This window comes from Streptosporangium sp. NPDC006930 (assembly GCF_040635605.1).
Taxonomy (GTDB): domain Bacteria; phylum Actinomycetota; class Actinomycetes; order Streptosporangiales; family Streptosporangiaceae; genus Streptosporangium.
In genome coordinates, this window is record NZ_JBEYID010000004.1 from 286932 (window position 1) to 344074 (window position 57143).

Sequence of the window (57143 nt, forward strand, 5' to 3'; positions counted from 1 at the left end):
GGCCTCTCCCGAGGGAGACCGGCTCATCGGCTACGTGGCGCCGCGCACCGCCGGCTCCGAGGAACTGCGAGGCTTCCTGCGCGAGCGGTTGCCACGGCACATGGTGCCCGCCGTGCTCGTCCCGCTCGACGAGATCCCGCGTACGCCACACGGGAAGGTCGACACCGGGCGGCTCCCGGCCGTCTCACGGGACGCGCCCGGATACGTCCCGCCGCGCGGCCCGCTGGAGACGGCGCTGGCCGGGGTGTGGGCCAGGGTGCTCGACCTTCCCCGGGTGGGACGTCACGACAACTTCTTCTCCCTCGGCGGGTCCTCGCTGCTGGCCGCCAGGGTGCTCGGCGAGGTGCGCGGGGAGGCCGGGGTCGAGATCACCCTGGGGGGTCTCTTCGAGGCGGCCGACCTGGCGGAGCTCGCGGCCTCCGCGACCGCGCCGGAGGCGTTGCCGGGCGACGACGACCTGAGGGCGCTGGCGGTGCTGCCCGATGACGTGCGCGAGGCCCTCGGCTCGATGCGCGGCGCACCGGGGGACGCGCGTGAGGTCACCGGCTCCGCGTCCGGTGCGCGCGACGTCCCCGGCCCGATCGGCTTCGCGCCGGGCGGGCGGGTGCTGCTGACGGGGGCGACGGGCCTTCTCGGGACGCACCTGCTGGCCGAGTTGCTTCAGCGCGGCGTCACCGAGGTGATGTGCCTGGTCAGAGCGAGGGATGAGCATGCCGCCGCCGACCGGGTCCGTGAGGCCCTGGCCCGGCACGGCCTCTGGAGGCCCGGCTACGGCGAAAGGGTCACCGGCCTGGCCGGGGACCTGGCGGCGCCCCGGCTGGGTTTGAAACCCGACGTCTACGACGCCGTGGCGGAGGGGAGCGACCTGATCTGTCACACCGGGCGGATCGTCAACTTCCTCCAGCCGTACCGGATGCTCGATCCCGTGAACGTCGGCGGGACCGTCGAGATGATCCGGCTGGCCGCGCACCTGAGGCCGACCCCGCTGCACACCGTCTCCACTCTCGGCGTGTATCTCGGCTGGGCGGGCAGGGATCGCCCGATCGCCGAGGACGAGGCCCCGGACGACCCCGCCGGGCTGGCCTCCCCGTACTACCAGACCCGGTGGGTCGCCGACGCGGTGGCGCGGCGGGCTCGTGAGCACGGCCTGCCCGTGACGATCCACCGGCCCGCGCGGGTCGGTGGCCACAGCCTCACCGGCCGGGGCGACCCCGGTGACTACTTCAACCGGCTGCTCACCACGTTCGTCCAACTCCGCATGGTGCCTGACATACCGGTCGCCGAGGACGTCATCCCCGTCGACCACCTCGCCGCCGCCATCACCGCCAGGCTCCTCGACCCGGCGGCGGCCGGGCGCGACTTCCACTACTTCGACGCCGAGGGGATCACCTACCGGCGGATGGCGGCGGCTCTCCTCGATCACGGATACGAGGTGGAACGGGTCCCCTGGGAGCGCTGGCGGGCGGAGATCCTGCGGAGATCCGCCGAAGGGGAGCCGGTCGCGATGGGGCCGTTCGCCGCCGATCTCGGTGAGGAGCCGCCGGGGCCGCGCGGACCGCGGTTCGACTGCTCGTTCACCTGTCCACCGCCCGATCCCGCCCTGATCGGCCGCTATCTGGCGTTCCTCGAAACGTCGTCCCCCGGGATCCTTCCCGAAAGATCTCCAAGGACGTCCACCGAGGTGTCCTCCCGAACGTCTGCCGACATGTCCGCGGAAGGAGGGCTCCGTTGAGGGCCGACGCGCTCAGGTTCGCCGGTATCTGGTCCGCCGAGCTGGTGTCGGTGATCGGTTCCAGTCTCACCGGCTTCGTGCTCAGCGTCTGGGTCTACCAGGAGTCCGGATCCGAGACCCAGTTCGCTCTCACCCTGCTCTGCACCACGCTGCCCGGCATCCTCATCACCCCCTTCTCCGGGGTGGTCGTCGACCGCTTCGACAGGAAGTGGGTGCTCGTGCTGAGCGACTGCGGGGCGGCGCTGTCGACGGTCGCGCTGCTGCTGATCGTCCAGATGGAGAGCCTGGCCGTATGGCACGTCTACGTCGCCACCGCGGTCGGCGCGATCTGCGGGACCTTCCACCTCACCGTCTACCAGGCGATGACGCCGCTGCTGGTGCCCCAACGCCACCTGGGGCGGGTCAACGGACTGACGCAGGCCACCTGGGGCTTGCAGATCGCGGCCCCGGTGGCGGCGGGGACGTTGTTGGAGGTGGTGGGATTGCGCGGGGTGCTTCTGCTGGACCTCCTGTCGTTCGCCGTTGCGACGGCCGTGGTCCTGGCGACCAGGCTGCCCCGGTCGGCCACCCGGCCCGAGACCGTCGCGAGCCCGCCCTCGCTCGGCACCGACCTGCTCTTCGGGCTGCGGCACCTGCGCTCCCACGGGCTGCTTCCCCTGGTGGCGGTCTTCGCCGCGTTCAACCTCGTGTTCGCCGTCGCGGGGGTGCTGATCCGCCCGCTCATCCTGTCGTTCACCGGGCCCGCCACGCTCGGGGTACTGGTGTTCGCCGGCGGGGCGGGACTGTTCGCGGGAAGCATGGTCATGGGCCTGTGGGGAGGACCACGTCGCAGGATCACCGGGATGAGCGTCTTCATGGGAGCGGGCGGGCTCGCCCTGGCCGCGCACGGCCTGTCTCCCTCGGTGGCGCTCATCGCGGTGGTCGCTCCCGCGTTCCTGTTCGTCCTGCCGGTGGTCAACGGCTGTGTGATGACGGTCCTGCAGGTCAAGACGGAGGCCGGGGCGCTCGGCCGGGTTCTCGCCACGGCGCGGACCCTGGGACAGTGCGCGATGCCCATCGCCTACCTGAGCGCCGCGCCCGCCGCCGAGCACCTCACAGGCCCCCTGCTGATGCCGGGGGGCGCGCTCGCCGGGAGCGTCGGGGAGCTGATCGGGACGGGGCCGGGCAGGGGCACCGCCCTGATCTTCCTGATCGACGGGCTTCTGCTCGTCGCCCTCGCGGTCACGACGTTCGTCCTTCCCCGGCTTCGCCGCCTGGAGCGCGAGATCCCCGACGCGCCCAGGACGGACACCGCACCCGCCCCGGTCTCCTGATCCTTCCAGACCTCCGTGACCCACGGCTTCCACGAACCCATGATCCTCACCACTTACGAACCTGTGAACGAGGTCCGATGCCGCTGCACCTGACACCCGAGGACACCCGCCGCTACCTGGAGAGCGGAGAGGCACCCGGTCCCCATCTCGACGTGATCGGCGCCATGTCGGCGCACGCCGCCGCGGCCGGGCTCCGGCTCGGCCTGTTCGAGGCCCTGGCCGACGGTCCCAGAGACCTGCCCGGGCTGGCCGCCGCGCTCGGCGCCGACCGTGAGGGCCTGCGCGTCCTGCTCGGCGCGCTCGCCGCGACGGGGTACGTGACGTCCGGGGCCGACGGGTACGCGCTCACCGCCGTGTCCCGCCCGCTGCTCGGCGCGTACGGCAACATGCTGCTGTTCTGGCAGGAGGTCCTGGCCGGGCTCTGGGGCGGCCTTGAGGAGTCGGTGCGCTCCGGCGAGCGCGGCGCCGACTTCTACACCTGGCTGGCGGGGCGCCCCGAGGTGCTGGCCCGCTTCCAACGGTTACTCCAGGACCAGGCGGGATGGCTGGGAGAGGAGATCGCCGCCGTCGTCCCCCTGCCGGACGGCGCCTCTCGGCTGCTCGACCTGGGGGGCGGGCACGCCCGCTACAGCATCGCCTACTGCCGTGACCGGCCGGATCTGCGCGCCACCGTCGTCGATCTGCCCTCGGGGATCGAGGCGGGGCGTTCGGCGGTGGTCTCGGAGGGAGTGGCCGATCGCGTCACCGTCCTCTCCGGGGACATCCTGGGCGATCTCCCGTACCGGGACCAGGACGCCGTGCTGCTGTTCAACCTGCTGCACGGTTTCGGCGAGGAGCAGGCCTCGGCCCTGCTGCGGGCCGCGGCGCGCACGCTGCGCCCCGGAGGGGTCGCGCTGGTGCTCGACAGGGCTCCCGACCATCCGGGAGACACGGCGGCACGGGCCTTCACCCCGCTCTTCGAGCTCAACCTGCACCACACCCAGGGCGGGCGTCTGTACTCCCAGGAGACGGTCACCCGGTGGCTCGCCGAGGCCGGTTGTCACGAACCGCAGGAGTACGCCCTGACGCGCTCCCCGGCTCACTTCCTGATCGTCGCCACCCGGCGATGAACCCGCGTGGGGTACCCCCGTGACCCCGGCGTCCCGGCTCCGCACGCCGCCTTCCGAGCCCGCCGCGGCGAACTTGCCGAGTCATCGGAGTGAGGAGTAGATAACGGTCGGCTGTGGGTCCGTCACTCGGACCGCTGAGCGAACTCCGGGTGTGCGAAGATCTGCGCTGACGTACCGGCGGTGAAGGCGATGGAGCGTACCAGAAATGAACTCGACGAGGCCGTGGGCCGCTCCCGTGGCGGGGGCTCTCATGGTGGGAAGCATGCTTGTCGCCGTGCCGGGGGCCGCCGGAGCCACGGTGGCCACGGCGGGCACCGTCTACTACGTCGATTCCAGATCCGGTGACGACTCCGCCGCCGGGACCTCGGCCGCGACGGCCTGGCGCAGCCTGGACAACGTGAACGCCGCCACCCTGGGCGCCGGTGACACCGTGCGCCTCAAGCGCGGCGGCAGCTGGCCGGGAGTGCTCACGCTGTCCGGCCGGGGCACCGCCGCCGCCCCCATCGTGGTCGAGCCCTACGGCAGGGGCACGGCCCCGAAGATCAGCGGCAGGGACGAGGACTGCGTGGTGATCACGGGCTCCTACGTGCGGGTCGTGGGGGTGCGGGCCGTCAACTGCCGGTGGGCCGGTTTCGAGGTCAGCGGCAACCGCAACGAGCTCGACCGCGTGATCGCCGAACGCAACATCACCGGGGTCCACTTCATGGGCAGGTACAACGTCGTCAAGAACAGCCTGCTGAGCGAGAACAACCGCATGAGCGTCAACACCGAGGGCGGCGACGACGACTCCGGCGCGTTCGGCGTGCTGCTCAACGGCGACGACAACCTCGTCACGGAAAACGTGATCACCGGCAGTTATGCCGCCAGCAAGGACTACGGCAACGACGGCGCCGCCGTCGAGGTGTTCAACGGCAACCGCAACCGGGTCACCCACAACATCGCCAGGAACAACGAGACCTTCGTCGAGCTCGGCGCGCGAAAGGGCAAAACCGCCGCGGACAACGTCTTCGCCCACAACGTGGTCACCTCCTCGCGCAGGGCCGCCTTCCTCGTCACCCGAGGCGCCCGCCACGTGGTCGGGCCGGTGAAGGGCACCGTCGCGGTGCACAACTCGGTCTACCTGCCCGCACGCAAAACCCTCGGCTGGGCCTGTCACGACGGCTGCTCCCCGGGAATCCTGAAGCTGCGCAACAACATCATCGTGGTCGGCGGCGAGGTGGGCTTCGAGGACGGCAAGGGGGCCGACGAGGACGCAGGCGTCTACAAGGGCCGCTCTCGCAAGTTCAAGCTCGGCCCCCGGTCGATCATGGCCGATCCCCGTTTCAGGAGCCGGACGGACCTGCGCCTGCGCCCCGGTTCCCCGGCGCTCGGCCGCGGTGTCAAGCTCGGCCCCGCCTGGTACGGAGGCACGGGTCTCGCCCGTGACCTCTCCGGCGCCGCGCTGTCCGCGTCCCCCGCCGCCGGGGCCTATCAGTCCTGACTTATACCCATTTCAGGTCTTATTTTGGACATCTCCCCGGAACCTCCGTGAAACCTGGCTAGGACAGTCTGGTGCGCAGAGTGAGGTGATCGGCATGATGTTGCGGCTACGCGTTTCCTTCCCCGACAGGCCAGGCGCCCTGGGGCAGGCGGCCCGGGTGCTCGGCACGCTGGGCGCGGACATTCTCCAGGTGACGGTGCTGGAACGTGAACTCGGCCGGGCGATGGACGACTTCACCGTCTCCTGGCCCGGCACCGTGGATGCGGAGACGGTGAGGGACCGCCTCTCCGGCGTCCCCGGGATGCGCGTCGAGGGTGTCTGGCCCACCCGGGAGATTCCCGGCGCCGCCCCCGACTACGACCTGCTGAAGCATGTCGCCGCCGATCCGGGCAGGGCCTTCGCCACCCTCGTGGACGCCGTGCCCGACCTGGTGAGCGCCGAGTGGGCGGTGATCATATCGCTGGAGAGCGGAGAGCTCCTCCAGCGCAGCTGGCAGGCACCTGAGGCCTTCGACGAGGGGAGCGGTCTCGTCGGTGTCAAGGTGGCCGATCTCGCCACGCTGAGGCCCGCCGTCCTCGGCTCGGGGCGGCACCAGCTGATGAGCCTTCCGGTGCCGGGGACGAGCCGGCACCTGATCCTGGCCAGGACCGACGGCCCGCCCTTCCACCGCGCGGAGCTGGACCGTGCCATGCGGGTCCTGGAGATCGTCTCCATCATGGGACGTGCTTCTTGAGTGCCAGCGTTTCCGATATGTCGGTTATGGGGTAGGAAGACGAGGAGTGGCCTGATGCCACTCCCATGACCGTGCATTCCCGCCCGTCGTGCCCGGTCCCGCCCGCCGCGGGCCGGTTCCCCCGGCGAGGCGATGGCCGTCGCCCACATCCGCATCAGCTCTCCCCCCGACAGACGCCGCAGGTCGTATCGGTACCGGGCCCTCGCGGGTCCGGGAGGAGGGCAGCCTGATGCCTAAGCGCCATCACGTCGTGACGACGAGCCTGCTCGGGCTCTGCCTGTGGGTGAGTACGGCCTGCGGGGGCGGGGGGCCGGTCGCCGTGGACGCCGCCCCCGCGCGGGGCCTGGGGACGGTGCGAAGCCCCGGTCCCGGGCAGGGCGCGACCCCCGGTGCCACCTCCACGCGGAGCCCCGCACCCGTGCCCGAGGGGTTCAAGCTGATCGGGGGGCCCGCCAACGGCGTCGTCGTCGCGGTCCCCAAGGACTGGGTCGCGCTCGACCTGGCCAAGGACGACCTCGACAAAGGACTGAGGAACAGCGGCCTGTCGGGGCCCATGCTGGAGCAGGCCAAGGAGAGCCTGCAGACCCTGGTCGAGAACAAAGGCCTCTGGGCCTCGGGCGGCTCGGCCGAGCCCTCCGCGAAAGGATTCCCCACCAACCTCAACGCCTTCTGCCAGGCCGGACGGCGGATCCCGACGGAACAGCTGATCAAGGAGACCAGAGCCCAGCTCGAACAGCTCGGCGCCAAGGTCCTCGAGGCGAGGAAGGTGCCGATCGGCTCCAAGGAGGCCGCACGGCTCGTCTACTCGTTCGAGACCAACGGCGTCCACATCCGGGGCACCCAGTACTACGTACCCGCCGAGGACAAGACCTGCATCGTCACGCTCAGCACCGACGCCGAGGGCGAACAGGCACTGTTCGACCGGATCGGCGAGACGATCAGGACGGTCTGACCGGCGCCGCCGCCCGTACGACCGCCGCCACGACGGTGCCGGGGCGGTGTCGTCTCACCGTTGCGGCGGGTCGATGCGGGCGCCGTCCATGGTGAAGAGCATCAGGCGGGTGACGTCGACCCCCACCCTGGCGGACTCCCCTGCCCGCCAGACCGGGCGGGAGCCCAGGCGGACGATGAGGTCGGCCCGGCGGTGGCCGCCGGAGCGCTCCTGCTCCTGCTCCGGCTGGGGCTCGTCCTCGTCGAACATGGCACTGGGCATCAGCCTCCGCAACATCGAACGGACCCGCCCGCCGACGAGGGGGACGCCCATGCCGTTCACCTTCTGCCGGGGGTCGGGAGGCTCGGGGACGGTCACGGAGGTGAGCCCGCTCTCGACGTAGGCGAGCCACTCGTGGCCGTGGTACTCCAGGGCGCGGACGCGGCCGAGGAAGGTCGGCCCCTCGAAGCTGTCGGGGACCGGGGCCAGGCAGTCGGGACGCAGGCCGACGATGATCTGGCGGCCCACGTGCTGTGAGATGACGTACGCCCTGGGATCGGTCCAGGGGATCATGATCTGGTGCGGGCCGAAGTCCAGCAGGATGAACTGGTTCTGCGGGGTGCGGACGGTGGCCGCGAGCAGGTTGATCTGCTGGGAGCTGAGGAAGGCCGCGGTGAAGGCGGTCGCCGGGTCGTTGTAGACCTGCCCGGGGGTGCCGACGTCCTGCAGGACGCCGCGGTTCATGATGGCGATCCGGTCGGCCAGGGTGAGGGCCTCGACCTGGTCGTGCGTCACGTAGATCGTGGTCACTCCGAGGGAGCGGACCAGCGACGAGATCTCCATCCGGAGCTCGGTGCGCATGCCCGCGTCCAGGTTGGAGAGCGGCTCGTCCATCAGGAAGAGGGAGGGCTGGCGGACGATCGCGCGACCCATCGCCACGCGCTGGCGCTGGCCACCGGAGAGCGTTCCAGGGCGCCGCTCCAGGGTCTCGTCGATGTGCAACGCCTTGGACAGCTCCGTCACCCGCTCCTTGACCAGTGAGGGGTCGGCCTTGGCTATCTCCAAGGGGAAGGAGAGGTTGCCGCGTACCGTCCGGTGCGGGTAGAGCGCGCCGTTCTGGAACACCATCGCCACGTCGCGGTCGCGGGGAGCGAGATCGTTGGCGAGCGTGCCGCCCAGCCACAGGTCCCCCTCGGTGACCTCCTCCAGGCCCGCGATCATCCGGAGCAGGGTGGATTTACCGCAGCCCGAAGGGCCCAGCAGCACGAGAAACTCCCCGTTCTCGGCCCGCAGGCTCATGCGGTCGATCGCGAGGTACCCGCCCGGGTATACCTTGCTCACGTTGTCGAGGACGACGGTACTCATGCGCGCTCGTTCCTCCCGGGCGCCCCCGCCCGGATCCCAGCTGTGTGATTGATGAGGTAGTACATCGCGACACTTACCCGCGTGTCCATAGATGTCGTTAGAAATCGCTCATCTGTTAGTTACTTCTCCGCTCCCCGATGTGACGACCAGCGGTGACAGGGAGCCCTGACCAGAGCGCCAGACGAGGGTTGAAATGTTACAGTTTGCGAAAAATTGCAGAAACGAATTTCATAGAGGGCGCCGGACGCCGATCGGCTCGCGCCCGGTTCAGCCGCATGGTGGGGTGACTGCCTGATGGAGGATGAGCTCCCTCGGAACTCGCGTTCCCGCTCCGACGGGACGACGATACGACTGGCCGACATCGCCGCGCAGGCCGGGGTGAGCGAGGCCACCGTCAGCCGGGTGCTCAACGGCAAACCCAGCGTCTCGCAGTCGACCAGGCAGGCGGTACTGACGGCTCTGGACCTGATGGGGTACGAGCGCCCGCAGCGGCTGCGCCAGCGCAGCAACGGGCTGATCGGCCTGGTCACCCCCGAGCTGGACAACCCGATCTTCCCCGCCTTCGCCCAGGCCATCGAGAAGGCGCTCACCCAGCACGGCTACACCCCGGTGCTCTGCACCCAGCTGCCCGGAGGAGCCCCCGAGGACGAGTTCACCGAACTCCTGATGGACCGCGGGGTGAGCGGCATCGTCTTCGTCTCCGGGCTGCACGCCGACACCACGGCGAAGATGGACCGTTACAGTCGCCTGATCGAACGCGGACTGCCGATCGTCCTGCTCGACGGCTACAGCGAGCGGATCGAGGCCCCGTTCATCTCCCCGGACGACCGGGCCGCGGCCCGGCTGGCCGTGCAGCATCTGGCCGACCTCGGGCACGAGCGCATCGGTCTGGCCGTCGGCCCGCGCCGGTTCGTGCCGGTGATCAGGAAGATCGAGGGGTACCGGCAGGCGATGGCGCAGTTGCTGGGGGTGACGGAGGTCGACGAGTGGATCTCGCATTCGTTGTTCTCGGTGGAGGGTGGGCAGGCGGCCGCGGCGCAGTTGCTGGCGCGGGGGTGTACGGGGATCGTGTGCGCCTCCGACCTGATGGCGTTGGGTGCGATCAGGGCCTGCCGGGATCGGGGGTTGTCGGTGCCGGGGGAGGTGTCGGTGGTGGGGTTCGACGACTCGCCGTTGATCGCGTTCACCGACCCGCCGCTCACCACCGTGCGCAAGCCCATCGGCGCGATGGCCTCGGCGGCGGTGGCGACCCTCCTGGAGGAGATCAACGGAGTCCGCGCCAAACACGTCGAGCTGATGTTCCAGCCCGAACTCGTCGTCCGCCGCTCGACCGGCTCGGGCCCCCTGGTCAAAGGAACACGTTGAACACCGGCCACGACGTCGTCGTCATCGGCGGTACCGGTGTCGACACCACCGCCTACGTGCCCTCGCTCCCCCTGCCGTACGCCGACACCTACCCGGTCCCCCCGGTGATCGACCGGATCGGCAACACCGGCAGCGGTGTCGCCCTCGGCTGTCACGCGCTCGGGCTGAGGGTGAAGCTGGTCGACCTGATCGGCGACGACCCGCAGGGCAGGTTCGTCCGGGCCCACTTCGAGGAGAAGGGGGTGGACACCGGCTGGGCGCTCGCCCCGCAGGGGACCCGGCGCAGCGTCCTGCTCGTCGGCCCGGACGGGCGGCGCACCTCGCTGTTCGACCCGCGCGCCGCGGCGGGCGAGCGACTGCCCAGGGAGCTCTACCTGGACGCGGTCCGCGCGGCCCGGCACGTCCACGTGTCGATCACCGACTTCTCCCGGCACGTCTACCCCGACCTGCGCAACGGGTCCGACCCGCGCACCGGTCCCGAGCCGGTCGGCGGAGCCGGACCGGTGGCGGGGATCGTCCTGGGCGCAGGGTCGGTCTCCACCGACCTGCACGACTGGGACGGCGAGAACGACCACCACAGGGACTTCGCCTACTCCTCCGACCTGGTCTTCCTGTCGGCCGCCGCACTCGGCCCGCGCCGCGACGAGGTCATGCGCGACATCCTGGCGCGCGGCAGGGCGAGGGCCGTGGTCTGCACGGAGGGCGCCGAGGGCTGCCACGTCCTGGACGCGGCCGGCCTGCGCGCCTTCCCCGCCGCCCCCCTGCCGGGCCCGGTGGCCGACAGCAACGGCGCCGGGGACGCGTTCGTCTCGGGAGTCCTGTACGGGCTGCTCTCCGGCCGTTCCCTCGACGACTCCGTCCCCCTCGGCACCGTCGCCGGAGCCCATGCCTGCACGTCGGAGGGCACCCACGAGAACCCCATCACCGAGCCGGACCTCCTCGGCCGCGCGGGGGCACTCGACCCCGTGAGGCCGCACGAGCGGCTCGGAGGGGAGTCGCTCCCCGCCGGCGGCGCGGGAGTCGTCCCGAAGACCTGACGTTCAGCCCTCGCGCAGGTCGTCGAGGAGCGCGGTCACGCGCTCGCGGTAGGCGGCCACGTTGCGCAGCTTCACGTGCTCGTACCCCCTCACCATGGCGGGCAGCTCCGCGAGCTCGCGGACCCGCTCTTCGGTCGCCGGGCGCAGGTGGTCCAGCGCCCGGTGCACGTCGCGGGTGTACTCGGCGACGAGCTCCCGCTCCGTCGCGCGCACCCCGCCCAGGCCGAACGGGTCCAGGCGGGTACCGCGCAGCACGCGCATGCCGTACAGCAGGCGGAAGGCCGGGTCGAACCAGGGGCCGAGGCGGAGCTTGCGCCTCATGCCCAGGGCGCGCAGGAACGGCGGATGCAGGTTGTAGGAGACCCTCGCGCCTTCTCCGAACTCGGCGGCGATCCGCGCCCGCTCGGCCGGGTCGAGGTGCAGGCGCGCCACCTCGTACTCGTCCTTGTACGCCATCAGCCGGTGCAGCTGCCTGGCGTAGGCCTCGGTGACGGCGGTGCTGCCCGGGGAGACCTCGCGCTCCCTGGCGAGGACCGCGCGGACGGCGTCGACGTACCCGGCGGCGTAGCGCGCGTTCTGGTACGCGGCGAGGTCGGGGACCCGGACGGTGAGGATCCGGTGCAGCTCGCCGCCGGGTTCGGCGACCGCGTCGATCAGGTGTGCCGCCGACCGGTCGGGGAGCGGCGCGGCGGGGACGGCGGGGCGGGTCACCGCCGCCACGGCCTCGGGGGCGGCGACCACCGCGCGGCCCCAGTGGAAGGCGGCGACGGTCCGCTCGGCGGCCCTGCCTCCGCCCGCGCGGATGGCCCGCTCGACCGACTCCAGGCCGAGCGGGATGAGCCCGCGCTGCCAGGCGGCCCCGACGATGATCGTGTTGGCCGGCATGTGGTCGTCGAACAGCGCCTGGGCCAGCTCCTCGGCGTCGAGGTAGACGTTCAGCTCGCGCCGGGTCCGCGACTCCAGCGCGGCGATCGGCGAGCGGGGGTCGGTCAGGTGGGTGGACGGGTCGAGCACCATCGAACCGGTCGGCACCAGGCTGGTGGAGACCACCGCCACGGTACGGTCACGGTCGGCGGCGGCCAGGTGGGCGGGGTCGGTGGCGCCGATCAGGTCCAGCGCCAGGTAGGCGTCCACGCTGGCCGCCCCGCCCCGCGCCGAACGCTCGCCGTCACCGTCGAAGATGAGGATGTCGGAGACGACCGTGCCGCCCTTCTGGGCGAGGCCGGTCTGGTCGAGTCCCCGCGAGCGCCTGCCGTCGAGCATCGCGGCGGTGCCGAGGATCTGCGCGACCGACACCACGCCGGTGCCGCCGATGCCGACCAGCCTGATCGAGGCATCGCCGGTGCGCGCCTCGGGGAGGGGCATGTCCGGCGGCGCGGGCACCGGTGCGCGCCTGCGGGAGGCGGCCTTCTTCGTGGCGGGCAGGACGGTCAGGAAGGACGGGCAGTCGCCCTCCACGCACGAGTAGTCCTTGTTGCAGGACGACTGGTGGATCTCGGTCTTGCGGCCGAACTCGGTCTCCACCGGCAGCACGGACAGGCACTCGGACTTCTGCCCGCAGTCGCCGCAGCCCTCGCAGACGCGCTGGTTGATCGCGACCCGCCTGACGGGGTCGGGCAGGTCGCCCTTCTTGCGCAGTCGCCGCTTCTCGGCCGCGCACTGCTGGTCGTGGACGAGGACGGTCACGCCGGGGACCGCGGCCAGCTCGCGCTGGGCGTCCTCCAGCGCCGTCCTGTCGCGGACCTCGGCGATGCCCGCGAGCCTGACCCCCCGGTAGCGTTCCGGCTCGTCGGTGGTGACGACGACCCTGCGCACCCCCTCGGCCTCCAGCCAGCGGGTCAGGTCGGGCACCGACAGGGCCGGGGTGATCGTCTGGCCGCCGGTCATCGCGACCGCGCTGTTGTAGAGCAGCTTGTAGGTGATGTTCACGCCCGCTCCGACCGCGGCCCTCACCGCGAGCGAGCCGCTGTGGTGGAAGGTGCCGTCGCCGAGGTTCTGGAAGATGTGCGGGGTGTCGGTGAACGGCGCCTGGCCGATCCACTGCGCCCCCTCGCCGCCCATCTGGGTCAGGCCGGTGAGCGTGCCCTTGCCCTCGCGGTTGAGCACCACCATCGTGTGGCAGCCGATTCCGGCGCCGACGGGCGCGCCGTCGGGGACGGCGGTGGAACGGTTGTGCGGGCAGCCCGAGCAGAAGAAGGGGGTGCGCTTGGGCGCGAGCAGTGTGAGCGGTGCCGGGCGCGAGATGACGGAGAGCCCCTTCGCCACCCGCTCGCCGAGGTCGGTCAGCCCTCTGCGGCGCAGCCGGAAGGCGATGGCCTTGGCGGCCAGGTCGGCGTCGACCGCACCGTGCGGGGGAATGAGCCGCGCGCCGTTCTCGTCGAGCTTGCCCAGCACGCGCGGGGCGTCGGCGGTCCCGTACAGGACGTCCTTGATCGAGGTCTCCAGCAGCGGGGCCTTCTCCTCCACGACGAGGATCTCCGACAGCCCCCGGGCGAAGGTCCGGACGACCTCGGGGTCCAGCGGCCAGAGCATGCCGATCTTCAGGAGACGGACACCGGCCTCCTCCGGCGTGACGCCGAGCTTGCGGAAGCCCTCGCGGACGTCGTGGTAGGCGGTTCCCGAGGCGACGATGCCCAGCCAGGCGTCGCGGGGGTCGGCGGTGACGCGGTTGAGCCCGTTCTCGCGGGCGTAGGCGCGGGCCAGGTCGAGGCGGGGGCCGACGAGCGTGCGCTCCATCTCCAGCGACCACGGGGTGAGCAGGGTGGCGTCGGGCATGTGCCGGTACGGCCTGCCCTCGTACTCGACGACGGGCGTGACCGGGACGACCCGGTCACGCCCGACGTCCACGGTGCCGGTGGCGTCCACGACGTTGGAGACGGCCTTCACCGCGACCCACAGGCCGCTGGCCCGGGACGCCGCGATCGCGTGGCGTCCCAGGTCGAGCAGCTCCTGGACGCTGCCGGGGTGAACGATCGGCATGCCCAGCGTGGCGAGCGTGCCCTCGGTCGCCGAGGGGAGGGTGGAGGACTTGCAGGTGGGGTCGTCGCCGCAGAGCGCGATCAGGCCGCCCTCGGGGTGGGCGCCGACGAAGTTGCCGTGCCGGAACGCGTCGGCCGCGCGGTCGACGCCGGGTGCCTTGCCGTACCAGACGCCCAGCACGCCGGAGGTGCGCGGGCGGGGAAGCGCGGGCACGAGCTGGCTGCCCCAGACGGCGGTGGCACCGAGTTCCTCGTTCTGTCCTGGGCGGTGCACGACGCCGAGCGGTTCGGCGTGCCGGCGGGAGCGGGCCAGTTCCTGGTCGAAGCCGCCGAGCGGGGAGCCGGGGTAGCCGGACACCATCGCGCCGGTACGCAGGCCCACGGCCCTGTCGGCGCGCATCTGGTCGAGGACGACCCGCACCAGGGCCTGGGTGCCGGTCATGAAGACCTGGCTCTCGTCGAGCAGGTAGCGGTCGTCGGGGGAGATCTCACGGGCGTCTGCGAAGATCGTCATGGTTTGTCGTCCCGTCGTCGGCGCTCCTGCGGTGCCGCAAGGTTATGCCAGGTAGAACAAAATTCGATGTCAAACTTTCCAGAGAGGGGACCTCCCGTTAGCATCCGATGTCATGGATGTGACGGATCGCGCAATTCTCGGTCTCCTGCAGGCGGAGGGGCGGTTGAGCAACCTGGAGCTGGCCGAACGGGTGCGGCTCACCCCCTCGCCGTGCCTGCGCCGGGTCCGCAACCTGGAGGAGACCGGAGTGATCACCGGCTACCGTGCCGTGATCGACCCGGTGGCCGTGGGGCGAGGCTTCCAGGTCGTCGCCTACGTCGAGCTGGAGGGCCAGGACGCCGAGACGGTCACCGCCTTCGAGGCCGCCGTGATGGAGATCGACGACGTGGTGGAGTGCCTGCGCATGTTCGGCCGCCCCGACTACGTGCTGCGGGTGGCGGTGCCCGACATGGACGCCTACAGCCAGCTGTGCCTGGAGAAGCTCGGCCGTCTGCCCGGTCTTGACAAGCTCACCTCCCAGATCGCCATGAAAGCCCTCAAGCCCGGCGGCATCCTGCCCCTCTGAGCTTCCGGACGCCGTCAGGACCACACCGGAATTCGCCGCGCTCCCCGGGACTTCGAGAACACCGGGGAATCACCCCATCGAATAAGGAGGAGTGTGAACGCACGTTCAGGAGCGGGCGACCGCCTCACCGCCATGGGCACACAGTTGCTCGAAGTGCACATCTGGCTCCGCGAGATGCTGGAGGACCTCCAGGACAGCGTCGACGACTACTTCGACGGCAAGGGGCTCCCGCCACGGGACCTGCGTGCCCACTGTCTCTCCTTCTGCACCGCGTTGACGCGCCACCACACCGGTGAGGACAGGGGCGCGTTCCCGGTGATCGCCGAGGAGTTCCCCGAGCTGCGCAAGGTGCTCTCCGAGCTGCGGGCGGACCACAACCAGCTGGACTGGCTGCTGGGGAATCTGCGGAAACTCCTTGAGTCCCTCCCGGAAAGACCCGACCCGGTCACGGCCTCCAAGGTGCGCGAGGAGGTGGGGGCGCTGTCGGCGATCATGCAGACGCACTTCATCTACGAGGAGAAGAAGCTCATCTCCGTGCTCAACTCGATGGACGTGCCCGAGTGGCGCGAGAACCGGCCCGACTTCCTGCTGATCGACGACGAGGACGAACCTTCGGCTGGCTAGGATCACTGGGCATGAGGGTGACGGTGCTGACGGGTGCGGGGATCTCGACCGAGTCGGGGATCCCCGACTACCGGGGGCCGAACGGCATGTGGCGCAGGGACCCCGACCACGAGAAGCTCGTCACCTACGACTACTACATGGCCGATCCCGAGATCCGGCGGCGCTCGTGGCTGATGCGCCGCGACAACCCCGCGTGGGAGGCCGAGCCGAACGCGGCGCATCGTGCCCTGGCCGCCCTGCCGGACGCGTGGCTCGTCACGCAGAACGTCGACGGCCTGCACCAGCGGGCCGGGTCACCGCCCGAGAGGGTGCTGGAACTGCACGGCAACATGTTCGGCGCCCTGTGCACCGCCTGCGGTGTCCGCTCCACCACGCGCGAGGCGATCGACCGGATCGACGCGGGCGAGAGCGACCCCGCCTGTCACGAGTGCGGAGGCATCGTCAAGACGGCCACCGTGATGTTCGGCCAGTCCCTCGACCCGGTCGTCCTCACCCGCGCGGTCGAGGCGGCCGAGGAGTGCGAGGTGTTCCTCGCCGTCGGCACCTCGCTGCGGGTGCAGCCCGCGGCCTCCCTGGTGGAGGTGGCGGTGCGCGCGGGTGCCCGGCTGGTCGTCGTCAACGCCGAGCCGACCCCGTACGACCACCTGGCCGACGAGGTGATCCACGACCCCATCGGGGTCGCCGTCCCGCGCCTGTGCTCGTCCCTCATCTGAGAGAGCTGTGCCCACCTGAGGGGGGTGGGCGTGAACGCCCTCAGCCGCCGATGTTGACGACGCTGGTGAGGATGACCACCGACTCCTCGTCGGCCTCCAGCGAGTGCCGCCGCTGCGGGATCGGAGCGGTGTGGCCCTCGCCGAGCTCGACGGTCTGCTCGCCGTCGACGAGCCGTACCCGCCCCATCAGGACGTGCAGGCTCCCGGCCGGCGGGGCCTCGTGGTCACCGAGGGCCGTCCCGGCGGTCAGCGCGATGAGAGCCTGGCGCAGGGTGCCCTCGTTGAGGTAGGTGTGGGCGCTGCGGCCGTGCGCGCTCGCTCTGGCGAGGCTGAGATGCTCCTGGGCGAGAGCCAGTACGTCGGTCATCGGTTTCCTTCCGGTCGCTGTGTACCTGCCCTGGCCGGACGAGGCGCAGAGCCAGGCGAAGGTAAAGTCATCCGTTCCGCCGCGCGGAGGGCCGCTCGTCGAAGCGGATGGTCCTGAGCAGGTCCGCGGCGGGACGGTCGAGGATCGTGACGCTCGCCGCAGGGGGGAGCGAGCCGCCGCGGGCACGCTCGACGAGCACCCGCCAGCGGCGGCAGTGCCGGGCGAAGGTCGCGCTCGTGACGACCCGGCCGCGCGAGAGCTGCCCCTCGCGGGCGAGCCTCGGCTCCACGTCGAGCAGGATCAGGTGGACCTCGTTGCCGACCCGGCGGGCCAGCCAGGCGAACCCGTACAGGATGTGCGGCCATGTGCCGCGGGTGTGCGCGACGACGGCGTGCCCCTTCCACATGGCGCGGGCGATCCGCACCGCGTGGGTGGTGTGCACGAGTGGGATGCGGGCTCTTTGCGGGATCGGGCCAAGGTAGGGGGCCCACCAGTTGCGGGACTGGCGCGAGTCGATGACGAGGGTGTCACCGGCGCGCACCGGCTCCCTCTCGTCGCCGCGCAGCCCGTACAGACGGTCGAGCAGGGTGCTCTTGCCCGCGCCCGGGAGCCCCGCGAGGAGCACCAGCGATCCGGCCGGATAGCGCAGATCCTCGGCGGAGGGCCCGCTGGCCGGTGTGGTGGCCATCACGTGCACCTCGCTGGTGTGGGGGACTTCTCTCATGCCGCCTCTCGCGTTCCAGGAAAGACGCCGGTGGGACGGTGCCCGGAGGGGGAGGGGACTGTCAGGGGGCATGCTCGCTCCTCGAATGCGCTCGGCCATTCGAGGTCTCCTTCACCCGCGTCACGCGGGCGACCGTCCGGGGACGCCACAGGGCGTCCGTACTGACCGGACCGGTCCTTGGGAAGTACTCCCCTCGTTCGTTCAAGGTTAAAGGAAACCGGGCGATCTCGCGTTCATGGAGAGGTGACTCTTCCGGACGCGCCGCGGCGCCGACACCCCTCCCGCGATCCGTGCGGGCCGGCTCGGCCTCGCGGTCCGCTGGTGCGGGGGTGCCGGCGCCGCCGGGAAAGCCCTGGGCCCTGACGCCCGTCGATGGTCCGTCAGTAGTTGTAACCGGAGTTGTTGGAGCCGGAGTTGTGGGAACTCGGGTGCGAGGAGGGCGTGGGGGAGGAGCCGCCCGTGGGGGAGGTCGTCGAGGTGGCCGCTCCACCGGGCCTGATCAGGCCGAGCAGGCCGTGCGTGCCGCCGTCGCTGCCCGCGCTGAACCACAGGGAGTTCGTGCCGCCAACGGTTTCGGTGCCGGGCTCCAGGTCCCACAGGCCGCTCAGGGTGATGGCCCTGCCGTCGGAGGAGCGCAGCGGGCCGAGCGGGCGGCCGTTGCGCGGATTGTAGGCGTTGATGCGGCCGTCGCCGAAGTTGCCGACCAGCAGGGCACCGGAGAGTTTGCCGAAGTTCTTCGGGGCCAGCGTCATCGCCCAGGGAGCGTTGAGGGCTCCGCGCGCGACGAAGCGGCCGAGGAAGCGGCCGGAGCCGTTGAACTGGCTGACGAACCCCTTGCCCTGCCCGGCCACGGACTTGCCGGTCTCGGGGTCGCGCTTGGCGTACGCGACGAGGACGGAGTTGCCCACGACCTCCACGTTGAACGGCGCGTAGTTCTCCGGCAGGCCGGGGTCCTGGAACGCGCGGCGGCCCATCGAGATCCGGTCGAAGTCGCCGTTGAAGACGTGGATCCGGTTGCGGGCGAAGTCGGCGGCGAGCAGCATCGGCCCCCGGTTCGTCTCGGCGAGGGCGAGGCCCTTGAAGTCGGCGCCCTTGACGAACGCGCTGATGATCGCGTCGTCGGGGTCGGCCTCGGCGTTCCAGCCGGTGATCGCCCCGCTGGGGCTGGCGAAGATGAACGTGGCCGGCCCGGAACCACCGGGACCCTTCACGACGAACTCCTCGCCCATGTTGACGACCTGCCCGGTGGGCCTGCCGCCGGGGACGCGGACCTGGGTCTTCTCCTGCTTCACGGTGCCCGCGCCGCCGGAGTAGACGGTGGCCATGCCGGTGCCCGTGGCCGAGACCCAGAGGGTCTTGCCCATCGCCAGTCCCCACGGGTTGACCAGCGCGGGGTCGGTGACCGCGGCCCGCCCGCTGACGTCCGAGACCAGGTTGGTGACCGCGAAATGGTTTCGCAGGCTCTGTTGACCGGCTTTCTCGGGACCGCTCGCGGCCCCGGCCTGTTTCGCTCCGGCCCGCGTCTGATGGGTCCCGGCGGACGCCGTACCGGCGACGCCCATGACCAGGACCGTGGCGCAGATCGTGACGGTGCGTACTCGCATTCATGGCTCCTCTGTGAGGGAGTGCCTTTCGCCGCGAGATACGCGTGGGGTCCGTGCGCGGTTCAGTCCGCTTCTCCAGGGCCGGCACCCGGGAGGAGTCGCGGGGGCGGCGGAGTCAGCGGAGGGCGGCCGCTTCGGCGGCCAGTTTCTCGATGCGCGAGTAGTCGCCGCCGGCGAGCGCGTCGGCCGGGGTGAGCCAGGTCCCGCCCACGCAGCCGACGTTCGGCAGCGCGAGGTAGTCGGGGGCCGTCGCGAGCTTGATGCCGCCCGTCGGACAGAATTTGACCTGCGGCAACGGGCCGCCGAGCGCCTTCAGGTACGGCAGGCCGCCGGCGGCCTCGGCGGGGAAGAACTTCATCTCGGTCACCCCGCGGTCGGCGAGCGCCATGACCTCGGAGGCGGTCGCCACGCCGGGCAGGAACGGCACCCCGCTCACCTCCATCGCGTCGACCAGCCCCGGGGTGGTCCCCGGGCTGACCAGGAACTTGGCGCCGGCCGCGACGGAGGCCGCCACGTCGGCCGGGGTGCGGATGGTGCCCGCGCCGATCACCGCCTCCGGGACCTCGGCGGCGATGCGCGTGATGGCGTCCAGGGCGGCGGCGGTGCGGAGGGTCACCTCGATGACCGGCAGGCCACCCGCGACCAGGGCGCGGGCCAGGGGGACCGCGGTCTCCGGATCGTCGATCACGACGACCGGGACGACCGGGGCGATGTCGAGCAGACTCATACGAACTCCAGGTTGGACAGGCGCCGGCTCAGCCAGGCCGCCGCGCCGGTGAGAGCGGGCTGAGGGGCCACGATCAGCACCGTGGCGATGTCGGAAAGGTAGTCGTTCAGGGTCGGGGTGGCCTCGAAGCGACGGCGGAAGTCGCTGGAGCGGACCCGGTCCACGATACGCGGCAGCACGCCGCCGCCCAGGTAGACGCCGCCCCGCGCGCCGAGGGTGAGAGCGACGTTCCCGGCGAAGGTGCCGAGCATGGCGCAGAAGACCTCGACGGTCTCCGCGCACAGCGAATCGTCCATCCGGGCCACGATGTCGGAGGCGGACAGTGTCGGCGCGTCCGTTCCGTGGACGAGCGCGAGGGCCCGGTGCAGGCGCGACAACCCCGGCCCGGACAGCAGGTGCTCGGCCACCACGTGCTCCAGGCCGTCCGCGCGCAGTGCCCGGACGATCTCGTGGTCCCGCCTGTCGAGGACGGGCGCCGTGACGTGCCCGCCCTCCCCGGGGATCGGCACCCAGCCCTCGGCCGCGGGCACCAGACCGCCCACGCCGAGACCCGTCCCCGGCCCGAGTACGGCCTTGACGCCGCGCGAGGGCTCGGGGCCGCCCAGGGAGACCAGGTCGTCGCCCCGCAGGTACGGCAGGGACGCGGCCAGGGCCTCGAAGTCGTTGAGCAGCCAGGTGTTCGGGATGCCCAGGTCGCGTACCGACCCGGTCCACCCGGAGTTGGTGAGCCGATAGCGGTCGCCCTCCACGGGCCCCGCGATCGCGACGCACGCGGCTCCCGGCTGAACTCCGCCCGCATGATCTGCGATATAGGCGGCTACGGCTTCGGGAAGGCCATCGTGTTCCGCGCCCGCGAGCACGGCCACCGCCTCGGGCTGTCCACCGGGCTCGGTGACCAGCCCGAACCGGGCGTTGGTGCCGCCGATGTCGGCGACGAGCCAGGGAAGGCTCACGAGATCTCCTTCGCGGACCGTGCGAAGGAGACGATGTGCACGCTCACGCCCGGATTCCGCTCTGGGCGGTCGCCGGGCGGGTGCCGTTCGCGACGGCCTCGGCGTGGCCGTTCAGGGCGAAGACGCCCGCGCCGCGCTCCGCGGGGCCCGCCGTGCGGCGGAAGGCGCCGAACAGCTCGCGGCCGGTGCCCACCCACTGGGCGTCGGTGAGCGGCGCGCCCTGAAGGGGCCTGGCGGCCAGTTCCTCGGCGCCGACCAGCAGCTCCAGGGTGCCCGCGGCGGCGTCGAGGCGGATGGGGTCGCCGTCGCGCACCAGCGCGATGGGGCCTCCGTCGGCGGCCTCCGGCGACAGGTGGATGGCCGCGGGGACCTTGCCGGACGCGCCGGACATGCGGCCGTCGGTGACGATCGCCACCCGCTGCCCCCTGTCCAGCAGCACCGCCATCGGCGGGGTGAGCTTGTGCAGCTCCGGCATGCCGTTCGCGCTCGGTCCCTGGTAGCGGATGACCGCCACGAAGTCCTGCCCGTCCAGCTCGCCCGCGTCGAAGGCGCGCAGCAGTTCAAGCTGGTCGTCGAAGACCTTGGCCGGGGCCTCGATGACGAGGTGCTCGTCCTTGACGGCGGAGACCTTGCTGACCGCGCGGCCCAGGTTGCCGTCGAGCATGTGGATGCCGCCGTCTGCGGAGAACGCCTCGGAGACCGGGCGCAGCACGTCGAGGTCGGTGCTGCCCTCGGTGCGCTCCTGCCAGACCAGCTCGCCCTCCTTGAGTTCGGCGGCCGAGCGGTAGTGGTCCAGCCCGCGCCCGGCGATCGTGAGCACGTCGCGGTGGAGCAGCCCGGCGTCCAGCAGGTCGCCGATGAGCACCTGCATGCCGCCCGCGGCCTGGAAGTGGTTCACGTCCGCGTGACCGTTGGGGTACATGCGGGTCAGCAGCGGCACCGCCTTCGACAGCGCGGCCAGGTCGTCCCACAGGAGTTCGATGCCGGCCGCCGCGGCGATGGCGACGATGTGCATGGTGTGGTTGGTCGAGCCGCCGGTCGCGAGCAGTGCCACGCAGGCGTTGACGATCGCCTTCTCGTCGACGACCTCGCCGACGGGGGTGTACTCGGAGCCGTGCGCGGTCAGCTCGACCGCCCGCCTGCCCGCGGCCTTCGTCAGGGCCTCGCGCAGCTCGGTACGCGGGTTGACGAACGTCGACCCCGGCAGGTGCAGACCCATGACCTCGATCATGACCTGGTTGGAGTTGGCGGTGCCGTAGAAGGTGCAGGTGCCGGGGGAGTGGTACGACTTCGCCTCGGCGTCGAGCAGCTCGCCCTTGCCGACCTTGCCCTCGGCGAACAGCTGCCGGGTGCGGGCCTTGATCTTGTTGGGCAGACCGGAGGTCATCGGACCGGCGGGGACGAACACCGCGGGCAGGTGGCCGAAGTGCAGCGCCCCGATCAGCAGGCCGGGAACGATCTTGTCGCAGACGCCGAGCATGAGGGAGGCGTCGAACATGTCGTGCGAGAGCGCGATCGCGGTGCCCATCGCGATGACCTCGCGGCTGTAGAGCGAAAGCTCCATACCCGCCCGGCCCTGCGTGACGCCGTCGCACATCGCGGGCACGCCCCCGGCGAACTGCGCGACGCCGCCGGCCTTCCTGACGGCCGCCTTGAGGATCGCCGGGTAGGTCTCGTAGGGCTGGTGCGCCGACAGCATGTCGTTGTAGCTCGACACGATCGCCACGCCGGGCTTGACGTTGGCGCGCAGGTCCCGCTTGTCGCTCTCGCCCACGGCGGCGAAGCCGTGCGCGAGGTTCGCGCAGCCCAGGCTCGCCCTGGCGGGGCCGCGCAGGCGGGCCGCCTCGGCCTCGGCGCGCAGCCTGTTCAGGTAGGCGGTGCGGCTGGGGCGGCTGCGCTCGACCAGACGGTCGGTCACCTCCTGGATCACGGGGTGCATCCGGACTCCTCGATCGTGGTCGGCGTCATCGTTGCCGGGGTGGTCGCTTCGGTCAGGGCGGTCGGCTCGCGCGCTCACTCCGCCCCCTCCTCGTGCCAGACGCGGCCGCTGCGGCCGACGAGCTCGTGGGCCGCGGCGGGTCCCGCGCTGCCCGCCGGGTACGGCTCGGGCGGGGTTCCCCGCGACTCCCACTCGTCGAGGATCGGGTCGATCCACCGCCAGGCGGCCTCGACCTCGTCGCGCCGCATGAACAGGGTCGGGTTGCCGGCGAGGACGTCCATGAGCAACCGCTCGTAGGCCTCGGGCACCCGGCCGGTGAAGGTCTCGGCGAAACTGAGGCTCAGCGGGACGGGCTTGAGCGCCACCTCGCCCGCGCCGGGCTCCTTGGCCATGATGTTCAGCTGGATGCCCTCGCTCGGCTGCAGCCGCAGCACCAGCCGGTTCGGCGTGCTACCGGGGAAGATCGAGTGGGGCACGTCCTTGAACTGCACCACGATCTCCGAGCAGCGCTGCGGCATGCGCTTGCCCGTACGCAGGTAGAACGGCACCCCTGCCCAGCGCCAGTTCTTCACCTCGGCGCGGATCGCGGCGAAGGTCTCCACCCGGCGGGAGTCGTCGGTGGGCGCGGTGTTGTCGGGCTCGTCGAGGTAGCCGGGCACCGGGACGCCGCCGGACTCGCCCGCCGTGTACTGGCCGCGCACGGTGAAACGGTCCACCTCGCCGCCGGTGATGGCCCGCAGAGCCTGGAGGACCTTGACCTTCTCGTCGCGGATCGACTCGCGGTCGTTGCGCGACGGCGGCTCCATCGCCACCAGGCAGAGCAGTTGGAGCAGGTGGTTCTGCACCATGTCGCGCAGCGCGCCGGCGTGGTCGTAGTAGCCGCGACGGCCGGGGGTGCCGACGGTCTCGGCGACGGTGATCTGGACGTGGTCGATCCACAGGGAGTTCCAGATCGGCTCCAGGAACGCGTTGGCGAACCGGAGCACGAGGAGGTTCTGGACCGTCTCCTTGCCCAGGTAGTGGTCGATACGGTAGATCTGCCGCTCGTCGAAGATGGCGCCGACCTCGTCGTTGATCCGCATCGCGCTGCGCAGGTCGCGTCCGAGCGGCTTCTCCAGCACCACCCGCGAGGCGGGGGTGACCAGGCCGGCGCGGTGCGCCTCGCGGCAGAACGGGCCGAATGTCATGGGCGGGCTGGCCAGGTAGAACACCCGGTCGCGGTGCTCGTGCCCGTCGAGCGTCCGGGCGAGTCTCGTCCACCCGGTGGGGTCCTGGCCGCTGATGTCGATGGTGACGTGGTGCAGGCGGCCGAGGAAGCGCCGCCAGGTGTCGAGGTCGTCCTGCGGCACCGAGCCGCGCATCGCGGCGTCCACCTTGCCGCGGAAGTCGGCGTCGTCGAGCCCGCCGCGGGACATCGCGATCACGCGGGTCTCGGGGGCGAGACGCCCGTCCCGGTCGGAGTGGTAGAGCGCCGGGAGGAGTTTCCGCATGGAGAGGTCGCCGGTGCCGCCGAAGACGATGAGGTCGGCGGGTTGCGGGGTCTCGGACATCGGGGGAACTCTCCGTGATGATCTATCGAATTTGGGGATAGATCGGACACTAGCTAGATCTTGCGCTCTACACAAGCGGAGTTTTGTAATTTGAGATGAGAAAGTATGAAGTTTTCATTTCCTAAGTGGGTGTGATTCACTTGGCGGATGCCTCGACGTCCCGCCGCCGCGCTGGCCACCAGCGGTGAGGTGTTGCGCCTCATCCGCTCGGGCGAGGCCGCCACCCGAGCGGACATAGGGCGTGTCACCGGCCTGTCCAGACCCGCCGTGTCCCTGCGCGTCACCGAGCTGCTGGAGCGGCGCCTCGTCGTGGAGGACAGTGAGGGCCCCTCCACCGGAGGCCGCCCGCCCACCCGCCTGGTCTTCAACGCCTCAGGCGGGGTCGTCCTGGTCGGCTCTCTCGGCGCGAGCCGCGCACAGGTCGCCGTCTGCGACCTCGCGGGCAAGGTGCTGGCCGACACCGCCCTCTCGGTGGACGTGGAGGAGGGGCCGGACGTCGTCCTGCCCCTGGTCATGCGGAGCTGGAGCGAGCTGCTCGGCGACCGCCCCGTCTCCCTGGTCCGCGGCGTCGGCCTGGGGGTCCCCGCCACGGTGGAGTTCGCGGCCGGCCGCACCGAGAGCGCCCGGATCATGGCCAGCTGGACCGGTGTGGCCATCCCGCCGATCATCGCCGAGAGCTTCCCCGCCCCGGTCTTCCTCGACAACGACGTGAACGTCATCGCGATCGGCGAGCACCGCGAGATCTACGCGGGCGAGGCCGACGACCTGCTGTTCATCAAGGTCTCCACCAGGATCGGCTCCGGAGTGATCGCCGGGGGCGAGATCCTGCGGGGGGCGCTGGGCGCCGCGGGGGAGATCGGGCACATCCCGGTCCGCGACGGCGGGGGCGTCCTCTGCCGCTGCGGCAACATCGACTGCGTCGACTCCGTCGCCAGCGGCACCGCGATCCTGCGTCAGCTTCGTGCCAGGGGGCACGAGGTCACGAGCCTCGCCGACGTGGTGAGCCTGGTCAGGGCAGGGGACGCGGAGACCATGACCGTGGTCCGCAACGCCGCCAGAATGCTCGGCGAGGTCGTCGCCAGCGCGGTCAACCTGCTCAACCCCTCGGTGGTCGTCCTCGGCGGAGACGTCGCGGAGACCTTCCAGCCGATGGTCTCGGGGGTCCGCGAGGTCATCTACCGCCGCTCGACGGCGCTGGCCACCCGCAACCTGCGGATAGAGCGCAGCCGACTCGGCCCGAGCGCCGGGATCATCGGCTGCGCCCACATGGTCCTGGACCACATCCTGTCGCCCGAGGCCGTCGACTCCGCCGGCTGGCAGCCGCTGCGCTCGGTCCGCTCGGTCCGCTCCCTCGTCTGAGCCGCTCCTCCTACGCCTCCCGCGCCGGCTCCTTGCGATCCGCGCGATCCGCCGTGCCCGTGGACCTGGCATTGAGGACCACCAGCGCCAGCAGGACGAGCAACCCGGCGAAGGTCACGGCCAGGCCCACGAACTCGGCGAACCAGCCGACCAGGACGGGGCCCAGCAGCAGTCCCGAATAGGTCAGCGTGGTGAACCTGGCCAGTGCCGCGGCCGCCCCGAGGCCCTCCGCGCCGCCGTGCCCCACCGCGCTGAAGATGAGGGGGAGCAGGACCGAGAGGCCGATCCCCACCACCGCGAAACCCGCGATCGCGACGACGATCCCGGGACTGAGCACGACCATCAGCAGGCCGCAGAGGGCGATGCCACCGCTCACCCTGACCAGGGCGGGCGCGCCGTACCGCTCGTGGAGGCGGTCACCGACGAGGCGGCCGGCGGTCTGGCACAGGTTGAAGAACGTGTATCCCAGCGAGGCGACGGCGAGGGTGGCGCCGCGATCCTCCAGGAGGAAGACGCCGCTCCAGTTACCGACCGCGCCCTCCAGGATCAGGATGACGGCGCCCATCGCGCCGAACATCAGCACCCGAGGGGTCCACCCGTCCCGCCACTTCACCCGGACCTTCTTCTCGCCCTCCTGGGGCGCGTGCCGGTCGGCCGAGGCCGGCAGCATCCACATCCCGGTGACCAGCGAGAACAGGGCCACGGCCACGCCCAGCCACAAGAAGTGCGACATGGGAGTGAGACCGGCCTGGATGGCGAGGCCGCCCAGCACGGAGGCGATCATCGCGCCGATGCTCCAGGCGGCGTGGCAGCGGTTCATGACGGACCGTTTGTGAGCGCGCTCGACCGCGATGGCGTGGGCGTTCATGGAGACGTCGAGAAGCCCGTCGATCAGACCGAAGATCACCAGTGCGACGGCGAGCTGGATCGGATCGGAGGCCAGCGCGAGGCCGACCAGGGAGAGCGGCAGCGCCACCCCGGTCACCCGGGCGATCGGCGCGCTGCCGTACCGGGCCACCAGGCCACCCGCGAGCTGCATGGCGACCAGGGCGGAGACGGAGGGGACGACGAGCAGGAGGCCGAGCTGCCCGGCGGAGAGATCGTGCTCCACCTTCAGCGAGGGGACCCTGATCAGAAAGCTGGCGTAGGAGATCCCCACGATCAGGAACGCCGACATCGCGGCGAGGCGGGTCAGGCCCGCGGCCCGCGACATCACCGCTTCGGGAGGCGTCCCCGGCGGCTCACCGGCGGGCGAGTCCACCCCGGGCGGATCCTTGGGAGGCCGTCCTCCTGACGCGGGTTCGGTCATGTTCTCAGGCGCCGTCATCGCCGGCCCACTCCTTCATCCACCTGGGGTCCACTTCGTCCTCCTCGCGGATGAACCGCACGTCGGCCGAGACACGCATGACGTCGGTCACGGTGTCGAGGGAGGCGTGCACCACGTACGGGTTGTGCACGGTCAGGTCGCCCGCCTCGTAGTCGCTCCACAACCATCGCCGGTCGACGACGCGGGCCGTCATCTGGAGGTCGTGGCTGATCGGCCGGGAGTCGTGGGCCCGATCGGTTCTGAGCCGCGCCGGATCGAACCGCTCCGCGGACTCCCGGTGCGAGCCCTCCAGGTAGACCAGGCCCCCGGTCTCCATCGGGCAGTCGCCGACGGGTATCCACATCGTCAGGACGCGGTCGCTGCCCTGGGACATGTACGCGTGATCGGTGTGGGCGCGGGAGGCCCGGAGCGAGCCCGCGTAGAAGTGGCGCAGGATGCCCCGGGGCAGCAGCCGGACGGGGCCGCCGAGCAGGGTCGAGGCGAGCTCCGTCAGGGCCGGCTGCCGGGCGAACGAGGCGAACCGCTCCGTACGCACGAAGTCGTGGGCGGGGTGGTCCCTCACCCCGTGGGAGGGCAGCCCCTCCGGCGGGCGACCGGAGAAGACGCCCTCCTCGGGGGTGGTCCCCGGCCTGAGCAGACCTTCGGGAAACGCCGACAGGTACGCCCCCCGCAGGGAGAGAACCGCCTCGCGGTCGAGGAACCCCCGCAGCAGCAACAGTCCGTCGTCGTGGAACCGCCGCCTGAGCGCCTCGGGATCGCCGAGCAGCGCGCTGCTGTCGGCAAGCGGGGCGAACAACTCGTCGGTGAACGGGATGGGCACGCCGTTGGAGGAGACGGCTCGCCTGTCTCCTGGCATCAGTAGACCCCCTCGGTGATCTGGTCGGCGTCCTCCGCCTCGTAGGGCCCCACTCGCGCGACCCCCGGCCACGGAAACCAGGGATGCGGCGGGGCGGAGACGGCGCTGTCCCGTTCCAGCAGGTTGGGCAGGAAGAGGTCCTCCAGGAGGGTCACCGCCCTGATCCGGCCCCGCTCGCCGGCGGCGACCTCCTGCCACACGTCGTCGGGCCGGACGACGTGCATGACCGCGAAGGGCGGCGGCAGATGGTAGCTGTGCGGCTCGTCGGGGGAGATGGCGTCACCCTGGAGGGCATGTCCGACGAGGGTGTTGCCGTAGGTGTCGATCCACTGGACCCCGTCCAGATACTCCTCGCGCAGATAGCGCGCCTCCTCGGGGGAGCAGGAGGTGCCACCGGTGCACACGGCGCGGACGCCGTACTCCGCGAGAGGCTTGTCCAGCGCGGGGGCGAGCGACAGGAGCAGTTTGGCGGTCGTGAAGAGCAGGCTGACCCGCTCCTCCCGCAGGAGGTCCGCCGTCTGCGCGACGAGGTGCTCGACGTAGGCGTCGGCGCCGTCGCCGAAGGAGGCGCGAAGCAGGTGCTTCACCCAGCGCGGGTCGAAGTCCACGGAGAAGACCGCCGCCCCCCAGCTGTCGCCGAGCAGCTTGACGAAGTGCCCGTAGGCGTGCGGGCCGCTGGGGGTCATGGCCAGGATGTCGCCGCCGAGCAGGCCGCGGGCCTCCAGCATGACGCGGTACATCTTCACGTCGTAGACGGCACGGGTCACATCGACGACCCGGTACGGCGGCCCGGACGTCCCGCCGGTCTCCACGACGCGGAACGGCCGCCCCGCGAAGCCCCTGGGCACGAGGTCGCGCGCGCTCACCCCCCGCAGATCGGTCTTGTCGAACAGGCCGAACAGGCGCAGGGAGGCGTAGTCGGTGACGTCGCGGATCGGGTCGAAGGGCAGGCGGCTCCTGCGCGCCAGCCAGAACGGTGAGCCGCTCTCCTCACTGAAGTGCCAGCTCATCATGCGCGCCGTCCACTCGTCGAGGGACTCGCGCATGGGGGGGATCTGTTCTCGCATGGCGTCCAGCAGGGAGCCGACAGGAAGGAGATGACTGCTCGGGTTCAGGACGACACTCCTTGGGGAACGGCCGCGAAGCAGGCCGGGTGAACGAAGCGGGACCCGGCGGCGACGCCACGCGCTCCCGCCTCGTCCGTGGAGACGACGACGGCGAAGGGGAAGGGCAGCTCGCAGCCGACGAGTGGATGACCGACGTCGTCGACGTGCACGAGGGTGGGCGCGAGGAACGTCAGCCCACCCGACCTGACCAGGAGCGGCCGCCGGGTGAGGACGCGCCCGCCGGGGAGGAGCCGGTCGGAGACGAACGCGGCCATGCGCACGGCGTCGGCCTCGGGCCACGACGCCTGCGGCAGACGCAGGTCGGACGGGTCGAGGGAGATGCCGTCGAGCACCGCCGCGACCGCGCGACCACGCTCGACGGCGGCTTCCCTGGCCGTCCGCAGGCAGACCACCGTGGACACGCAGGTGCAGAAACGGCCCGCGTCCCGCGCGATCCTGAAGGCGAGCTCCTCGGGATACACCGGATCCCGCGCGCCCACGATCATGCAGGCCCGCCCGGGGCCGCGCAGATCGAGGGACGGCGTGTCCATCGCCGGTTCCGCGGCCAGGCCGTCGCCGCCGTAGACGATCTGCCTGTCGGTCGCCCGGATCAGCGCGGGCAGGACCCGGGGCGCGCTCGGGTAGTAACCCAGCGTCTCCGGCGGCCAGCCCACGCTCAGCAGGGCCCCGATCAGGCGGGCCGACGACAGCGGCTCGCGCCTGCTGGGGCGGACCCAGACCGCCGCGCCCGACAGCGCCGCCTCGAGCACTCCCTCCAGGCAGGTGAAGGTGTTGGCGGGCAGGGAGACCAGGGTGAGCCCGCCGGTCTCGCGCACGTCCGCCGCGATCTCCTCCAGCCGCTCGCCGAGCATCGCCGACCAGCGTCGCACGAGAGCGGAGGGGAGCCCCGCCGTGGCGCGCATCGCCTCGTCGAACTGCCCGGCGTCCTGAACGCCGAGGGACTCGACGGGTACGCGGCCGTGCCGGAACAGCGCGACGGCCTCGCGGAGCATCTCCAGGCGCCGGGCGAGGGAGGGGACGGTCATCGCGGCACGGCGCGCCCGCAGGCGCGCGCCGTCGTCGCGGATGAGGATCTCCGGGGCGAGGGAGAGCGACGGCCCTCCGGGGACGGGCACGGTGTCCATCGACCGGTACCACCGTCCCGCGCGCAGCAACGGCAGGACCACCTCGCCGGTCACGACAGCGCGTCCCGCAGCGCGCCGACGACCCGCTCCTGCTGGGCGCGTGCCATACCGGGGAAGAGCGGCAGGCAGATGTGCCGGGAGGTGAACGCCTCGGCGTTCGGGAAGGACCGGTTCGCGAAGTGCCGGGCGAAGTAGGGCTGGCGATGGAGCGGGACGTCGTACACCTCGCCCGCGAGCCGTACCCCCTCGGCGCGGAGGTGCCGCTTGAGCGCCGCGCGGTCGACGCCTTCGGGCAGCAGGGCGAGATATTTGTAGTGGTTCGTCGCGCACCCCGCAGGCACGGCGGGGCGCTTCAGGGAGGGCACGCCGGCCAGGCTGTCGTCGTACCAGGCGGCCAGTTCCGTACGCTCGGCCAGCACCTCGGCCAGCCGGGCCAGATGGATCAGACCCACCGCCGCGTGCAGTTCGCTCATGCGCCAGTTGCTGCCGAGATCGTCGTGGAGGTTCTCCTCGAAGGAGCGCTTGCCGTGGTCCCGCAGGTGCATGACGCGCTTCAGGTCGCTCTCGTCCGCGCTGAGCAGGCCCCCCTCGCCACTGGTGATGATCTTGGTGGGGTACAGGGAGAAGGCGGCCAGCCGGCCGAAGGTGCCCGCCGGGCGTCCGTGCAACGAGGAGCCGAGGGCGTGGGCGGCGTCCTCGACGACGGCGATCCCCTGCCTGTCGCACTCGGCCAGCACCTCGGCCAGCGAGTCGGGGACGACCCCGGCGATGTGCACGGGCACGACCGCGGCCACGTCCTCGTGGGCGGCGAGGGCGGCGCGCAGCCCTTCGGGGTCCATACCGAGACCGTTCGGCTCCATGTCCACGAAGTCGACCCGGGCGCCGGCGCGGACGGCACTCGCCGCGGTCGCGAAGAAGGTGTTGGCCGGGACCAGGACGGTGCGCCCCTCGACCCCGACGATCCGCAGAGCGATCTCCAGCGCGGAGGAACCCGAGCTCACCGCCGCCGTGCCGCGCCCGATCTCCCCGGTCGCGAGCGCCTCCAGCCGGATGCCGCGCGTTCCGAGCGTGAGGGAGCCGGAGGCGAGGGCGTCGTCGACGAGGTCCAGGACGTCCAGGCGGGCCCGGACGTCGAACCCCACCTTGGCCGCGGGCACGTCCGGCACAGCGGTGGCGGGCTCGGCCAGGGACCGGGTGAAGAAGTCCGCCGCTTCGGCCAGGCCGGTGCCGTGGCCCATGGGCAGCGGCAGGATCTCGGCCGAAGGGTGGGCGCTCACGATCCGTTCGCCGGCGGTCTTGGCGTCGCCGGGATCGAGGCGACCGTCGGCCGTGCCGTACTGGACCTGCAGGGGAGCAGGGGCGAGCGCCGCGTACAGGTCGGGGAGGTCGGCGTGACGCAGGATGGACGGCAGGGCGACGTACTGGTTCCAGGCCAGCGACCGGCCGATCATCGTCTCGTACGTGCCCAGGTGGCTGGCGGCGCACAGCGGGAGCGGCTCCTGGCGCAGCAGCGCGGCGTGCAGCGCCACGGCCGCGCCCATGCTGTGCCCGAACAGGCCGATCCGCCCGGGTGCCACGTCCGGGTGCGTGCCGAGCCAGTCGAGCGCGGCTCCCGCGTCCTCCGCCATCGCCCCGAGGAGGCTCCCGCCACGCAGCCGCAGCGTGCCGTCCAGCACGTCGCCGGGATCGCGCCCGCCCAGCGTGGCGGGCTCCACCCAGCGGTCGAGACCGTGGTCGAGGGTGAGGGTGAGGAAACCGGCCCGGGTCAGGTGCGCGGCGACGTCGCGCCCGGGATGGTCGGGAGGCAGGAGCCCGGTGACCCGTTCCAGGGTCGCGTTACGCCCCGCGCAGACCAGCACGGCCGGCCACGGCCCCGGGCCCGGCGGGGCCAGCATGACCGCGCGCAGCTCCCGGCGGCCCTCGTGCTCGAAGAGGTAGTGGTCCACCCGCGGCTCCCCGCCCTCCTGCCTGCGGGTGGAGCGCACCCGAAGGGGCACCTGCCGGGTGGCGGCCAGCCGGGCCACCGCCCTGCGCACCTGGCCGTTGCGGACGGCAGGGTCAGGTGCGGGGGAGCCGGGGGCGGGATCGACCGGAGAGTGGCCGAGATGGTGGAACCGGTCGATCGACGTCAACGCGAACCCCGGATCTCAGACGAAGTCGGCGTGGAGCGTGTGCGGAACCTCGACGCGGTAGGTGTTCAGCGCGTCGTCCAGTTTGATCCGTCCCTTGCGCAGCCATTCGAGTAACTCGTTCTGCGGCCGGTAGAAACAGGATTTGCACAGGTCGGTCCTGAGCGGGTTGCTCGACTCCCACTCGGCTCTGGGGCCGCCTTCAAGGACGTTCAGGTAGCCGTCCTGGAGCACGTTGCCGATGCGGTAGCGGCTGTTCAGGTGGACCTGGGGGCAGGGGTAGAGATGGCCGTCCGCGCCGACGGCCGTGACGAAACGGCTGTAGTGGCAGTGGTCGAAGTCGCCCTCGACGGACTCCACCTGGTCCATCGGTCCCCGGTCGAGCTTGGGCACGGAGACCTCGAACTCCTCCGACGACAGCGCGGAGACCTCGTCGAGCGAGGCGGAGACCTCCGCCATGACCTGCTCGATCGTCTCGTGGCCCATCGAACTGTAGAACTCCGGCTCGAACCGTACGTAGTGGGCCCCTGAGTCGCGCGCTATCAGGGCGGCCTGTGTGATCTCCCGGTAGTTCTGCATGGTGATCACGAAGTTGAACCCGATGCGGAACTCGGGGTCGACGGCGTTGTCGCGCAACCTGCGGACGGAGCCGAGGAAGGACTTGAACGTCTGCTCGCGGTCCCGGGTGATCTCGTTGAAGGTGGCCTCGGTGCCGGCGTTGAGGCCGATGCGCACCCAGGTGTGGGTGTTCACCACGCAGTCGGCGATGTCGTCCCGATGCAGCCGGGAGCCATTGGTGATGAGACCGATGCGCAGCCCGGCCGCGTGCCCGGAATCGCAGATCTCCGTATAGCCCTTGTGAATGGTGCATTCGCCGCTGCCGCAGAATGTGACGGCCCGGCCGCCGGACTCGGCGAACTCCCGCATGAGCTTGACGCTCTTGTCCGTGGGAATTGCGTCCTTGAAGGAGAACAGATCGTAGAAGTTCTCCTCGTTCGGCGAATGGAAGTTACAGAAATTGCAGCGCATATTACAGGCGCCCATGATGCCGATGCGCATATGGACGGGTCGGAAGCTCTCCCCGTTGACGAACTTCCTCAGTAGATCCTCGTGGGCCATGACCTTGTCGGGAGCGTGTGCCTGGTCGAGTTCGACCTCCGCCAGACCCTCCCCGTTGGTGGGTCTCGCCGACCTGTAACTCTCGTTCGACATTTCATCCCCAATCGACCAGGAAGGATTTTGTCAACCCGGTCCTTGTGCCAAATTCGGCGCGCTGGCAGGCGTCGCTCGGATACGTGTTGAAGTAGGTCGATTTAGGGTCGTGATCGTGACATTCAGGCCATGGGAGCGCTCCCAAATGGGGATCCTAAATGACGCCCTTAAATGGGTCAAGACCTCTTGTGGGGCATTTTCGGACACGGTACGGTACGTCGGGTCCGACATTCGCGCGGTCGGAGGGAGTTCGTGCAGGTGGAGGGAAACGGCATGACAGAAACTCCGATAGTGTCGCCCCAAATGCCAGGTTCCTTTCCGGACACGCGGACACTCGGGTCCAGGCTGGCCGCCTACGCCTTCCTCGCCAACGACCCGTCGGTTCCCATGGTCGCCGCCGACTGGTGGGAGATCAGCGGCCCGCACTACAACGCGGTGGCCGCCGCTCTCGCCCACTTCGTGGCCGGAGAGCCCGCGGCGGAGGACCTGCGCCGCTTCGCCGCCTCTCCCGGGGATCGCGAGCTGGAGACCGCGCTGGTGAACGCGCTTCTTCCCCTGCTGGACCGCTCCCCCGCCGACCGTGCGCGCCTCGGGGAACTGGTCGTCGCGGCCGACGCGCGCGTGCTGGTGGACTACCACAACGGCGCGCTCACCGACCGCTCCGCCGCCGAGGTGTCGGTGGCCGACGCCTCCGCCTGGTCACGGCCGAGAACGCCGAGAACGCCGGGGATGTCGGGAGCACCGGGGGCACCAGGGGCACCAGGGGCGTCGGGGGCGTCGGGGGCACAGACGGTGGTCGTCATCCCCTTCAGGGACCGCGTCGGCGGTGCCCGTACCCGCAACCTGCTGGCCTGCCTTGCCGCCCTGCGCGACCAGGACGGTCGCGACGCCCGGGTGAGCGTCACCGTGGTCGAGTCCGACTCGGCGCCCACCTGGCGTGACACCGTCGAACCACTGGTGGACCACTACGTGTTCGCGCGACACGACGGGCACTTCAACAAGTCCTGGGCGGTCAACGTCGGGGTTCGCGACACCCCTGGCGAGCCCGAGCTGATCTGCGTGCTGGACACCGACATCCTGGCGGACCGCCGGTTCCTGAGCCGGAACCTGGACCGCATGGCACGCGAGCCCGAACTCTCGGCCTTCCTGCCCTACCGCCGCATGTTCTGCCTCGATCCCGAGTCCTCCGCCGCCGCCGTCCGCCGGCGCTGCGAGCGCGGCGAGGCCGACGTGCCGCTCGACGCCGTACGCGCGCTGGTGCTGAAGGAACCGCCGGGGGCCTGCCTCTGGGTGAGAAGGACGACCTTCGACGCGATCGGCGGGTTCGACGAGCGATACCAGGGCTGGGGCGGCGAGGACGACGACGTCGTGGCGCGGCTGAGCCTGGCGGGAGGGTTCACCCGGTTCGACGACCCGTTGCTGCACCTGGCCCACCCGCGTCCGGAGATGACCCTGGGCGGGGTGCCGTTCAACGCCCACATCGCCCCGCTGAGCTGGAACGTCGCCGGCGGATACGGCGACCTGCGAGGCCCCAGGGCATGACCTTGGCCGTTCGCGCCTACGCGGCGCGCACCTCGGTGCCGCAGGGCGGATCGCTGCGCTTCCGTCTCCTGCCCGGTGATCCGACGACCGAGGGCCCGATGCCCGGCGGTATCGCCGCCGGCGATCCGACGGCAGGCGGCGAGCATGGCGCGGTCGGCTGCCGTGCCCGGGTGCGTGACGCCGTGACCGGCGAGGTCAGGGCCGAGCTGGACGCCTCCGGGCCCTGGTGGACCCTGCGGGTCCCCGAGAGCTGGCCCAGTTCCCTCTACGCCGTGGGATTCACCCTCGGCGAGGGGGACGACGGGACCCGAGGCGGCGAGGCCTGGGCCGACGAGAGCGAGGACGACGAGACCTACTTCGTCGTCCGGGCCCGCGAACCGGGATCCGCCGAGGCGATCCTGGTGTCGGTGCCCTTCCTCACCTGGCAGGCGTACAACAGGGCCGGAGTTCCAGGAGAGGGCCTGTATCCCACGGAGAGCCCGGAGCGAGCCGGCAGGGTCACCTTCGACCGGCCGGGCGGCGGACCCGCGGGCAACTGGGAGGACGACTTCTACCGGTGGCTGAGCCGTAACGGCGTCCGGGCCGACTACTGCTCCAACCTGGACCTGCACGAGGATCCGGACACGCTGCTGCGCGGCCGCCGACTGCTCGTGATCCCCGGGCACGACGAGTACTGGACCCGGGAGATGCGCGACGCCGCGGAGTCCTTCGTGGCCTCCGGAGGGAATATCGCCTTCTTCGCTGGCAACACGTGCTGGTGGCAGATCCGGCTGGAGGACGAAGGCCGCACCATGGTGTGCCACCGCGACGCCCTGCTCGACCCGATGGCCGCGACCGATCCGAGCCTGGTCACCGTGGAGTGGTCGGGTTCCCCCGTGGGCCGGCCGGAGAACAGCCTGACCGGCGTGAGCTTCCGGCGCGGCGCGGGCTGCTGGGAGGACATGGACGCGATGAAGTCCGAGTCGTACACGGTGCGCTTCGCCGAGCACTGGGTGTTCGAGGGCACGGGGCTGCGCGACGGCGACACCTTCGGCAGGGGTGCGGTCGGCTACGAGACCGACGCCGCCGAGTACGTCGAGGTCGACGGCGTCCCGCTGGCGACCGGCGCCGACGGCACCCCCGCCGACTTCGCCATCCTGGCCACCGCCGACCTGCGCCACTGGCGGCACCTGGGCCAGGGCGGCCACGCCACCATGGGCATCATGCGCCGAGGGGCGGGCACCGTCTTCAACGCGGCCACGATCGGCTGGGGCGACGCCCTCGACGACCCGGTGCTCGACCGCGTCACCCGCAACGTGCTCGCCAGGCTCGCCGGTGATCCCGGCTGGTGGGAGCCGATGGGGCGCGGGGCCGCCGCGCTCGCGCTCGCCGCCTGCGAGCACCGTCTCTTCGCCGTCCTCACCGACGGTGATCTCTGGGTGAGGCCGTACCGCACCCAGAACCTGAGATGGCGGCGGATCGAGCCCGCGCCCGGTCTGGTGGCGCTGACCGCGCCGAGAGAGGCGACGCCGGGCTCGCCCGTCCTCCTGTACGGCCTGCACTCCGAAGGGCGCGTCGTCGTCCGCGAACCGGTGACCGATCGGGCTTCGTGGAAGGAGCTGTACGACGCCCCGCCGGAGGCGGTCGGGATCGCCCCCGTCGACCAGACCATGTTCGCCGCCGGTGCCGGAGGCGAGCTGTGGCAGCGTCCGCTCGCCGCGGGGCGGTCGCGGCCGTGGACCCTTGCGGGCGAAGGGCCGAGGCTCGCCGCGCTCGCCCACGTGGGGGGACGGCTGATCGGGCTGACCCACGACGGGGAACTGCGGGTCAGGACGCGGGATGACGAGTGGGCGTTTTTGGGCACCACCCCCGGGCTGGCCACGCTGACCGGTACGGCGGGCAGACTCGTCGGCGCCACGCCGGGCGGCGACCTGTTCTGGCGCGAACTGGTCGGCGGCGCGATCACGGGACCTCCGAATCCCCTGGCGGGCGATGCAGCCCCGGGACGTCCACGGCCCCCGGCGGGCGAAGCGATCACGGGACATCCGCAGACCGGAAACAACGAGGAGTGACGTGCGCCGGATCGAACTCGTCGGCCGACACCGCATCCGCCTGGACGGCGACGCGCCGGTCCCGCCCATCGGGCCGGGCGACGTGCTCGTCCGGGTGGGAGCCTGCACCGTCTGCAACCGCAGCGACCTGGCCTACTATCACTACTTCGGCCTGCGCGACCACTGCGCGACCGGCTGCTTCGGCCACGAGGTCGCCGGCACCGTCGAGGCCGTGGGGGAGCGGGTGACCCGCGTCGAGCCGGGGCGGCGGGTGTTCGTCCGCACCCCGCTCACCTCGGGGTTCGCCGAGTACGCGGCGGCGAGGGAGGTGAGCGTGGGCGTCCTTCCCGACGACGTGCCCTTCGAGCAGGGGGCGATCCTGCAACTGCTGCCCCTGGCCGTGCACGCGACCCGGGGGGTGCGGCTGGGCGATCGGGTGGCCATCGTGGGGCAGGGGCCGGTCGGGCTGATGGCCCTGCGGGTCGCACGGTTGCGCGGCGCGGCCGAGATCGCCGTCGCCGACCTGGATCCCTGGCGTCTGGAGCGCTCGGTGCTCCTCGGCGCGGACCGGACCTCGCTGGTGAAGTCACCGCAGGCCGTACCGGAGGAACTGGGAACGGAGTTCGACGTCGCCATCGAGGCGGTCGGCACCCCGCACACCGCCAACGCCTGCGTCGACCTGGTCCGGCAGAACGGTCTGGTCGTCTTCCTCGGCACCCACCACATCGACACCCATGTCACCTTCGACATGGTCAAGTGGGAGAAGAAGGGATTGCGGGTGCACAGCTCCGCCGAGCCGACCGACACCGCGAGGGCCGACGCGATGCGCGTGGCCGAGCGGCTGGCCGCCACGTTCACCAAGGACCTGCGTCTCGACGCGATCCTCAGCGCCGCCTACCCGCTGGAGCGGCTTCAGGACGCCCTCGACCGCCTCTCAGAGAGTCCCACCCTTCATCCGGCGGGAAGCACCGCGCCGTTCCAGACTCCGCCCCCGCAAACCCTGAAGATCGCCATATGTCCAGACCAGGACTGAGATGGGGGATCGCCGGATACGGCGACATCGTCCGCAGGAAGGCCCTTCCCGCCCTGCTCTCCCTGGGCGAGACCGTCACCTGCGTGTGGGGCAGGGACGCCACGCGGGCCCGGGCGATCTGTGAGGAGTTCGGATTCTCTCCTGGCGGGTCCGGCGCCTTCGGCACGTCCGACTACACCGAACTGCTCGACGCGGCGGAGGTCGTCTACGTCGCCACACCGGTCGCGGCCCATCTGCCGCTCGCGATCGCGGCGGCGCGTGCGGGACTGCCGGTCCTGGTGGAGAAACCGCTCGGCGGGGCGGCGCCCGAACTGGCCGGCGCCCACGCGGGCGTCGCCTACTACCGCCGGCTCGCGCCCGCGCTCGGGTGTGTGCGCGAGATCCTGCGCGGGCGTGCCGTACACCGCGCGATCGTGGAGTTCTCCAGCCCTTTCGACCCGGGCCCCGACGACCCCAGGCTCTGGCGCACCGACCCCGCGCTCTCCGGCGGGGGAGTACTCGCCGACGTGGGCAGTCACCGTCTGGACCTGCTCTGCTGGCTGCTGGGGGAACCGGCCGTGACCGCCGCGTGGACCGGGCGGCCCTTCGACCTGGGCGCCGAGCGCCTCGCCCGGGTGGAACTGGCCTGGCCGTCGGGAACCACGGCCGGCCTGGAGGCGGCGTGGAGGCCCGGTGCCCGCCACGACCGGCTGCGCCTGTTCTTCGACGGCGGTCACCTGGAACTCGACCCCCTCGACTCGGGGACCGTGCGCGGGATCGTCGGCGGGGTCGCCGTCGACGAGTTCCTTCCCCCGCCGCCGAACCCGCATCTCCCCCTCATGGCCGACTTCGCCCGTAGCGTCAGGAACGGGACCGATCCGGTCTGCACCGTCCGCGACGCCGACACCGTCGACCGTCTCATCGCGACCGCCTACGCGATCGCAACCCCTCTGGAGGAACACCCGTGAGCGAAACCGTCTCCCTGCCCGCCTTCCCCGCGCCGCTGCGCTGGCTGAACCGGCCCGAGGGCTGGAGCGCCGACGGCGACGCGCTCTCCATCGTCGCGGGGGCGGGCACCGACCTCTTCTCCGACCCTGGAGAGCCGAACCGCTACGCCAACGCCCCCGCCCTCGTCGGCCGCCTGGACGGCGACTTCACCCTCAGCGCGCGGGTCAGGCTCGACCTGCTGTCCACCTACGACGCGGCCGTCCTGCTGCTGTACGCCGACGACGACCGGTGGGCCAAGTTCTGCCTCGAACTCTCCCCGCAGAACAAGCCCACGATCGTCTCGGTGGTCACCCGCGGGGTGTCCGACGACTGCAACTCCGTGACCATGGACGGCCGGGACATCCGGCTGCGGATCTCCCGCATCGGCTCCGCCTTCGCCTTCCACGTCGCCGACGAGTCCGGTTTCTGGAACCTCATCAGATACTTCGCGCTCGACGGTGATCCGGAGGTCGGCTTCCTCGCGCAGAGTCCCACCGGCGACGGCTGCACCGTACGCTTCGAGGACATCGAGTACTCGCCCAAGCGTCTGGCCGACCTGCGCGGCGGTGAGTGACCCGCCTTTCCCGGATGAGGGTTCAAGGGTTGCCCTGATGCGGGCAACCCTTGGAAAATCGCGCTGACCAGCCCGGATGGCGAGCCGTCGAGGATGCGGGGTCTGCCGGACGGACACTACTTCTCGTAGTGATATCGACAGGCGGCGATCATGATGGTGTCGTCGTTGACACGGTAGACGAGCCGGTGTTCCGAGGTGATGCGCCGGGACCAGTAGCCGGACCATTCGTACTTCAATGGCTCTGGTTTGCCGATGCCCTCGTTCTCGTTCCGGGCTATGTCGGTGATCAACTGGTTGATCCTTTTGAGGATGCGCCGATCTTCTCGCTGCCAGTAGCAGTAGTCCTGCCAGGCGAGCTCGTCGAAAAGGATCTTCAAGAGGTGGTGTCCTCATCCGCCAGCTCGCGGATGGTGCCGCCTCCGGCCTCCAGCCGGGCGACCGCTTCCGACAGCCTTCTGCGGTTGACGGGAGAGGCCATCAGATAGAGCGTCTCGCGCATCGATTCGTATTCGCGCTGCGACACCATGACGACGCCTTCTCCGCCGGGGCGGGTGATGAGGACCTCTTCCTGGTCGTCGATGACGGCGTCGAGGGTGGCGGCGTAGTTGGCCCGCGATTCGGACATGGTCATCACCTTCATGTCGCCAGCGTACATGATGATGTACATCAACGGTGGCGGCGGTGGATCATCTCCCCGGCACGCCCCCCGAGGCCCGACGGACACTTTCAAGGAACTCGTGATGCCGAAGCTGAACCGCCCTCCGCTCGCCATCGTCGCCGAGCACGACACTCCGATACCGGTGCGCGACGGCACGATCCTGCGCGGCGACGTCTACCGCCCCGCCTCGGACGGGCCGTTCCCCGCCCTGCTCGTCCGCACACCGTACGGCTCGGACTCGTTCGCGGTGGCGCCGAAGATCCCCGCGCTGGAGGCCGGCTTCGCGGTGGTGCTCCAGCACTGCCGGGGACGCGGAAGCAGCGACGGGGAGTTCCGTCCGTGGCTGGACGAGGGCGACGACGGCTACGACACCGTCGGGTGGATCACCTCCCAGCCGTGGTCGAACGGCGAGGTCGTGGCCTTCGGGATGTCCTACCTCGCCGGATGCGCGCTCCAGGCCGCCGCGACCCGCCCGCCGGGGCTCAGGGCGGTGGTCGCCTCGATGACCCCGCATGACTTCTACGACGGGCTGAAGTATCACGGCGGGGCCTTCGCGCTCGGCTCGGCGCTGAACTGGGGCCTGCTGCAGGAGATGCTCGGGCTGATGCACGGGATGGAGGCCGGCGAGGACGTGGGGGCGGGCTTCGGCGCGCTCCTGCCCGTACTGGGCGACCAGGCCGCCGCCGTGCGAACGCTGCCGCTGCGCGACGTCCCCGCCGGACCGTGGTGGAGCGACTGGATCTCGCACCCGACCCGCGACGCCTACTGGGAGGGGCTGGCCGAGACCCTGCGGCACGACCGGATCGAGGTGCCCGTGATGCACGTCGCGGGCTGGTTCGACCTGTTCCTCGCAGGGACCCTGGAGAACCATCGGCGGCTGGGCGGCCCGCTGGTCATCGGCCCCTGGTCGCACGGTTCCTACGCGACGGGCACCGGACACCTGGACTTCGGGTTCTCCGCCTCGGCGCAGGCGGTCATGCTGCCGCAGCGGCAGCTGGACTTCCTTTGCGGCGAGGACACCGGCCCGGCCGTGAAGATCTTCGTCATGGGCGACAACGTCTGGCGGGACGAGGAGGAGTGGCCGCTGTCCCGCGCGGTCGGCACCCGCTACCACCTGCACACCGGCGGCCTGTTGTCGGTCGAGCCTCCTCCGGACCCCGCGCCGTCCACCTTCACCTTCGACCCCCGCGATCCGGTGCCCACGACCGGTGGTCCGCTCCTGCTCCCCGACGTGACGAACGTCGGCCCCCAGGACCAGCGCGACGTCGAACTCCGCCCCGACGTGCTCTGCTTCACCACCGAGACGCTCGCCTCCGATGTCGAGGTGACCGGCCCCCTCTCCGTCACCCTGCACGCGGAGACCTCGGCGGTCTCCACCGACTGGACGGCCAAGCTCGTCGACGTCCACCCCGACGGCCGGGCCGTGAGCGTGACCGACGGCATCGTCCGGACCTTCGTCGTCTCCGGGGTGCACGAGGTCGACCTCGTCGCGACCAGCCAGGTCTTCAAGACCGGCCACCGCATCCGCGTCGAGATCTCCAGCTCCAACTTCCCCCGCTTCGACCGCAACCCCGGCACCGGCCGGACCTCCGCCGACTCCACCGAGGCCGACCTGGTCGTCCAGCACCAGACCGTCTTCCCCGACTCCTACATCACCCTTCCGATCGTCCCTCGGTAACAGACCTACGCCGGACGCCCACCGCGCCAATACCTGTCACCCGTCACCTGTCGGCATCCGGATCCGAGCGGGCCCGGAGGCAACCACGGTCACCGTCGAGGCCCGCCGGTGACGGTGTCTCCGGAATCCTTCGAGGGCGAGAGCCCAAGCGGCGCGGCGGTGAGTGACCCACCCCTCCCGAAATGAAAGTTTCAGGGTTGCCCTGAGGTGGGCGGCCCTCGGAAAATCGCTGTGAACTGCCCCGATGACGAGCCATCGGGGCTTTTCGCCTATTGGGGCTTCTCATCCTCGTCCACCTTGTGCTTCACTCCAAGCGCATGCGGGAAAGCGCTTACCGGCAGAAGGTGGGCGACCTTCTCCATGGTGTCCGGCAGGCGTGCCCGCCGGCGAAGGGAGCTTGACGAGGACGGTGACGATCAGGGTGTCCGGGCTGCCGCAGGTGTGGCCGCCAAGGGGATCACCCCCTGACGCGCTTCGGCCCCGCCAAGCGCTCGCACCCCCCCAACCGAACTGGAGATGACGATGCGCAAGGACCGAAGACTCGCGGTCATGCTGGCCGCCGCCCTCGTGACGGGCAGCGGACTGGTGACCGTGCTCTCCACCCCGGCCTCGGCGGCCCCCTCCAACGGCAACTACACGCTCGCCAACGCCGGTAGCGGCCTGTGCGCCGCCGTACCGGGGCAGAGCACCGGCGACGGCGTGCAACTGGCCCAGAACGCCTGCACCAACGCCGCCGGACAGGTCTTCACGCTCACCTCCTCGGGCGGCGGATACCAGATCAAGGCGGCGCACAGCGGCAAGTGCCTCGGCGTGCGGGACGCCTCCACCAGCGCCGGCAAGGCGGTCCAGCAGGAGTCCTGCACCGGAGCCGCGTCACAGACCTGGCAGCTCACCGCCTCCGGGTCCAACTACCGGGTGGTCAACGCCAACGGCGGCAAGTGCCTCAACGTCCAGGACAACTCCACCTCCTCCGGCGCCCTGCTGCAGCAGAACTCCTGCGACTCGGTGACCACCAAGCAGTGGACGTTCCGAACCGCCGGTGGCACGCCCCCTCCGAACCCCACCCCGACTCCCACCCCGACGACCCCGCCCCCCGGCGGCGGTGACGGCAGCGGTTCGTGGCCCTCGGACACCGGCAGCGTGCACCAGACCACCACCCGCAACGCCGGCACGTTCTTCGACGGCGGCATGAAGCGCTACTACGGCATCGGTGACGGAGGCCAGGGCGAGAGCCAGGACCCGATGTTCGTCGTGGCCAACGGCGGCACGATCCAGAACGTCATCCTCGACGCCCCGGCCGGTGACGGCATCCACTGCGAGGGCTCCTGCACCATTCGCAACGTGTGGTGGAACGACGTCGGCGAGGACGCCGCGACGTTCAAGTCCTCCAGCTCCTCGGCCACCTACCTGGTGGACGGCGGCGGTGCCAAGTCCGGCGCCGACAAGGTCTTCCAGCACAACGGCGCCGGCACGCTCACGATCAGGAACTTCCAGGTGCACAGCTCCGGCAAGCTGTACCGGGCCTGCGGCAACTGCTCCAGCTCCTACACGCGCCACGTGGTGATGGACGGCATCACCGCCCGCTCCACGAAGGTGCTGGCCGGGATCAACTCCAACTGGGGCGACACCGCGCGCTTCAGCCGGATCACCGTCTACGGCAACACCACCATCTGTGAGCGCTACAAGGGCGTGCCGAAGGGCAGCGAGCCCAGCAAGATCGGTGAGGGACCTGACGGCACGAATTGCCTGTACTCGGAGTCCAACATCACCCGCCGCTAGAACCTCCGGGTAGGCGGGCAGACGCACACCTCCTGCCCTGTGCCGGGTAGGCGGGGTGCTCCCCCCACCCCGCCTACCCGGTGCTCCCCGAAGACGACCCCGACCGCAACCGCGAGACCGCATCGACCCCCAGGCACGCGAGGGCGGTGGAACCGCCCATACCTGGCAGAACACCCACACCGGCGACCGCCCGAGCACGCGAGGGCGGTCGCCTCTCGGGTCGAGTCCGCCGGCCGGGGCGCGAGAAAGATCGGCTCGTGACGGTCCCGCTCCAGCCGCCGCCCCACGATGAAACGCCCCTGGAGACCAACGATGCGTCTGACACCTTTCCTCGCGTGTGCCGGTCTGCTCGCCGGCGTACTCGTCGCGCTGTCCGGGAACGCGGCGCACGCCGCTCCCATCCGCCATGAGGCCGAGACCTCGCCCGCGGTCTGCGTCGGCACCGTCGACTCCAACTGGACCGGCTACTCCGGCAGCGGTTTCTGCAACGGCGACAACGCCGTCGGCGGCTACGCCCAGTTCACCGTGAACGCCTCCGCCGCCGGTGTCGCGACACTGGGAATTCGCTTCGCCAACGGCACCACCACTGCGAGGCCCGCCGGTCTGGTCGTCAACGGATCCACGGTGGCGACCCCGTCGTTCGGAGGCACCGGTGCCTGGACGGCCTGGACCACCACCACCCTGACCGTGCCGGTCAACGCGGGCGGCAACACCATCCGCCTCACCCCGACCACCTCCGCCGGGCTGCCCAACATCGACTACCTCGACGTCGAGACCGGAGGCGGACCGCAACCGGTCAACGAGCTGTACGTGGCGACCAACGGCGACGACGCCGCTCCGGGCACGCTCAGCGCACCGCTGAAGACCATCCAGCGGGCGGTCGACCTGGCCCAGCCCGGCCACACCATCATCCTCCGCGGCGGAACGTACGCGCCGAGCACCAACATCCAGATCCTCAAGAACGGCACCCCGAGCCAGCCCATCACGATGCGCAACCACAACGGCGAAAAAGTGATCCTCGACGGTGAGAACATGCCCTACACGCCCGGCGCGGTCGGCTCCTCCATTCCCCGCCCCGAGCGAGGTGCCATCCACATCGAGGGGGACTGGTGGCGCCTGATCGGCCTGGAGGTCATCCATGGCCCGTACGGCGTCTTCGGCCTGGACACCAACAACAACGTCTTCGACCGTCTGATCACCCGGGACAACTACGAGTCTGGCCTGCACCTTCAGGGCGCCTCCGGCAACAACCAGATCATCAACCTGGACGCCTACGGCAATCGCGACCCGCGCAAGAACGGCGAGAGCGCCGACGGCCTCGCCATCAAGGAAGGCTCGGGCAGCGGCAACGTGGTGCGCGGCGCCCGGCTGTGGAACAACTCCGACGACGGCCTGGACTTCTGGATGTTCCCGTCACCGATCACCGTGGAGTCGTCGGTGGCGTGGGGCAACGGCTTCAACCGGTGGAACCTGCCCGACTACACCGGAGACGGCAACGGCTTCAAGCTCGGCGGCGGTGACCCGGACCCGCGGGCCGACCACGTGATCCGCAACTCCATCGCGTTCGACAACGCGGTCGGCGGCTTCATCGACAACGGCAATCCCGGACTACTGACCGCCGACCGCAACACCGCGTGGCGCAACGGCGGCACCGGATTCAACTTCGCCCGTTCCGGCTCCACCCTCACCAAGAACCTGTCAGTGGCGAACGCGACGCAGGTTTCGCTCGGCTCGTCCTCCTCCGGCTCGGGCAACTCCTGGAACCTCGGCGGCACCTGGACCTTCACCGGCACCGACCCGGGCACGATGACCGGACCCCGCGCGGCGGACGGCTCGATCCGCTCCTCCACCTTCCTACGCCCCTCCAACGGCGCCGACGTCGGCGCGCGCATCTGACCCGTCCCCACACCACGCGGCACGGATTCGCTCCTCGGCCGCTCCGGCGAAGACATCGCCGGCACGCCCGGCCCCCGTAGGTGATGATCTCTCCACGGGGGCCGGAGCCGAGCAGGACAGGCGCACCTTCTTCAAGGTGTACGGGCCGGCAGGGCTCCGGATGCTGCTCGTGGGTGTCCTGCCGACGACGCACGAAGCCCAGAACTTCAGCGCTCGGGTCAAGCAAGGCGCCGGTTACCGGGAGATGATGCCGGAGGTGCTCGCCATCATGGAGTCGGCCAGGTAACCGGTGGCCTGCTGTCCGCCGAGCCCTCCTCGAACACCGCGCCGTCCACCTTGTCGTCGACAAGGGTGACCTGCCGGTCATGCTCTACTGCGTCCGGAGCCGGCGACTTTCGGTCTGAGGAGGCGGGCGGCGGAGACGCGGGTGCGTGGCCGGAAGGCGGACGGGCTCCGCCTTCCGGCCATGTCTTCGGGACGTCAGCACACGATGAAGATGCTCTTCCAGCCGACGGGCGTCCTCTGCTCCGCGTTGCGGTTGGACGCCAACTCGAAGTGCATCACCCCCTGGGTGTCGGGCTGGTTGTACATCCGGCCGCTCTGGCCGTCGCCGTACCACCTGTACGACCCGTGGAAGGGGATGTTGGACGGGCCGCACCGGTCGATGACCACCGACCGGCCGGTGAAGCCCGGCCCTTCGTAGGCCACGTACTGCGAGGCGTAGGCGGCACTGCCCATGACCACGACCAAGGCAGCGGAGATGACGGGGACGAGGGCGATTCGCTTCACGACGATCCTCTCGATGATCTCGATTGTCTACAATGAGTAATGAAACTATCACTCAGAGTGAAGCAAGCGGTCAATGCATGGTCCGGATCGTTTACCAGAGGTATCGCCGAGGCCATGAGGCGACCCGCGCGGGGTGTCATGGTTTCCCAGCGGCTCGTCGCGAGGGCACCTGATCCCTCGTGGCGCTGAGGGCGTTCGCCGTAAAACCGGCGGCTCGTGCCGAGGGGCGGGTGTTAGCCTGACCGCATGAACACGTTCGGACGCCAGGTGATGATGCCCCGCTCACGGGGCCGCTGACGCCGCACGGACGTTCGTTTCCGAGGCCCTGTCACGGGGCCTCGGCACGTTTCACCGGCCGGAGCCCCCGTTTTCCCGGAGGTTCCGATGACCACGCCGCACATCTACGTCACCACCACCATTCCCTACGTCAACGCCCGCCCCCACCTGGGGTTCGCGCTGGAGCTCGTGCAGGCCGACGTGCTCGCCCGGTTCCGCAGGGCACAGGGCGAGCAGGTGCGGTTCCAGACCGGCACCGACGACAACTCGTTGAAGAACGTGCTGGCCGCCGAGGCGGCCGGTGTTCCCGTCCAGGAGTTCGTCGACCGTAACGCCGAGGCGTTCGTCGCGCTGCGCGAGCCGCTGGCACTCGCGGTCGACGACGTCATCCGTACCAGCCGCGACCCCCGCCACCGCAGTGGCGTGGAGAGGCTCTGGCGGGCCTGCGCCGATGCCGGTGACCTCTACCGCAAGCACTACGAGGGTCTTTACTGCGTCGGCTGCGAGCAGTTCTACACCCCCGCCGAGCTCACCGGCGGACGATGCCCGGAACACGGTGTCGAGCCCCAGCGGGTGGCCGAGGAGAACTGGTTCTTCCGCCTCTCGCGCTACGCGGACCGGCTCCACGACCTCGTCGCCGGCGGACGCCTGAGGATCGAGCCCGCGGAGCGTCGCAACGAGGTCCTCGGCTTCATCGCCGGAGGTCTGGAGGACCTCTCGGTCTCCCGGTCGACCGCCCGTGCCCGGGGGTGGGGAATCCCGGTTCCCGGGGACCCCGGCCAGGTCGTCTACGTGTGGTGGGACGCGCTCGGCAACTACATCACGGCCCTGGACTACGGCACCGGCGGTGAGAACCACGGCCGCTGGTGGGTCGGCGCCGACCGCCGGATCCACCTGGTCGGCAAGGGGGTGTTGCGCTTCCACGCCGTCTACTGGCCGGCGATGCTGCTGTCGGCCGGGCAGCCGCCGCCCACGGACGTGGTGGTACACGACTACCTCACCGCCGGTGGCCGCAAGATCAGCAAATCCGGTGGGGGCACGGCCGATCCGATCGCCCTGGCCGGGGAGTACGGCACCGACGCCGTCCGCTGGTGGCTGTTGCGCGAGGTGCCGCGCGTCGGGGACGCCGACTTCACGGTCGACCGGCTCGTCGCCCGCGCCAACGACGAACTCGCCAACGGGCTGGGCAACCTCGTCAACCGGGTCGTCGCCATGGTCCATCGCTACCGCGACGGGCACGTTCCCCTCGCCGGGCCCGGGGGAGACGGTGGGATCGGCGCGCCGGGAGGGGAGGCCCTTGAGACGGTCTGCCGCCAGGCGCCCGGTCTCGTCCGCTCGGCCCTGGACGACTTCGCGTTCCGCCGGGCCACCGCGCCGGTCTGGGCCATCGTCGACGAGGCCAACCGCTACGTCGACCTCACCAGGCCCTGGGAGCTGGCCCGTGCCGAACGCGACGGCGACCCCGGCGCCGCGGCCCGGCTCGACGCCGTCCTCGCCGCGCTCGTCCGGGCGTGCGAGACGTTGGCCGATCAGCTGGCGCCGTTCCTGCCAGGTACGGCCGCCCGGATCGCCGCGCAGTGCACGGCCGGGGAGAGTGGCCTTCCCGAGCCGAGCCCGCTCTTCCGGCGGCTCGCCGCCCCGGAGCCGGAACCCCTGCCCTGACGCACACCGCGCACGAGGGCCGGGTTCCGTGCTCCGGCGCGCGGTGTAAGGGGGCCGTGCTCCGATCCGCGCCGGGTGCGACGCGGGCGGGGCCGTGTCCCGGCCCTCACCGCGACGCAGCGGCCATCGGAAACGCTCCCGTCCGGGGGCGTTGCCCCCCAGTTGGTCACCCAGAACTGGCGCTCCCCGCAGGCTTGCGTGGCTCCTCTGCCCAGACATCCCGGCCGTTGCTCCTGGTGTGCCCCTGGTCTTGTGGAGGCGGGTTCTTGGATTCTTGTGCCACTCGTTGAGAGGAGAATGGCATGGGACGGCATGGCTACCCATCGCAGTTCCGACGCAAGGTACTGGATCTCGTTGAGGCGGGCCGCACGGTCACCGATGTGGCCCGTGACCTGGACATCAGCAGCCAGACGATCTATTCCTGGCGTCGACAAGACCGCATCGACCGCGGCTTGGAACCCGGTCTGACCAGCAGAGAGAAGGCCGAACTGGTCGCGGCCAAGCAGCGCATCGCCGAGCTGGAGACCGAACTGCGGGCCACCCGCCGTGCGATCGAGCTGGTGCGAGAGGTGGTGCCCCCAAAAGGCGGTTCGAAGCCGTCGCGGTGACGGTCGATGAAGCCATCGCGGTCGAGGTCGCCTGCAGGGTCCTTCGGGTGTCGGTCTCGGGCTGCTACGCCTGGCGCAACCGGCCCCCCTCCCAGCGTGCGATCCGGCACGCCTGGCTGACCGATTTGATCACTCAGGTGCATACCGACTCCCGCAGCACCTACGGTGCCCGCCGTGTACACGCCGAGCTGCGGCTGGGCCACGGCGTGCCGGTCAGTCACGGCGCAGTGGAACTCCTGATGCGCCGGGCCGGGCTGGCCGGCGTCACAGCAGCCTTGGCATGTTGACCCCGATAGAGTTCGAAAACACGACCATCGTGGCATGACAATCCAGAAACGCGACTCCACCGGACTCGGGACACACCAGAGTCTCCACGAAACCCGGCGCGGTTCACGTCAGTTTTAGATGCGGTGGTCGCCCTCCGCGAAGCGGAGAACACCGCGACGTCCCTCGGCCGGTTCAGGCCCGCCGGGGACGAGGTCCGGACGGCCTGTCCGCGCGTGACCGGCGGCGCGGGCCGCGTTCACTTGAGCGGGTCGTGCCCCCAGTTCATGAGGGAGTATCGCCAGCGGGTCTCCTTCACGTCCCGGGACGGCCGCTGCGTCAGATGGCGGCGGACATAGCCGATCACCTTGCGCATGTGGGCGTAGTCGTCCTCTCCCAGGTCGTCCTTCCGCTTCCGCAGGATCTCGATGATCTGGCGGCCGGACCGGTGGCCTGTCGACTCCTCGCCGCCCGACTTGTCCCCGGCGCTCTTGGACTCATCGGTGTCCAGCCAGCGTTCCAGTTCCGCGGCCGTCATGTTGACCGCCTGGTCGAAGTCCGCGGCGATCCGCTCGCCGTCGTCAGTCATGGCGATTCTTCCTGCGCAGCGCCGACGGCTTGTGCACGGCGGTCTTGCCGCTCTTGTCGCTGCGTACGAGATACTGCGGATCGTCGGCCGAGGTGTCCACGGTACGGCCCGCTTCCTCGGTCCGCTCCGTGATCTTCTTCTCGACCCTGCCCGAGGTCGACGAGCCGTGGCTCTCCCACGTGACCTCGTCACCCACGTCGAGGTCGTCCTGCTTGCGCTTGTCGGTCATGGCCGACCCTTACCCGTACCCTTTCGAACCCCATCGTGCCGGGCTCGAACCCAGGCGCTTCGCTGGATCGGATCGCCCTCAACGATCGACGGGGCGCCGTGGTCGATGGCCGGTGTTTAGCAGGTGGTTACTCGCTGATTGCCACCCCGGCCCGGCGCCCGGCGAGAGCCGGCGCCGGGCGCCGGGGTGGCTGTGAGCGGTTCCACACCTCCGCCGAGCTCACCGGCGGTGCCCGGAATACGGTGTCGAGCACCAAGGGGAGCGCGGGTCACGGGTGGGCGAGGAGGAGGACGAAGTCGCCGGTGGGGTCGATGTACTGGCGGATCATCCCGAAACCGGCCGCCATGAGTTCCCTGCGCAGGCCCTCGGTGCGGAACTTGGCGCTGATCTCGGTCCGGATCTCCTCTCCGGCCGCGAAGGAGATCCGCAGGCCGAGGTCGCCGATCCGCACGCGCATGGCGCGGCTCGCGCGCAGCCGCATCTCGACCCACTCGTGCCGCGCGTCGTACAGCGCGACGTGCTCGAAGGCGTCCGGCTCGAAGTCGGCGTCCAGTTCCCTGTCGATCACGCGCAGGACGTTCCGGTTGAAGGCGGCGGTCACCCCGCTCACGTCGTCGTACGCCGCGACCAGCCGGTCGGCGTCCTTGACCAGGTCCGCGCCGAGCAGGAAGGTGTCGCCGGGACGGAGCGTGGCGCGCAGTTCCTTCAAAAACACCTCGCGCGCCGCCGGGGCCAGGTTGCCGATGGTCCCGCCGAGGAAGGCCACCATCCGCCGTCCCGTACGGGGCAGCAGGGCGAGGTGCGCCTCGAAGTCGGCGCAGATCGCGTGCACGGTGAGGCCACGGTAGCGGGAGGCGAGCCGGTGCGCGGCCTCGCTCAGGGTGGCCGCGTCGACGTCCACCGGCGTGTAGGCGCGCAGCGTCCCGGCCGCGGAGAGGGCGTCCAGCAGCAGGACCGTCTTCTCGCTCGTCCCCGAACCGAGCTCGACCAGGGTGTCCGCGCCGCCGCGCACGGCGATGTCGAGGGCCTCCCTGCGCAGGATCGCCAGCTCGCGACGGGTGGGATAGTACTCGGGCAGCCGGGTGATGCGGGAGAACAGCTCGCTGCCCGCCTCGTCGTAGAACCACTTGGGCGGCAGCCACTTCGGCGTCGACGTCAGCCCGGCGCGGACGTCGTGTTCGAGTGCCTGCCGGAGATGGTCGCGGCCGAGATGGTTGACCAGGCGGATGGTTGGCTCGCTGACGGTCACTGGGCCTCCTGGATGTGGGGGCCACGATCCCGCTCGCCGGTCCGTGGCCGGGTGCTGTGCTTTCTCGTGGTCTCGCCCCGCCCGGTCACAGCGGCTGGACGCTCACCCCGTCGGGTGAGGCGAGGACCAGGGTGTGATCCGGCACGGCCTGCCAGCCGGGCCGGTCGTCCAGCGGCTCGCTCGCGACGAGCACGCCGTCGCGCGGGTGGCCGTCGAGGCGGAGGAAGAGCGTGTCGCCCCAGGCGGTCGCGGCGATCGACGCGCCGTCGCAGGCGAGCAGGTTCAGACGGGCGCGCGAATCCTTCAGTCCGGCGCGGGTGACGACCTCCGCCAGGGCCTCGCCGAGCGGGTCGCCCATCCGCCGCCTGGCGAACACGGCGGCGGCGAGCCACGCGGAGTCGCAGGAACTCTCCGCGTCGTCGGCGAGCTCCCTCACCACCTCTCGCGAGACGCGGCCGTTGTGGCTGAGCAGCCACGGCCCGTCGGCGAAGGGCGCGGTCGCGCTCTCCTCGATCGGCATTCCGGCGCTGGCCGACCGTACGCAGGCCAGCAGGCAGCCGGAGCGGGCCGTTCGAGCGAGGCCCGCCAGGTTGGCGTCGGCCCAGGCGGGGATCGTCCGGCGGTAGCGGACCGGCTCCGCGAAGGCGTCGTACCAGCCCATGCCGAAGCCGTCGGCGTTGAGCCTGCCGTGGCGCTGCAGGTGCGGGGCGTAGGACTGCCGGAGCAGGCCGTGGACCGGGTCGTGGATCAGCGAGGCGAGGGTGCGTGGAGCACCCAGCCAGGAGGCGTGGCGGCACATCTAGCCGCGCTCCGTAGGACGCCCGGTAAAACGCTCGGTAAGGCGCTCCGCCGGGCGCTCCCGGTGGCGTCCCGGCGGACTTCCGGGCGAACCTCCCGGAAAGTCACCGGGGGAACGCGGCGCGGAGCGCTTGACGGAGTGGCCGGGGGAACGCCGGGGGGAGTGCTCAGGGGAGGCCGAGCGGGCGCACCGGAAGCCGGCGAAGATCTGCCTGCGGGCCGGGCGGTCCCAGTTCCTGAACGTGGTGCGGACCACGGCCGGGTCGGAGGCCCAGGACCCGCCGCGCAGCACCCGGTAGCGGGCGCCGAAGAACACCTCGCTGTACTCGCGGTAGGGGAAACTACGGAAACCTGGGTGGGGCAGGAACCACGAACCGGTCCACTCCCACACATCCCCGATCATCTGTTCGGCGCCGCAGGGACTCGCTCCCAGCGGGAAGGAGCCGAGCGGGGCCGGCCGTGCCGCCCTGTGCCCGAGGTTCGCCACGCCGGGTCCCGGGTCGTCGTCGCCCCACGGATACGTCCGGGCCCGCCCGGCCGCGGCGTCCCAGCCGCAGGCCTTCTCCCACTCGGCCTCGGTGGGCAGCCGCTTTCCCGCCCACCGGGCGTAGGCGTCGGCCTCGTACCAGCACACGTGCTGCACGGGCTCGTCCATGGGTACGGGCTCGGTCCTGCCGAAACGGCTACGCCACCAGGTGTCGCCGTCCCTGGTCCAGAACAGCGGGGCGGAGGCGTGGTTGCGCCGCAGCCAGCGCAGGCCGTCGGGGGACCACCAGCGGGGGGCGTCGTAGCCGCCGTCCTCGACGAAGTCCGCGTAGGCGCGGTTGCCGACGGGCAGCCTGTCGATCCAGTAGCCGGGCAGGTCGAGCCGGTGGGCGGGGCGCTCGTTGTCGTAGGCCCAAGGCTGGGTGTCGGTGCCCATCATGAAAGGACCCGCGGGGACGAACACCTCCTCGGAGCCGGGCGCTCCTCCGGGAGGCAGGTCGCCGTCGCGGACCAGTCCAGGCCGCCCCGACAGCTGCAGGGTGGCGAGCATCGTCTCGTCGTGCTGGTGCTCGTGCTGGATCACCAGGCCGAAGACTAAGCCGTTCCTGCGCAGCGGGTCGGGATCGTAGGGGTCGACCGTGTCCAGGACGTCCAGCACCCGGCCGCGCACACCCTCGATGTAGCGGCGCGCTTCGGCCGGCCCGAGGATGGGCAGGGACGGGCGGTCGGCGCGCGGGTGCTTGAACGCGTCGTACAGGTCGTCGATCTCCGGGCGGAGCGGGGTGATCCCGCCGACCTGCCGCAGCACCCACAGCTCCTCGTAGTTGCCCACGTGGGCCAGATCCCACACCAGAGGTGACATCAGCGGCGAATGCTGTCTGACCAGCAGGTCGTCCTCGGCGTTGGTGTAGGTCGTGGAGCGGTTCCGCGCGGCGGTCAGCTCGGCGGCGATCCGTTCCTTGAAGTCGCTCATCGGATTCGTCCTTCCTCGGCCAGCCAGTCGGGCAGGCGTCCCGCCGATCCCGTCACCAGATCGAGCAGGTCGGCGGCCGGGGCCCGGCCCGGTGTCACGTGGCGGTCGGCGAAGGCGGCCACCTCGCAGACCAGGGCCGGGGCCGCCCCCAGCCGGGGCAGCGCGGCGAGGGCGGCGCGGAAGCAGGCGTCGGCGGCTCTGCGCAGCCGGGGCTCGGCCAGGCCGCGGCGCGCCGCCGACGCCCACATCCCCGCGCACGGCCCGGCCGCGGCCAGGGCCGCGTCGGCCGCGCGGTCGTCCGTCACCAGGGTGTGGGTCACCGCCGCGCACACCGGCCAGATCGCCGGGTGCTGGGCGTCGAGATAGCGGATCTCCAGCCAGCCGCGCGGCCGTACGGGCGGGAAGAGCGTCGTGGCGTGGTAGCTCAGGTCCGCCAGGGTCGGCGGGTGTTCCGGCGAGGCGAGCCGGTCGCGGAAGGTCGAGCCGTCGAGGACCGGACGGTAGGACTCGGTGTCCTCCCCGTCTCCGTCGGTGTCGCGCACGGCCATGAGACGGGCGTCGAGCAGGTAGTCCGTCCACGCGGCGCCGGGGTCGCCGTTCATCGGGACGGCGGCCGTGCGCGTGCGGTCGAGCCGCTCCCACACCGCCTGCCGCCCCGACATCCATCCGCACGGTCGTCCCTCGCTGAGCGGCGAGTTGGCGAAGGCCGCCACGAGGACGGGCCCCAGCAGGTGGGCGCGTTCCCAGCGAGCCACGGGTCTGTCGCCCAGGTCCAGATTGACCTGGACCGACGCCGTCGAGCACATCATCAGCGACCCGTACGGGGTGCCGAGGAACCGCGCCATCACCTCGTACCTGGGCAGGCGCAGCTGCCGCCTGGGCGGTCGCAGCGGGTCGAGACCCACCCCGCCCAGCACCAGGCCGGCGTCCCGGAGCGCCCGGCGCACCGCGTTCACGTCGGCGGTCAGCAGGGCGATCGCGTCCGGCAGCGAGCCGGGCGGTCCCGAGAGCTCCAGCTGGCCCCCGGGCTCGTAGGTCACCAGGCTCCCTCCGGGGAGCGAGGGCAGGGCGTCGGTGATCCTCGCCAGCGGGACCTGGCGGGCGGGATCCGTATGGTCGAAGACCAGGAACTCCAGCTCGACACCCACCCGGTCGCCGGGGGAGCCGAGGAAGCAGCGTCGTGCGAAGGTCTCCACATCCGAGGCGTTCCGGATAAGTGTGTTCTCGGTCGCCAGACTGGTCATCCTCATCCCCTTTCGCCTTATATGTCCATTTAGGTATGGATTTATAGAGCCGCGAAGGCTCAGGCGTTAGGGGGAATGAAGGGCGTCGAGGCGCGCGAGGTCGCGGCGTCTCGTCCGGCCTTTCGGTCGTCGCGGCGCCCTCCTGGTGGATGGCGCCGGAGAAATGGTAGCTCTGGAGGGGAAATTCCCGTTCTGACCTAGTTCGACACCTTTTGGTGAGTTACGTGGTATTCGACGGTGTCAGCTGGGGCTCTGTGCGGGGACGGCCGCACCGGTGCCCGGCTTCTCGGTGTCCGGCTTCTCTGTCTCCGGCCCGCCCGTGCCGGGCCCGCCCGTGTCCGGCCCGCCGGTGTCGGGTTCCCGGGGTGGGTCGCTGAGTTGTTCGCGGATGTAGTTCCACACCACGGCGATCAGAGCGGCGACCGGCACGGCGAGCAGGCTGCCCACGATGCCCGCCAGGTTGCCACCCAGTGTCACCGCGAGCAGGATCACCGCGGCGTGCAGGCCGAGGCCGCGGCTCTGCACCATGGGCTGGAACACGTTCCCCTCAAGCTGCTGCACCGCGACGATGATGGCGAGCACGATCAGCGCGTCGGTGAGGCCGTTGGACACCAGCGCGATGAGGACCGCGACGAAGCCGGCGAACAGGGCTCCGACGATGGGGATGAACGCCGAGACGAAGGTGAGGACGGCGAGGGGGAGGACGAGGGGTACGCCCACGATCCACAGGCCCAGGCCGATGAAGACGGCGTCGAGCAGGCCGACGAAGGCCTGGGAGCGGACGAACGAGCCGAGGGTGTCCCAGCTGCGGGTGGCCACGGCCGGGACGTCCGTGGCGAGGCGGCCGGGGAGCTGACGGGTGAGCCAGGGCAGGAAACGCGGGCCGTCCTTGAGGAAGAAGAACATCAGGAAGAGCGCGAGGACGGTGTTGACCAGGCCGTTCACCACGGTGCCGACCCCGCTGAGGGTGGCGGTGACGATGCTGCCGACGCTGTCCTGGATGCGGGAGGCCGCGGTGTCGAGCGCGGTGCTCACCTGGTCGGCGCCGATGTTCAGCGGCGGGCCGGCGGCCCACCTGCGGAGCTGCTGGATGCCGTTGCTCACGCCGGTGGCCAGCTCGCCGGACTGGGAGGCCACGGGGACGGCGATCAGCACCGCGGTGCCGGCGGCGAGCAGGAGGAAGAGCACGGTGACGGTCGTGGCGGCGAGGGTGGGGTGCCAGCCGTGCCGGCGCAGCAGGCGGGTCACGGGCCAGGTGAGCGTGGTGAGGAGCAGGGCGATCACGAGCGGCCAGAGGATGGACCACATCTGGCCCAGGATCCACAGGCTGACCGCGGTCATGAGCACGACGAGCAGCATCTCCAGGGAGATGCGCGCCGAGGTGCGCAGCGCGGTGCGGGTCTTGGTGGCGTTCAGCATGGCGGGCACGTGTTCACCCTAGACATGGTCGGGCCCACGTCAACGCGAGGCCCGGATCGGGCCTCCCTCCGTGCGTGGATTGGCACGTTTCCGCAGGTAGAGCAGGTACGTTCGGGAGCCGGTGGCCGGGAGACGGGGTAGCGTGCTCATATGAGCAAATTTTGGCTCATGTGTTGCCGTGAGGTTAACGTCCGATTTAGCGTGCGTTATCTAAATCACACCCTGGAGGTCCCATATGCGTAGATTGCGGCTGCTCACCATGCCCGCGCTCCTCCTCGCCCTCACGGCGATGTCCGCCTGCTCGGTGTCGTCCACCCCCGGTGGATCCACCGCCGGTGCCGACCAGAAGGCGGACGGCGCGATCACCATCGGCTTCAGCCAGGCGACCCAGCAGTCCCCCTTCTACGTGCAACTGCGCGAGGGGGCCGAGGCCGCCGCGAAGAAGGCCGGCGCCACGCTCCACTTCGCCGACGCGGACGGGGACGTCACCAAGCAGAACAACGACATCCAGGACCTCATCACCCGGCAGGTCGACATCCTGCTCATCAACCCGGTGGATCCGCAGGGTGTGCAGCCCAGCCTCGCCGCGGCCAAGGCGGCCGGGGTCTCCGTGGTGACCGTGGACCGGCCGGTGGCCGAGGGCGCGGTCGCGCACGTCGGGCGGGACAACAAGGCGATGGGTGAACTCGTCGGCAAGCGGCTCAGCGAGAAGCTCGGAGCCGAGGGCGGCACCGTCATCGAGATCCGCGGGGACGCCGGTGGAGCCGTGGCGCGCGACCGCAGCGCGGGCTTCCACGAGGCCGTCGAGGCGAACCCCAAGATCAAGATCATCGAGGGGCCGTACTCCGACTACGTCCGCGCCAAGGCCGTCACCGCGATGCAGGACCTGCTCCAGGTCCACCCGGACGTCGCCGCGGTCTACGCCCACAACGACGACATGGCGC

General features: G+C 70.9%; 50 protein-coding genes (2 of these 50 cut by a window edge). 25 read left to right on the forward strand and 25 right to left on the reverse strand.

Translation table 11 applies throughout. The annotated features are described in order from the left end of the window. From ABZ664_RS09900 to ABZ664_RS09925, 6 genes are all read left to right on the forward strand, one after another. Positions 1-1732, forward strand: partial view of an amino acid adenylation domain-containing protein gene (locus tag ABZ664_RS09900; protein ID WP_362505805.1) — the final stretch only. The gene continues 2879 nt to the left of window position 1, outside the view; only the last 1732 of its 4611 coding nucleotides appear in the window; its start codon lies beyond the left edge, outside the window; it ends in the stop codon at positions 1730-1732. After that, entirely contained in the window at positions 1729-3045 is a 1317-nt protein-coding gene (locus tag ABZ664_RS09905; RefSeq protein WP_362505808.1) for an MFS transporter, read from the forward strand. The genes ABZ664_RS09900 and ABZ664_RS09905 overlap by 4 nt, the downstream gene beginning before the upstream one ends. A gap of 77 nt (positions 3046-3122) precedes the next feature. Beyond that, positions 3123-4154: a methyltransferase gene (locus ABZ664_RS09910; RefSeq protein ID WP_362505811.1), complete on the forward strand. Its 1032-nt coding sequence runs from the start codon at positions 3123-3125 to the stop codon at positions 4152-4154. Positions 4155-4359: 205 nt separating this feature from the next. Then, a complete protein-coding gene (locus ABZ664_RS09915) occupies positions 4360-5634 on the forward strand; it encodes a right-handed parallel beta-helix repeat-containing protein (RefSeq protein ID WP_362505814.1) in 1275 nt (424 codons plus the stop codon). Positions 5635-5728: 94 nt separating this feature from the next. Continuing rightward, entirely contained in the window at positions 5729-6367 is a 639-nt protein-coding gene (locus tag ABZ664_RS09920) for an amino acid-binding protein (protein ID WP_362505817.1), read from the forward strand. A gap of 229 nt (positions 6368-6596) precedes the next feature. After that, positions 6597-7319 (forward strand): hypothetical protein, encoded by a 723-nt coding sequence (locus ABZ664_RS09925; protein WP_362505820.1) that lies wholly within the window; start codon positions 6597-6599, stop codon positions 7317-7319. Positions 7320-7373: 54 nt separating this feature from the next. Here ABZ664_RS09925 and ABZ664_RS09930 read toward each other — a convergent pair whose 3' ends face one another. Next, positions 7374-8663: an ATP-binding cassette domain-containing protein gene (locus tag ABZ664_RS09930; protein WP_362505823.1), complete on the reverse strand. Its 1290-nt coding sequence runs from the start codon at positions 8661-8663 to the stop codon at positions 7374-7376. A gap of 294 nt (positions 8664-8957) precedes the next feature. Between ABZ664_RS09930 and ABZ664_RS09935 the strand changes: the two genes are divergently transcribed. Then, a complete protein-coding gene (locus ABZ664_RS09935; protein ID WP_362505826.1) occupies positions 8958-10028 on the forward strand; it encodes a LacI family DNA-binding transcriptional regulator in 1071 nt (356 codons plus the stop codon). Then, positions 10025-11065, forward strand: coding sequence for a carbohydrate kinase family protein (locus ABZ664_RS09940; RefSeq protein ID WP_362505829.1), 1041 nt, complete (start codon positions 10025-10027; stop codon positions 11063-11065). The genes ABZ664_RS09935 and ABZ664_RS09940 overlap by 4 nt, the downstream gene beginning before the upstream one ends. 3 nt (positions 11066-11068) lie before the next feature. Here the strand turns inward: ABZ664_RS09940 and ABZ664_RS09945 are convergent, their stop codons facing one another. Continuing rightward, on the reverse strand, positions 11069-14557 hold the full coding sequence (locus tag ABZ664_RS09945) for an indolepyruvate ferredoxin oxidoreductase family protein (protein ID WP_362505832.1): 3489 nt from the start codon (positions 14555-14557) through the stop codon (positions 11069-11071). Between the two features lie 112 nt (positions 14558-14669). Between ABZ664_RS09945 and ABZ664_RS09950 the strand changes: the two genes are divergently transcribed. The 3 genes from ABZ664_RS09950 to ABZ664_RS09960 all read left to right on the forward strand — a co-directional run bounded on the left by ABZ664_RS09950 (position 14670) and on the right by ABZ664_RS09960 (position 16459). Further along, entirely contained in the window at positions 14670-15122 is a 453-nt protein-coding gene (locus tag ABZ664_RS09950) for an Lrp/AsnC family transcriptional regulator (RefSeq protein ID WP_362505835.1), read from the forward strand. Between the two features lie 93 nt (positions 15123-15215). Next, positions 15216-15746 carry a hemerythrin domain-containing protein gene (locus tag ABZ664_RS09955; protein ID WP_362505838.1) on the forward strand — a complete coding sequence of 177 codons (531 nt, stop codon included), beginning with the start codon at positions 15216-15218 and terminating at the stop codon, positions 15744-15746. An 11-nt stretch (positions 15747-15757) separates the two neighbouring features. Further along, a complete protein-coding gene (locus tag ABZ664_RS09960) occupies positions 15758-16459 on the forward strand; it encodes an NAD-dependent deacylase (RefSeq protein ID WP_362505841.1) in 702 nt (233 codons plus the stop codon). A gap of 40 nt (positions 16460-16499) precedes the next feature. Here ABZ664_RS09960 and ABZ664_RS09965 read toward each other — a convergent pair whose 3' ends face one another. From ABZ664_RS09965 to zwf, 7 genes are all read right to left on the reverse strand, one after another. Next, positions 16500-16826, reverse strand: coding sequence for a cupin (locus tag ABZ664_RS09965; RefSeq protein WP_362505844.1), 327 nt, complete (start codon positions 16824-16826; stop codon positions 16500-16502). A 67-nt stretch (positions 16827-16893) separates the two neighbouring features. Continuing rightward, positions 16894-17550 carry an AAA family ATPase gene (locus ABZ664_RS09970; protein WP_362505847.1) on the reverse strand — a complete coding sequence of 219 codons (657 nt, stop codon included), beginning with the start codon at positions 17548-17550 and terminating at the stop codon, positions 16894-16896. A gap of 380 nt (positions 17551-17930) precedes the next feature. After that, on the reverse strand, positions 17931-19154 hold the full coding sequence (locus ABZ664_RS09975; protein ID WP_362505850.1) for a TIGR03118 family protein: 1224 nt from the start codon (positions 19152-19154) through the stop codon (positions 17931-17933). Between the two features lie 115 nt (positions 19155-19269). After that, positions 19270-19881 carry a bifunctional 4-hydroxy-2-oxoglutarate aldolase/2-dehydro-3-deoxy-phosphogluconate aldolase gene (gene eda, locus ABZ664_RS09980; protein ID WP_362505853.1) on the reverse strand — a complete coding sequence of 204 codons (612 nt, stop codon included), beginning with the start codon at positions 19879-19881 and terminating at the stop codon, positions 19270-19272. Further along, on the reverse strand, positions 19878-20834 hold the full coding sequence (locus ABZ664_RS09985) for a glucokinase (protein WP_362505856.1): 957 nt from the start codon (positions 20832-20834) through the stop codon (positions 19878-19880). The genes eda and ABZ664_RS09985 overlap by 4 nt, the downstream gene beginning before the upstream one ends. A gap of 43 nt (positions 20835-20877) precedes the next feature. After that, positions 20878-22773: a phosphogluconate dehydratase gene (gene edd, locus ABZ664_RS09990; protein WP_362505859.1), complete on the reverse strand. Its 1896-nt coding sequence runs from the start codon at positions 22771-22773 to the stop codon at positions 20878-20880. Positions 22774-22847: 74 nt separating this feature from the next. Next, the gene (gene zwf / locus ABZ664_RS09995; RefSeq protein WP_362505862.1) at positions 22848-24323 is read right to left on the reverse strand and encodes a glucose-6-phosphate dehydrogenase; all 1476 of its coding nucleotides are present in this window, start codon (positions 24321-24323) and stop codon (positions 22848-22850) included. 147 nt (positions 24324-24470) lie between these two features. On the opposite strand from zwf, the gene ABZ664_RS10000 reads away from it, so the two are divergent. Beyond that, entirely contained in the window at positions 24471-25682 is a 1212-nt protein-coding gene (locus ABZ664_RS10000) for an ROK family transcriptional regulator (RefSeq protein ID WP_362505865.1), read from the forward strand. A gap of 10 nt (positions 25683-25692) precedes the next feature. On the opposite strand, the gene ABZ664_RS10005 is transcribed toward ABZ664_RS10000, so the two are convergent. The 6 genes from ABZ664_RS10005 to ABZ664_RS10030 are packed head-to-tail and all read right to left on the reverse strand — an operon-like array spanning position 25693 to position 33457. Beyond that, complete coding sequence (locus tag ABZ664_RS10005; RefSeq protein WP_362505868.1) at positions 25693-27009, reverse strand: MFS transporter; 1317 nt, start codon at positions 27007-27009, stop codon at positions 25693-25695. Beyond that, complete coding sequence (locus ABZ664_RS10010; RefSeq protein WP_362505871.1) at positions 26996-27865, reverse strand: phytanoyl-CoA dioxygenase family protein; 870 nt, start codon at positions 27863-27865, stop codon at positions 26996-26998. Before ABZ664_RS10010 ends, ABZ664_RS10005 begins: the two co-directional genes overlap by 14 nt. Beyond that, the gene (locus tag ABZ664_RS10015) at positions 27865-28932 is read right to left on the reverse strand and encodes a hypothetical protein (protein ID WP_362505874.1); all 1068 of its coding nucleotides are present in this window, start codon (positions 28930-28932) and stop codon (positions 27865-27867) included. The genes ABZ664_RS10010 and ABZ664_RS10015 overlap by 1 nt, the downstream gene beginning before the upstream one ends. A gap of 44 nt (positions 28933-28976) precedes the next feature. Beyond that, positions 28977-30170, reverse strand: a complete 1194-nt coding sequence (locus ABZ664_RS10020; RefSeq protein ID WP_362505877.1) for a hypothetical protein — start codon at positions 30168-30170, stop codon at positions 28977-28979. Further along, entirely contained in the window at positions 30167-32248 is a 2082-nt protein-coding gene (locus tag ABZ664_RS10025) for a DegT/DnrJ/EryC1/StrS aminotransferase family protein (RefSeq protein ID WP_362505880.1), read from the reverse strand. Before ABZ664_RS10025 ends, ABZ664_RS10020 begins: the two co-directional genes overlap by 4 nt. Before the next feature lie 15 nt (positions 32249-32263). After that, complete coding sequence (locus ABZ664_RS10030; protein ID WP_362505882.1) at positions 32264-33457, reverse strand: radical SAM protein; 1194 nt, start codon at positions 33455-33457, stop codon at positions 32264-32266. 303 nt (positions 33458-33760) lie between these two features. Between ABZ664_RS10030 and ABZ664_RS10035 the strand changes: the two genes are divergently transcribed. From ABZ664_RS10035 to ABZ664_RS10055, 5 genes are read left to right on the forward strand one after another with little or no spacing between them, the layout of a single operon-like run. Next, on the forward strand, positions 33761-34999 hold the full coding sequence (locus tag ABZ664_RS10035; protein ID WP_362505885.1) for a galactosyltransferase-related protein: 1239 nt from the start codon (positions 33761-33763) through the stop codon (positions 34997-34999). Continuing rightward, positions 34996-37050 (forward strand): N,N-dimethylformamidase beta subunit family domain-containing protein, encoded by a 2055-nt coding sequence (locus tag ABZ664_RS10040; protein WP_362505888.1) that lies wholly within the window; start codon positions 34996-34998, stop codon positions 37048-37050. Before ABZ664_RS10035 ends, ABZ664_RS10040 begins: the two co-directional genes overlap by 4 nt. 1 nt (position 37051) lies before the next feature. Further along, positions 37052-38062, forward strand: coding sequence for a zinc-binding dehydrogenase (locus ABZ664_RS10045; RefSeq protein ID WP_362505891.1), 1011 nt, complete (start codon positions 37052-37054; stop codon positions 38060-38062). Then, a complete protein-coding gene (locus ABZ664_RS10050; protein WP_362505894.1) occupies positions 38044-39009 on the forward strand; it encodes a Gfo/Idh/MocA family oxidoreductase in 966 nt (321 codons plus the stop codon). Before ABZ664_RS10045 ends, ABZ664_RS10050 begins: the two co-directional genes overlap by 19 nt. After that, positions 39006-39602: a DUF1349 domain-containing protein gene (locus ABZ664_RS10055; protein WP_362505897.1), complete on the forward strand. Its 597-nt coding sequence runs from the start codon at positions 39006-39008 to the stop codon at positions 39600-39602. The genes ABZ664_RS10050 and ABZ664_RS10055 overlap by 4 nt, the downstream gene beginning before the upstream one ends. A 116-nt stretch (positions 39603-39718) precedes the next feature. Here the strand turns inward: ABZ664_RS10055 and ABZ664_RS10060 are convergent, their stop codons facing one another. Both ABZ664_RS10060 and ABZ664_RS10065 read right to left on the reverse strand, forming a co-directional pair. Next, on the reverse strand, positions 39719-39979 hold the full coding sequence (locus ABZ664_RS10060; RefSeq protein ID WP_362505900.1) for a Txe/YoeB family addiction module toxin: 261 nt from the start codon (positions 39977-39979) through the stop codon (positions 39719-39721). After that, on the reverse strand, positions 39976-40269 hold the full coding sequence (locus tag ABZ664_RS10065) for a type II toxin-antitoxin system prevent-host-death family antitoxin (protein WP_362505903.1): 294 nt from the start codon (positions 40267-40269) through the stop codon (positions 39976-39978). The genes ABZ664_RS10060 and ABZ664_RS10065 overlap by 4 nt, the downstream gene beginning before the upstream one ends. A gap of 73 nt (positions 40270-40342) precedes the next feature. Here ABZ664_RS10065 and ABZ664_RS10070 point away from each other — a divergent pair, with 73 nt between their 5' ends. From ABZ664_RS10070 to ABZ664_RS10085, 4 genes are all read left to right on the forward strand, one after another. After that, on the forward strand, positions 40343-41938 hold the full coding sequence (locus ABZ664_RS10070) for a CocE/NonD family hydrolase (protein ID WP_362505906.1): 1596 nt from the start codon (positions 40343-40345) through the stop codon (positions 41936-41938). A gap of 522 nt (positions 41939-42460) precedes the next feature. Then, positions 42461-43717, forward strand: a complete 1257-nt coding sequence (locus tag ABZ664_RS10075; protein WP_362505909.1) for a pectate lyase — start codon at positions 42461-42463, stop codon at positions 43715-43717. Between the two features lie 312 nt (positions 43718-44029). Beyond that, positions 44030-45613, forward strand: coding sequence for a right-handed parallel beta-helix repeat-containing protein (locus ABZ664_RS10080; RefSeq protein WP_362505912.1), 1584 nt, complete (start codon positions 44030-44032; stop codon positions 45611-45613). Positions 45614-45749: 136 nt separating this feature from the next. Continuing rightward, positions 45750-45899, forward strand: coding sequence for a hypothetical protein (locus tag ABZ664_RS10085; RefSeq protein ID WP_362505915.1), 150 nt, complete (start codon positions 45750-45752; stop codon positions 45897-45899). Positions 45900-46093: 194 nt separating this feature from the next. Here the strand turns inward: ABZ664_RS10085 and ABZ664_RS10090 are convergent, their stop codons facing one another. Next, positions 46094-46402 carry a MiAMP1 family antimicrobial peptide gene (locus ABZ664_RS10090; protein ID WP_362505918.1) on the reverse strand — a complete coding sequence of 103 codons (309 nt, stop codon included), beginning with the start codon at positions 46400-46402 and terminating at the stop codon, positions 46094-46096. A gap of 384 nt (positions 46403-46786) precedes the next feature. On the opposite strand from ABZ664_RS10090, the gene metG reads away from it, so the two are divergent. The 3 genes from metG (at position 46787) to ABZ664_RS10105 (ending at position 49235) form a co-directional block, all read left to right on the forward strand. After that, positions 46787-48340, forward strand: coding sequence for a methionine--tRNA ligase (metG, locus tag ABZ664_RS10095; protein ID WP_362505921.1), 1554 nt, complete (start codon positions 46787-46789; stop codon positions 48338-48340). 302 nt (positions 48341-48642) lie between these two features. Next, positions 48643-48948: a transposase gene (locus tag ABZ664_RS10100; RefSeq protein ID WP_362505924.1), complete on the forward strand. Its 306-nt coding sequence runs from the start codon at positions 48643-48645 to the stop codon at positions 48946-48948. Then, on the forward strand, positions 48945-49235 hold the full coding sequence (locus tag ABZ664_RS10105) for an IS3 family transposase (protein ID WP_362505927.1): 291 nt from the start codon (positions 48945-48947) through the stop codon (positions 49233-49235). The genes ABZ664_RS10100 and ABZ664_RS10105 overlap by 4 nt, the downstream gene beginning before the upstream one ends. 236 nt (positions 49236-49471) lie before the next feature. Here ABZ664_RS10105 and ABZ664_RS10110 read toward each other — a convergent pair whose 3' ends face one another. The 7 genes from ABZ664_RS10110 to ABZ664_RS10140 form a co-directional block, all read right to left on the reverse strand. Continuing rightward, the gene (locus ABZ664_RS10110) at positions 49472-49801 is read right to left on the reverse strand and encodes a DUF3140 domain-containing protein (protein ID WP_362505930.1); all 330 of its coding nucleotides are present in this window, start codon (positions 49799-49801) and stop codon (positions 49472-49474) included. Continuing rightward, positions 49794-50030 carry a DUF2945 domain-containing protein gene (locus tag ABZ664_RS10115; RefSeq protein WP_362505933.1) on the reverse strand — a complete coding sequence of 79 codons (237 nt, stop codon included), beginning with the start codon at positions 50028-50030 and terminating at the stop codon, positions 49794-49796. The genes ABZ664_RS10110 and ABZ664_RS10115 overlap by 8 nt, the downstream gene beginning before the upstream one ends. A gap of 268 nt (positions 50031-50298) precedes the next feature. After that, positions 50299-51279: an L-histidine N(alpha)-methyltransferase gene (gene egtD, locus ABZ664_RS10120; RefSeq protein WP_362505936.1), complete on the reverse strand. Its 981-nt coding sequence runs from the start codon at positions 51277-51279 to the stop codon at positions 50299-50301. Positions 51280-51364: 85 nt separating this feature from the next. Then, the gene (gene egtC, locus ABZ664_RS10125; RefSeq protein ID WP_362505939.1) at positions 51365-52078 is read right to left on the reverse strand and encodes an ergothioneine biosynthesis protein EgtC; all 714 of its coding nucleotides are present in this window, start codon (positions 52076-52078) and stop codon (positions 51365-51367) included. Then, positions 52079-53536 (reverse strand): ergothioneine biosynthesis protein EgtB, encoded by a 1458-nt coding sequence (egtB, locus tag ABZ664_RS10130; protein ID WP_362505943.1) that lies wholly within the window; start codon positions 53534-53536, stop codon positions 52079-52081. It abuts the gene before it with no gap. Then, positions 53533-54780, reverse strand: a complete 1248-nt coding sequence (locus ABZ664_RS10135; RefSeq protein ID WP_362505946.1) for a glutamate-cysteine ligase family protein — start codon at positions 54778-54780, stop codon at positions 53533-53535. The genes egtB and ABZ664_RS10135 overlap by 4 nt, the downstream gene beginning before the upstream one ends. Positions 54781-55020: 240 nt before the next feature. Beyond that, positions 55021-56199, reverse strand: a complete 1179-nt coding sequence (locus tag ABZ664_RS10140) for an AI-2E family transporter (RefSeq protein ID WP_362506323.1) — start codon at positions 56197-56199, stop codon at positions 55021-55023. A gap of 235 nt (positions 56200-56434) precedes the next feature. On the opposite strand from ABZ664_RS10140, the gene ABZ664_RS10145 reads away from it, so the two are divergent. Then, positions 56435-57143 carry the 5' portion of a substrate-binding domain-containing protein gene (locus ABZ664_RS10145; RefSeq protein ID WP_362505949.1) on the forward strand. It continues 284 nt past the right edge of the window, so the window shows 709 of its 993 coding nt (coding positions 1-709); the start codon lies at positions 56435-56437; its stop codon lies beyond the right edge, outside the window.

Bases quoted from the DNA above. Each gene is read 5' to 3' on its own strand.
- ABZ664_RS10135 (WP_362505946.1), bottom strand. From the start codon at position 54,780: ATGACCAGTCTGGCGACCGAGAACACACTTATCCGGAACGCCTCGGAT.
- ABZ664_RS09930 (WP_362505823.1), bottom strand. From the start codon at position 8,663: ATGAGTACCGTCGTCCTCGACAACGTGAGCAAGGTATACCCGGGCGGG.
- ABZ664_RS10065 (WP_362505903.1), bottom strand. From the start codon at position 40,269: ATGTACATCATCATGTACGCTGGCGACATGAAGGTGATGACCATGTCC.
- egtC (WP_362505939.1), bottom strand. From the start codon at position 52,078: ATGTGCCGCCACGCCTCCTGGCTGGGTGCTCCACGCACCCTCGCCTCG.
- ABZ664_RS09935 (WP_362505826.1), top strand. From the start codon at position 8,958: ATGGAGGATGAGCTCCCTCGGAACTCGCGTTCCCGCTCCGACGGGACG.
- ABZ664_RS09975 (WP_362505850.1), bottom strand. From the start codon at position 19,154: ATGCGAGTACGCACCGTCACGATCTGCGCCACGGTCCTGGTCATGGGC.
- edd (WP_362505859.1), bottom strand. From the start codon at position 22,773: ATGCACCCCGTGATCCAGGAGGTGACCGACCGTCTGGTCGAGCGCAGC.
- ABZ664_RS10030 (WP_362505882.1), bottom strand. From the start codon at position 33,457: ATGTCGAACGAGAGTTACAGGTCGGCGAGACCCACCAACGGGGAGGGT.
- ABZ664_RS10110 (WP_362505930.1), bottom strand. From the start codon at position 49,801: ATGACTGACGACGGCGAGCGGATCGCCGCGGACTTCGACCAGGCGGTC.
- ABZ664_RS09945 (WP_362505832.1), bottom strand. From the start codon at position 14,557: ATGACGATCTTCGCAGACGCCCGTGAGATCTCCCCCGACGACCGCTAC.
- ABZ664_RS10075 (WP_362505909.1), top strand. From the start codon at position 42,461: ATGCGCAAGGACCGAAGACTCGCGGTCATGCTGGCCGCCGCCCTCGTG.
- ABZ664_RS10010 (WP_362505871.1), bottom strand. From the start codon at position 27,865: ATGCCAGGAGACAGGCGAGCCGTCTCCTCCAACGGCGTGCCCATCCCG.
- ABZ664_RS10050 (WP_362505894.1), top strand. From the start codon at position 38,044: ATGTCCAGACCAGGACTGAGATGGGGGATCGCCGGATACGGCGACATC.
- ABZ664_RS09970 (WP_362505847.1), bottom strand. From the start codon at position 17,550: ATGAGAGAAGTCCCCCACACCAGCGAGGTGCACGTGATGGCCACCACA.
- ABZ664_RS09915 (WP_362505814.1), top strand. From the start codon at position 4,360: ATGAACTCGACGAGGCCGTGGGCCGCTCCCGTGGCGGGGGCTCTCATG.
- ABZ664_RS10015 (WP_362505874.1), bottom strand. From the start codon at position 28,932: ATGCGAGAACAGATCCCCCCCATGCGCGAGTCCCTCGACGAGTGGACG.
- ABZ664_RS09910 (WP_362505811.1), top strand. From the start codon at position 3,123: ATGCCGCTGCACCTGACACCCGAGGACACCCGCCGCTACCTGGAGAGC.
- ABZ664_RS09965 (WP_362505844.1), bottom strand. From the start codon at position 16,826: ATGACCGACGTACTGGCTCTCGCCCAGGAGCATCTCAGCCTCGCCAGA.
- egtB (WP_362505943.1), bottom strand. From the start codon at position 53,536: ATGAGCGACTTCAAGGAACGGATCGCCGCCGAGCTGACCGCCGCGCGG.
- ABZ664_RS09920 (WP_362505817.1), top strand. From the start codon at position 5,729: ATGATGTTGCGGCTACGCGTTTCCTTCCCCGACAGGCCAGGCGCCCTG.
- ABZ664_RS10040 (WP_362505888.1), top strand. From the start codon at position 34,996: ATGACCTTGGCCGTTCGCGCCTACGCGGCGCGCACCTCGGTGCCGCAG.
- metG (WP_362505921.1), top strand. From the start codon at position 46,787: ATGACCACGCCGCACATCTACGTCACCACCACCATTCCCTACGTCAAC.
- zwf (WP_362505862.1), bottom strand. From the start codon at position 24,323: ATGTCCGAGACCCCGCAACCCGCCGACCTCATCGTCTTCGGCGGCACC.
- ABZ664_RS09950 (WP_362505835.1), top strand. From the start codon at position 14,670: ATGGATGTGACGGATCGCGCAATTCTCGGTCTCCTGCAGGCGGAGGGG.
- eda (WP_362505853.1), bottom strand. From the start codon at position 19,881: ATGAGTCTGCTCGACATCGCCCCGGTCGTCCCGGTCGTCGTGATCGAC.
- ABZ664_RS10080 (WP_362505912.1), top strand. From the start codon at position 44,030: ATGCGTCTGACACCTTTCCTCGCGTGTGCCGGTCTGCTCGCCGGCGTA.
- ABZ664_RS09925 (WP_362505820.1), top strand. From the start codon at position 6,597: ATGCCTAAGCGCCATCACGTCGTGACGACGAGCCTGCTCGGGCTCTGC.
- ABZ664_RS10115 (WP_362505933.1), bottom strand. From the start codon at position 50,030: ATGACCGACAAGCGCAAGCAGGACGACCTCGACGTGGGTGACGAGGTC.
- ABZ664_RS10140 (WP_362506323.1), bottom strand. From the start codon at position 56,199: ATGCTGAACGCCACCAAGACCCGCACCGCGCTGCGCACCTCGGCGCGC.
- ABZ664_RS10070 (WP_362505906.1), top strand. From the start codon at position 40,343: ATGCCGAAGCTGAACCGCCCTCCGCTCGCCATCGTCGCCGAGCACGAC.
- ABZ664_RS10005 (WP_362505868.1), bottom strand. From the start codon at position 27,009: ATGACGGCGCCTGAGAACATGACCGAACCCGCGTCAGGAGGACGGCCT.
- ABZ664_RS10035 (WP_362505885.1), top strand. From the start codon at position 33,761: ATGCCAGGTTCCTTTCCGGACACGCGGACACTCGGGTCCAGGCTGGCC.
- ABZ664_RS10000 (WP_362505865.1), top strand. From the start codon at position 24,471: ATGCCTCGACGTCCCGCCGCCGCGCTGGCCACCAGCGGTGAGGTGTTG.
- ABZ664_RS09960 (WP_362505841.1), top strand. From the start codon at position 15,758: ATGAGGGTGACGGTGCTGACGGGTGCGGGGATCTCGACCGAGTCGGGG.
- ABZ664_RS10100 (WP_362505924.1), top strand. From the start codon at position 48,643: ATGGGACGGCATGGCTACCCATCGCAGTTCCGACGCAAGGTACTGGAT.